This window comes from Burkholderia sp. FERM BP-3421 (assembly GCF_028657905.1).
GTDB lineage: Bacteria > Pseudomonadota > Gammaproteobacteria > Burkholderiales > Burkholderiaceae > Burkholderia.
On record NZ_CP117782.1, the window covers coordinates 3798581 to 3852826 of the forward strand.

General features: G+C 69.5%; 55 protein-coding genes, 1 tRNA gene, 1 pseudogene and 1 riboswitch (2 of these 58 only partly in view). Of the genes and pseudogenes, 29 read left to right on the forward strand and 28 right to left on the reverse strand.

Annotated features, from left to right (window positions below; translation table 11 throughout):
- The 12 genes from Bsp3421_RS33385 to Bsp3421_RS33440 form a co-directional block, all read right to left on the reverse strand.
- A protein-coding gene (locus Bsp3421_RS33385; protein WP_274001327.1) for a hypothetical protein crosses the window boundary here: on the reverse strand, positions 1-172 show its 5' portion. The gene continues 122 nt to the left of window position 1, outside the view; the window shows 172 of its 294 coding nt (coding positions 1-172); its start codon is at positions 170-172; its stop codon lies off the left edge, out of view.
- A gap of 102 nt (positions 173-274) precedes the next feature.
- Positions 275-1564 (reverse strand): MFS transporter, encoded by a 1290-nt coding sequence (locus tag Bsp3421_RS33390; RefSeq protein WP_274001329.1) that lies wholly within the window; start codon positions 1562-1564, stop codon positions 275-277.
- 161 nt (positions 1565-1725) lie between these two features.
- Positions 1726-2616 carry a LysR substrate-binding domain-containing protein gene (locus Bsp3421_RS33395; protein ID WP_274001331.1) on the reverse strand — a complete coding sequence of 297 codons (891 nt, stop codon included), beginning with the start codon at positions 2614-2616 and terminating at the stop codon, positions 1726-1728.
- A gap of 896 nt (positions 2617-3512) precedes the next feature.
- Positions 3513-3588: transfer RNA gene (locus Bsp3421_RS33400), tRNA-Lys, on the reverse strand.
- Between the two features lie 60 nt (positions 3589-3648).
- Positions 3649-4398, reverse strand: a complete 750-nt coding sequence (ybgF, locus tag Bsp3421_RS33405) for a tol-pal system protein YbgF (protein ID WP_274001333.1) — start codon at positions 4396-4398, stop codon at positions 3649-3651.
- A gap of 18 nt (positions 4399-4416) precedes the next feature.
- A complete protein-coding gene (pal, locus tag Bsp3421_RS33410; RefSeq protein ID WP_252982950.1) occupies positions 4417-4929 on the reverse strand; it encodes a peptidoglycan-associated lipoprotein Pal in 513 nt (170 codons plus the stop codon).
- A 17-nt stretch (positions 4930-4946) separates the two neighbouring features.
- Positions 4947-6242, reverse strand: coding sequence for a Tol-Pal system beta propeller repeat protein TolB (gene tolB / locus Bsp3421_RS33415; RefSeq protein WP_274001336.1), 1296 nt, complete (start codon positions 6240-6242; stop codon positions 4947-4949).
- A gap of 97 nt (positions 6243-6339) precedes the next feature.
- Complete coding sequence (tolA, locus tag Bsp3421_RS33420; RefSeq protein ID WP_274001338.1) at positions 6340-7353, reverse strand: cell envelope integrity protein TolA; 1014 nt, start codon at positions 7351-7353, stop codon at positions 6340-6342.
- Complete coding sequence (gene tolR / locus Bsp3421_RS33425; RefSeq protein WP_274001339.1) at positions 7350-7799, reverse strand: protein TolR; 450 nt, start codon at positions 7797-7799, stop codon at positions 7350-7352. Before tolR ends, tolA begins: the two co-directional genes overlap by 4 nt.
- A 10-nt stretch (positions 7800-7809) precedes the next feature.
- Positions 7810-8487, reverse strand: coding sequence for a protein TolQ (gene tolQ, locus Bsp3421_RS33430; protein WP_274001342.1), 678 nt, complete (start codon positions 8485-8487; stop codon positions 7810-7812).
- Positions 8488-8688: 201 nt separating this feature from the next.
- Entirely contained in the window at positions 8689-9165 is a 477-nt protein-coding gene (gene ybgC, locus Bsp3421_RS33435) for a tol-pal system-associated acyl-CoA thioesterase (protein WP_274001343.1), read from the reverse strand.
- A 78-nt stretch (positions 9166-9243) separates the two neighbouring features.
- On the reverse strand, positions 9244-9990 hold the full coding sequence (locus Bsp3421_RS33440) for an SDR family NAD(P)-dependent oxidoreductase (protein ID WP_274001344.1): 747 nt from the start codon (positions 9988-9990) through the stop codon (positions 9244-9246).
- Positions 9991-10221: 231 nt separating this feature from the next.
- A riboswitch (ZMP/ZTP riboswitch) is annotated at positions 10222-10321 on the forward strand.
- Between the two features lie 141 nt (positions 10322-10462).
- Here Bsp3421_RS33440 and glyA point away from each other — a divergent pair.
- The 7 genes from glyA to Bsp3421_RS33475 all read left to right on the forward strand — a co-directional run bounded on the left by glyA (position 10463) and on the right by Bsp3421_RS33475 (position 15406).
- The gene (gene glyA, locus Bsp3421_RS33445) at positions 10463-11710 is read left to right on the forward strand and encodes a serine hydroxymethyltransferase (RefSeq protein WP_274001346.1); all 1248 of its coding nucleotides are present in this window, start codon (positions 10463-10465) and stop codon (positions 11708-11710) included.
- A 12-nt stretch (positions 11711-11722) separates the two neighbouring features.
- The gene (gene nrdR, locus Bsp3421_RS33450) at positions 11723-12196 is read left to right on the forward strand and encodes a transcriptional regulator NrdR (RefSeq protein ID WP_274001349.1); all 474 of its coding nucleotides are present in this window, start codon (positions 11723-11725) and stop codon (positions 12194-12196) included.
- A 167-nt stretch (positions 12197-12363) separates the two neighbouring features.
- Entirely contained in the window at positions 12364-12906 is a 543-nt protein-coding gene (locus Bsp3421_RS33455; protein WP_274001351.1) for a GspH/FimT family protein, read from the forward strand.
- A complete protein-coding gene (locus Bsp3421_RS33460) occupies positions 12903-13274 on the forward strand; it encodes a type IV pilus modification PilV family protein (protein ID WP_274001353.1) in 372 nt (123 codons plus the stop codon). The genes Bsp3421_RS33455 and Bsp3421_RS33460 overlap by 4 nt, the downstream gene beginning before the upstream one ends.
- Positions 13271-14047 (forward strand): PilW family protein, encoded by a 777-nt coding sequence (locus Bsp3421_RS33465; RefSeq protein WP_274001355.1) that lies wholly within the window; start codon positions 13271-13273, stop codon positions 14045-14047. The genes Bsp3421_RS33460 and Bsp3421_RS33465 overlap by 4 nt, the downstream gene beginning before the upstream one ends.
- A gap of 154 nt (positions 14048-14201) precedes the next feature.
- Positions 14202-14957 (forward strand): hypothetical protein, encoded by a 756-nt coding sequence (locus tag Bsp3421_RS33470; RefSeq protein ID WP_274001357.1) that lies wholly within the window; start codon positions 14202-14204, stop codon positions 14955-14957.
- Positions 14957-15406, forward strand: a complete 450-nt coding sequence (locus tag Bsp3421_RS33475; protein WP_274001359.1) for a type IV pilin protein — start codon at positions 14957-14959, stop codon at positions 15404-15406. Before Bsp3421_RS33470 ends, Bsp3421_RS33475 begins: the two co-directional genes overlap by 1 nt.
- Positions 15407-15451: 45 nt before the next feature.
- Here Bsp3421_RS33475 and Bsp3421_RS33480 read toward each other — a convergent pair whose 3' ends face one another.
- From Bsp3421_RS33480 to Bsp3421_RS33490, 3 genes are all read right to left on the reverse strand, one after another.
- Positions 15452-15844, reverse strand: a complete 393-nt coding sequence (locus Bsp3421_RS33480) for a DUF3318 domain-containing protein (RefSeq protein WP_274001361.1) — start codon at positions 15842-15844, stop codon at positions 15452-15454.
- 95 nt (positions 15845-15939) lie between these two features.
- Entirely contained in the window at positions 15940-16326 is a 387-nt protein-coding gene (locus Bsp3421_RS33485) for a phage holin family protein (protein ID WP_274001363.1), read from the reverse strand.
- A gap of 113 nt (positions 16327-16439) precedes the next feature.
- Complete coding sequence (locus Bsp3421_RS33490; RefSeq protein ID WP_274001364.1) at positions 16440-16742, reverse strand: DUF883 family protein; 303 nt, start codon at positions 16740-16742, stop codon at positions 16440-16442.
- Positions 16743-17057: 315 nt separating this feature from the next.
- On the opposite strand from Bsp3421_RS33490, the gene Bsp3421_RS33495 reads away from it, so the two are divergent.
- On the forward strand, positions 17058-17696 hold the full coding sequence (locus Bsp3421_RS33495; protein ID WP_252982962.1) for a peroxiredoxin: 639 nt from the start codon (positions 17058-17060) through the stop codon (positions 17694-17696).
- 157 nt (positions 17697-17853) lie between these two features.
- Positions 17854-18185, forward strand: a pseudogene (locus Bsp3421_RS33500) (IS4 family transposase); the annotation flags it as partial.
- A gap of 52 nt (positions 18186-18237) precedes the next feature.
- On the opposite strand, the gene Bsp3421_RS33505 reads toward Bsp3421_RS33500, so the two are convergent.
- Positions 18238-19425 (reverse strand): acyl-CoA dehydrogenase, encoded by a 1188-nt coding sequence (locus tag Bsp3421_RS33505; protein ID WP_274001367.1) that lies wholly within the window; start codon positions 19423-19425, stop codon positions 18238-18240.
- Between the two features lie 76 nt (positions 19426-19501).
- On the opposite strand from Bsp3421_RS33505, the gene Bsp3421_RS33510 reads away from it, so the two are divergent.
- Positions 19502-20293 (forward strand): IclR family transcriptional regulator, encoded by a 792-nt coding sequence (locus Bsp3421_RS33510; protein WP_274001368.1) that lies wholly within the window; start codon positions 19502-19504, stop codon positions 20291-20293.
- 56 nt (positions 20294-20349) lie between these two features.
- The gene (locus tag Bsp3421_RS33515; protein ID WP_274001370.1) at positions 20350-20754 is read left to right on the forward strand and encodes a GFA family protein; all 405 of its coding nucleotides are present in this window, start codon (positions 20350-20352) and stop codon (positions 20752-20754) included.
- Positions 20755-20766: 12 nt separating this feature from the next.
- Here the strand turns inward: Bsp3421_RS33515 and Bsp3421_RS33520 are convergent, their stop codons facing one another.
- Complete coding sequence (locus Bsp3421_RS33520) at positions 20767-21576, reverse strand: EAL domain-containing protein (RefSeq protein WP_274001372.1); 810 nt, start codon at positions 21574-21576, stop codon at positions 20767-20769.
- A gap of 258 nt (positions 21577-21834) precedes the next feature.
- Here Bsp3421_RS33520 and Bsp3421_RS33525 point away from each other — a divergent pair, with 258 nt between their 5' ends.
- Genes Bsp3421_RS33525 through fahA form a run of 6 tightly spaced genes read left to right on the forward strand, consistent with a single transcriptional unit; the run spans position 21835 to position 28771 of the window.
- The gene (locus Bsp3421_RS33525) at positions 21835-22791 is read left to right on the forward strand and encodes an MBL fold metallo-hydrolase (RefSeq protein WP_274001373.1); all 957 of its coding nucleotides are present in this window, start codon (positions 21835-21837) and stop codon (positions 22789-22791) included.
- Positions 22792-22808: 17 nt separating this feature from the next.
- On the forward strand, positions 22809-24473 hold the full coding sequence (locus tag Bsp3421_RS33530; protein ID WP_274001375.1) for an FAD-dependent oxidoreductase: 1665 nt from the start codon (positions 22809-22811) through the stop codon (positions 24471-24473).
- 52 nt (positions 24474-24525) lie between these two features.
- The gene (locus Bsp3421_RS33535) at positions 24526-24750 is read left to right on the forward strand and encodes a DUF2783 domain-containing protein (protein ID WP_274001378.1); all 225 of its coding nucleotides are present in this window, start codon (positions 24526-24528) and stop codon (positions 24748-24750) included.
- Entirely contained in the window at positions 24747-26102 is a 1356-nt protein-coding gene (locus Bsp3421_RS33540; RefSeq protein ID WP_274001379.1) for an MFS transporter, read from the forward strand. Before Bsp3421_RS33535 ends, Bsp3421_RS33540 begins: the two co-directional genes overlap by 4 nt.
- 24 nt (positions 26103-26126) lie before the next feature.
- Complete coding sequence (hmgA, locus tag Bsp3421_RS33545; RefSeq protein ID WP_274001381.1) at positions 26127-27461, forward strand: homogentisate 1,2-dioxygenase; 1335 nt, start codon at positions 26127-26129, stop codon at positions 27459-27461.
- Complete coding sequence (gene fahA / locus Bsp3421_RS33550; protein ID WP_274001383.1) at positions 27458-28771, forward strand: fumarylacetoacetase; 1314 nt, start codon at positions 27458-27460, stop codon at positions 28769-28771. Before hmgA ends, fahA begins: the two co-directional genes overlap by 4 nt.
- Positions 28772-28866: 95 nt before the next feature.
- Here fahA and Bsp3421_RS33555 read toward each other — a convergent pair whose 3' ends face one another.
- From Bsp3421_RS33555 to Bsp3421_RS33580, 6 genes are all read right to left on the reverse strand, one after another.
- Positions 28867-30036, reverse strand: coding sequence for an MFS transporter (locus Bsp3421_RS33555; protein WP_274001385.1), 1170 nt, complete (start codon positions 30034-30036; stop codon positions 28867-28869).
- A gap of 130 nt (positions 30037-30166) precedes the next feature.
- Entirely contained in the window at positions 30167-31336 is a 1170-nt protein-coding gene (locus Bsp3421_RS33560; RefSeq protein WP_274001387.1) for an MFS transporter, read from the reverse strand.
- A gap of 120 nt (positions 31337-31456) precedes the next feature.
- Positions 31457-32116, reverse strand: coding sequence for a 5,6-dimethylbenzimidazole synthase (gene bluB, locus Bsp3421_RS33565; protein ID WP_274001389.1), 660 nt, complete (start codon positions 32114-32116; stop codon positions 31457-31459).
- Positions 32117-32217: 101 nt separating this feature from the next.
- Positions 32218-33219 (reverse strand): 2-hydroxyacid dehydrogenase, encoded by a 1002-nt coding sequence (locus tag Bsp3421_RS33570; protein WP_274001390.1) that lies wholly within the window; start codon positions 33217-33219, stop codon positions 32218-32220.
- Positions 33220-33263: 44 nt separating this feature from the next.
- Entirely contained in the window at positions 33264-34247 is a 984-nt protein-coding gene (locus Bsp3421_RS33575) for a LysR family transcriptional regulator (protein WP_274001391.1), read from the reverse strand.
- A gap of 305 nt (positions 34248-34552) precedes the next feature.
- The gene (locus Bsp3421_RS33580; RefSeq protein ID WP_274001392.1) at positions 34553-35014 is read right to left on the reverse strand and encodes a hypothetical protein; all 462 of its coding nucleotides are present in this window, start codon (positions 35012-35014) and stop codon (positions 34553-34555) included.
- An 18-nt stretch (positions 35015-35032) separates the two neighbouring features.
- Here Bsp3421_RS33580 and Bsp3421_RS33585 point away from each other — a divergent pair, with 18 nt between their 5' ends.
- On the forward strand, positions 35033-36241 hold the full coding sequence (locus Bsp3421_RS33585) for a pyridoxal-phosphate-dependent aminotransferase family protein (RefSeq protein ID WP_274001393.1): 1209 nt from the start codon (positions 35033-35035) through the stop codon (positions 36239-36241).
- A gap of 24 nt (positions 36242-36265) precedes the next feature.
- Here Bsp3421_RS33585 and Bsp3421_RS33590 read toward each other — a convergent pair whose 3' ends face one another.
- The gene (locus tag Bsp3421_RS33590; protein ID WP_274001394.1) at positions 36266-37705 is read right to left on the reverse strand and encodes an MFS transporter; all 1440 of its coding nucleotides are present in this window, start codon (positions 37703-37705) and stop codon (positions 36266-36268) included.
- A gap of 106 nt (positions 37706-37811) precedes the next feature.
- Between Bsp3421_RS33590 and Bsp3421_RS33595 the strand changes: the two genes are divergently transcribed.
- On the forward strand, positions 37812-38723 hold the full coding sequence (locus Bsp3421_RS33595) for a LysR family transcriptional regulator (protein ID WP_274001395.1): 912 nt from the start codon (positions 37812-37814) through the stop codon (positions 38721-38723).
- 12 nt (positions 38724-38735) lie between these two features.
- On the opposite strand, the gene Bsp3421_RS33600 is transcribed toward Bsp3421_RS33595, so the two are convergent.
- A complete protein-coding gene (locus Bsp3421_RS33600; RefSeq protein ID WP_274001396.1) occupies positions 38736-39947 on the reverse strand; it encodes an MFS transporter in 1212 nt (403 codons plus the stop codon).
- Positions 39948-40186: 239 nt separating this feature from the next.
- On the opposite strand from Bsp3421_RS33600, the gene xdhA reads away from it, so the two are divergent.
- From xdhA to Bsp3421_RS33650, 10 genes are all read left to right on the forward strand, one after another.
- A complete protein-coding gene (gene xdhA / locus Bsp3421_RS33605; protein WP_274001397.1) occupies positions 40187-41692 on the forward strand; it encodes a xanthine dehydrogenase small subunit in 1506 nt (501 codons plus the stop codon).
- Positions 41693-41722: 30 nt separating this feature from the next.
- On the forward strand, positions 41723-44077 hold the full coding sequence (gene xdhB, locus Bsp3421_RS33610) for a xanthine dehydrogenase molybdopterin binding subunit (RefSeq protein ID WP_274001398.1): 2355 nt from the start codon (positions 41723-41725) through the stop codon (positions 44075-44077).
- Between the two features lie 4 nt (positions 44078-44081).
- Positions 44082-44639, forward strand: coding sequence for a xanthine dehydrogenase accessory protein XdhC (gene xdhC, locus Bsp3421_RS33615; protein WP_274001399.1), 558 nt, complete (start codon positions 44082-44084; stop codon positions 44637-44639).
- Positions 44640-44747: 108 nt separating this feature from the next.
- Complete coding sequence (locus tag Bsp3421_RS33620) at positions 44748-45557, forward strand: substrate-binding domain-containing protein (RefSeq protein ID WP_274001400.1); 810 nt, start codon at positions 44748-44750, stop codon at positions 45555-45557.
- Between the two features lie 81 nt (positions 45558-45638).
- The gene (locus Bsp3421_RS33625) at positions 45639-46043 is read left to right on the forward strand and encodes a nuclear transport factor 2 family protein (RefSeq protein WP_274001401.1); all 405 of its coding nucleotides are present in this window, start codon (positions 45639-45641) and stop codon (positions 46041-46043) included.
- Positions 46044-46155: 112 nt separating this feature from the next.
- A complete protein-coding gene (locus Bsp3421_RS33630) occupies positions 46156-46293 on the forward strand; it encodes a hypothetical protein (RefSeq protein WP_274001402.1) in 138 nt (45 codons plus the stop codon).
- A 323-nt stretch (positions 46294-46616) separates the two neighbouring features.
- Positions 46617-48818, forward strand: a complete 2202-nt coding sequence (locus tag Bsp3421_RS33635) for a TonB-dependent receptor (protein ID WP_274001403.1) — start codon at positions 46617-46619, stop codon at positions 48816-48818.
- A 17-nt stretch (positions 48819-48835) separates the two neighbouring features.
- Positions 48836-49627, forward strand: a complete 792-nt coding sequence (locus Bsp3421_RS33640) for an ABC transporter ATP-binding protein (protein WP_274001404.1) — start codon at positions 48836-48838, stop codon at positions 49625-49627.
- A complete protein-coding gene (locus tag Bsp3421_RS33645) occupies positions 49621-50601 on the forward strand; it encodes an ABC transporter substrate-binding protein (RefSeq protein WP_274001405.1) in 981 nt (326 codons plus the stop codon). The genes Bsp3421_RS33640 and Bsp3421_RS33645 overlap by 7 nt, the downstream gene beginning before the upstream one ends.
- 65 nt (positions 50602-50666) lie before the next feature.
- Complete coding sequence (locus Bsp3421_RS33650) at positions 50667-51611, forward strand: FecCD family ABC transporter permease (protein WP_274004441.1); 945 nt, start codon at positions 50667-50669, stop codon at positions 51609-51611.
- Between the two features lie 259 nt (positions 51612-51870).
- Here Bsp3421_RS33650 and Bsp3421_RS33655 read toward each other — a convergent pair whose 3' ends face one another.
- From Bsp3421_RS33655 to Bsp3421_RS33665, 3 genes are all read right to left on the reverse strand, one after another.
- The gene (locus Bsp3421_RS33655; protein WP_274001406.1) at positions 51871-52818 is read right to left on the reverse strand and encodes a LysR family transcriptional regulator; all 948 of its coding nucleotides are present in this window, start codon (positions 52816-52818) and stop codon (positions 51871-51873) included.
- Positions 52819-52908: 90 nt separating this feature from the next.
- Positions 52909-53547: a 2-hydroxychromene-2-carboxylate isomerase gene (locus Bsp3421_RS33660; RefSeq protein WP_274001407.1), complete on the reverse strand. Its 639-nt coding sequence runs from the start codon at positions 53545-53547 to the stop codon at positions 52909-52911.
- A gap of 104 nt (positions 53548-53651) precedes the next feature.
- A protein-coding gene (locus tag Bsp3421_RS33665) for a TAXI family TRAP transporter solute-binding subunit (protein WP_274001408.1) crosses the window boundary here: on the reverse strand, positions 53652-54246 show its 3' portion. The gene runs 794 nt beyond the window's last position; 595 of the gene's 1389 nt are visible here — the last part of the coding sequence; its start codon lies off the right edge, out of view; it ends in the stop codon at positions 53652-53654.

The following is a 54246-nucleotide window of genomic DNA, read 5'->3' on the forward strand; positions in this document are numbered from 1 at the left end:
GCGGGTCCGCGGCGCGGGCGAGAACCGCGAGCCCCCATGCATAAGGCACGGCGAGCGCGGCGGACATGGCGAGAAAACACGTGTACGACATGGTCCCCTCCACCTGGCTGACCCGCCCGCAAGCGGCGGCTCGATGACGAGCCCGGCCGTGGGCGCCGGGGTGGAACTGCATGCGCAGAGCCTCTTCTCGTGTCGCTTTGAATAGAGGACTGCGAATCAACTGCCGGGCTACCCCAGCGGGATAGCCGTGCTGCTTACTACGACTGACTGTCGGTCAACGATCTCCCGCCGGGCGCCATGCGAGCGACGCGATCAGGCTCAACGAAGCCGTGAAGATCACGTAGAACGCGGGTGCGAGGTTGTTCTGGGTCGTGGCGATCGCCCAGGTGATGATCGCCGCGGAAAAGCCGCCGAACGTGATGACCGCGAGGTTGTACGCGATCGAGATGCCGGTCGACAGCACGCGCGACGGGAACAGCTCGCTGACGGCCGCGAGGATCGGGCCTTCGTAGCAGGCGATCACGAGACCGAAGAACAGCTGGAACACGATCAGCGACGCGAGCCCCGGGTGCAGGTTGATGTACGCGAACAGCGGATAGGCGAAGGCGATCGCGGCGAGCACCGCACCGATCAGGAACGGGCGGCGGCCGTAACGATCCGACAGGTGACCGATCACGGGCGTCACGACGAGCACGATCGTCGCGCCGACCAGCACCGCGATGAAGCCCGCGGACGACGCCAGCTTGAGCACCTTGACCGCATAGGTCGGAATGTAGAACAGCAGCACGTACGAACAGACCGTCCAGAACACCACGAGCCCGAAACCGACCAGCACTTGCGGCAACCGGTCGCGGAACACCTGCACGACCGGGGCCGATTCGCGCGTCGTGTGGCCGGCCGCGTCGGATTCGGTCAGGTTGCTGCGGATGTACATGCCGACCGGTCCGAGCAGCAGCCCGAGCAGGAACGGGATGCGCCAGCCCCATGCCTCGATCTGGTCCTGGCTCAGGTAGTTGACGATGAAGGTGCCGAGCGCGGCGCTCAGGATGATCGCGAAGCCGATGCTCGCCTGGATCCAGCTCGTGTAGTAGCCGCGCCGCTCGGCGGGCACCTTGTCCATCAGGTAGGCGGTCGCGCCGCCCATTTCGCCGCCCGCCGAGAAGCCTTGCAGCAGGCGCGCCAGCACGATGATCGCGGGCGCGAGTAGCCCGGCCTGCTCATAGGTGGGCGCGAAGCCGATCAGGGCGGTGCCGACCGTCATGAGCAGAATGGTGATCGCGAGCGCGAACTTGCGGCCCGCCTTGTCGGCCAGCCCGCCCAGCACGATGCCGCCGACCGGCCGCATGAAGAAGCCGACGCCGATCGTGGACACCGACAGCAGCAGCGAGATATTGCTGTCGCCCGCCGGGAAGAACAGCTTGGCGATGATGATCGAGAAAAAGCTGTAGGAAATGAAGTCGAACCACTCGAAGCCATTTCCGATAATCACCGCCAATACCGCGCGCCGGCGGGTGGCGTCGGTTGACTCCGAAAAATCATTGAACAATACGGACTCATTGTTCATAAAAATGTCCCGTTTCTCATAAACCGATATAGTGGAATACCCGTTCTCCCGGGTAATTTGAATTGGCAAGATGCTATGGCATTAACGGCATTCCTTTCCCGGAAATATTTTCGGCCTGCCCCGACCAAACGGAATGCCTGTGTCAGATGCGCGTCAGTGTTTCATTTTTCGTCGAGTATCCATTGCTTGAAGGCGAGGACCGCGGCGGTGTCGCGGCGCTCCGCGGGCCAGAGCAGGTGATAGGCGCCGCCGAACGTCGCGGTGGCGTGGGAGGCCTTGACGAGCCGTCCCGCCTCGACGAGCGGGGTAACCATCTTGTCCCAGCCGAGGATGATGCCCTGACCCTCCAGCGCCAGATTGAGCAGCAGCGGGTAGCTGTTGGCCGTGATTGTTTGCTTCGGGCGCAATGCTTCGGCGCCCGTGAGCTTCAGCCAGGTGTGCCAGTCCATCCATTGACGCTGTTGTTCATCCGCCACGAGCAAGGTCTGGTCGAGCAGTTCGTCGGGCGCGAGGATGCGTCCCTCCAGATAAGTGGGCGAGCAGTACGCGCCGACTTCCTCGTCGATCAGCTTGGTGCCCGTGATGCCGGGCGGCAGGACTTCGCGGATGTAGTAGATGCCGACGTCGAATTCGGCGGGATTCAGGTGCAGCACGCCGTCGCGCACCAGGATGCGCACGGTGACGTCCGGATACGCATTGCAGAACGAGGCGACGCGCCGCGCGAGGAACAGGTTCGCCGTGCCGGCCGCGCACGCGATCGTCAGTTCCCGGGGGCCGGGGTCTTTCATCAGGTCGGCGGTGAATTCGGCGCAATCGATGAGCAGTTCGTGCACCCGTTGCGCATATTGTTGGCCGGCCATCGTCAGGCGCAGTGAATGGCCGTCGCGGATGAACAGCGTGGCGCCGAGGAAGGTTTCCAGCTTGACGACCGATTTGCTGACGGCGCTTTGGGTGACGCTGAGTTCCTCGCCGGCTCGGGTGAAATTGCCGAGACGCGCGGCGGCGTCGAAGTAGACGAGGCATTGAAGCGGGGGGAGGGGGTGGATGCGCATGGCTGGGGATTGGGGCGGATGGGGGCTCGGGTTGATGCAGGGCGGTGATCGGACGCGGCGCGGAGAAGGATGCGATTCGCGCATGCGTCCTGGACCGTTGTCGGACATGGCTTTTTGTCGTTGCCGGTGGTCATGCCGAAATTCATATTCGATGGCGGGGTTGCGTTTTCGGGGCGGGACCGCTGTTTATATCATGTTCCAATTTCGCCGGATTCGTTCCGGGGCGACGGTGTGCGGTGTGCACGCGGCTGGAGAGCGGCTCGGTGGACCGTGTCGGAAATGACGGTCGTCGGGATTTGAAATGTGCGTGGCGGGCGACATAGGTGGATCCATCGCAGAGCGTCAATGGCATATCGACGGCGACATCAAGAATCCGATAACAAGGTCGAGATACGGGCGCGCAGGGTATGGACGCGACTTTCGAGGAGGAAGCAAGCGTGGTGGAGGCGGGGATGCCGCGAGCATCATTGCGAGACCTGGAGGGCGCCGCGATATGACGTTGAAAATGGCAATGCCATTATTGGATTGCGTATTCGTAAAAATGAGATTAGGCGACTTTCTTAAAAAGACATGCCTCTAATAAATTATTTTTACTCGTGAGTCGCCGGCTGGCATTGCTCTGTTTTGCCGACCGAGCTGTCGTACTGGATGCCAGGCGTGTCGTCGAAGCGGGCTGATGCACTGATCCGATATCACGGAAGGTACGCGAGGACGTTCGAGAGTCGGGCGATGTTTTATCACCGCGGATCCCGATACAGTGACGCTTTATGCTGAAACGGAGTCCGGTTCGGATGTCGAAATCGTCGCTTATTCGTCGATTGTCTGAGGAGTTCAACCATGACGATCGCGCAAAGCAAAAAGCCCGGTCTTGCGACCGGGCTTTCTGTTTGATTCTTTGGTAGGCCGTACGGGATTCGAACCTGTGACCAACGGATTAAAAGTCCGCTGCTCTACCAGCTGAGCTAACGACCCAAAGAGGCGAAATTATAGCGGGCAGTTTTCATTCCTGTCAACAACCCGCCCAATCATCGCTTACTTGATGGCATCGAGCCTGTTCTGCGCGGTCTGCGCGGCGCTCGAGCCCGAGAACTGCGCGACCACCTGCTCGAAAGTCTTCTTCGCCGCGCCCTTCTGGCCTTGCTCGAGCTGGTTGGTGCCGATCGCGACCAGCGCGTCGCCGGCCCGCTGATGCTGCGGGAAGTTCTTCACGAGGGCCTGCCAGGTCGCCGTCGAACCCTTGTAGTCGCGCAGCGCGTACTGCGCGTTGCCGAGCCAGTATTGCGCGCTCGGCTGGTACGGGCTCTGCGGATACTTCGAGATGAACGAGCGGAACGACGCGGCGGCGCCCTTGAAGTTGCCGTCGCGAAACTGCTGCGAAGCCGTGTTGAACGCGTCCGTTTCCCCCGGCTGGACCGTGCCCTCGACGCCGTCCACCGTCTTCTGCTGCGGCTCGAACTTCTTGAGACGCGAATCGAGATCGGTGTAGTACTCCTTCTGCTGGCGTTCGAGCATCGTGAGCCGGTTCGTCAGGTCCTCGTTTTCGCCGCGCAGCGTCGCGACCTGTTGGTTCAACTGATCGAGACGGTTGGTTTGATCGAGGATCGTCCGCTGCGCGGCGGACAGCTGGTTCGACAGGCTGTCGCTCTTGCTGCGCAGGTCGAGCACGGCGCGGCGCGCTTCGTCGTCGTCAAACAAGCCCGCGTGGGCGGGCATGGACGACCATGCCGCCCCCGCGACACAGAGGGCGGCGGCCACGCGCAGCCAGGAAAAACGATGCGTCATTCAGCGGACCTTCCGTACTTACTGTTGATAGACGAGGTCGGCGCGACGGTTCTGCGCCCACGATGCTTCGTCGTGACCGTTCGCGAGCGGCTTTTCCTTGCCCAGGCTCACCGCTTCCATCTGGCCGTCCGAGACGCCCATCAGCGACAGCGCGCGACGCACGGCTTCAGCACGCTTCTGGCCCAGCGCCAGGTTGTACTCGCTCGTGCCGCGTTCGTCGGTGTTGCCCTGGATCAGGACGTGACGTTGCGGGTGGCTCTTCAGGTATTGCGCGTGCTGTTGCAGCAGCGACTGGTATTGATCCTGCACCGAGTAGCTGTCGAAATCGAAGTAGATGCTGCGCTTCGCGAGCGGGCTGTTCGGGTCGTTCAGCGGATCGACCGTCACTTGCGCGACATTGTCGGCGCTCGGCTGCGTCGGCACCGCGGCGCCCTGGTTGCCCTTGTCTTCGAGCTTGACGCCCGACGAGCAGGCGGCGAGGGCGCCGACCATCAGAACGGCAAAGGCCAGACGAATCTTCTGCGAAATCATGGTAACTCTCCTTTTGGTTATTGCATGAACGGTCCCCAGGAGGGCTCGCGGACCGAGCCGCCCTGAACGGACAGAATCTGCGGCGGCGTACTGCCGTCAGACGGTACGGCCGCGAGCACGTTGCGACCGTTGGCCTGGGTTGCGTACAGAAGGTACTGGCCGTTTGCCGCGAAGCTGGGCGATTCGTCACGCGTCGTATTGGTGATCGCGTTGGCGGCGCCCGTCTGCAGATCCTGAACGTACAGCTTGAAACCGCCACCCGTGCGCGAGATGTAGGCGAGCAGCTTGCCGTCCGGACTGACGCGCGGGCTCGTATTGTAGCTGCCGGTGAAGGTCACGCGCTGCGCCGTGCCCGCGCTTTCGCCCTGGGCCGGCATGCGATAGATCTGCGGCGCACCGCCGCGATCGCTCGTGAAATAAATCCACCGGCCGTCAGGAGAGTAGAACGGCTCGGTGTCGATCGAACTGCTTTGCGTCAGGCGCCGCAGCCCGGTGCCGTTCGCGCTGACGGAGAAAATCTGCGTATTGCCCGTCAGCGACAGCGCGACGGCCAGCGTCTGGCTGTCCGGCGACCACGCCGGCGCGCTGTTGTTGCCCTTCTGGTCGGACACCATGTAGCGGCGGCCGGTCGGCAGGTCGTGGATGTAGACGATCGGCTTCTTGCGCTCGAACGACACGTAGGCGACCTTGGTGCCGCTCGGCGACCAGGCGGGCGAGATGATCGGCTCGGTGCTCGACAGCGCGATGCGCGCGTTCTGGCCGTCCGAGTCGGAAATCTGCAGCTGGTAGCGGCCGCCCGTGCGGATCACGTACGACAGGCGCGTCGCGAACACGCCGCGCGTACCCATCAGCTTCTGGTAGATGTAGTCGGCGATCTTGTGGCCGGCCATCCGCAGCGTGCCGTCGTTGGCCGTCAGCGACAGCCCGCCGAGGCTCTGCTGCTTCACCGTGTCGTACAGGATGAAGTTGACCTTGTACTGGCCGCTCGCGTCGCGGTTCACGCTGCCCGCGACGAACGCGTTCGCGCCCTTGGCCTTCCATGCGCCGAGGTCGACCGAGGCCGTCTCGGGCACGGGCGTGCTGCCCGCGTCGATGTTGGTGAACTTGCCCGTGCGCGCCAGATCGGCGCGCACGACGGACGTGACCTGCTGAGGCAGGCTGCCCTCGTTGGCGAAGTTGGCGGTGGCGATCGGGAACTGGGTGGCGCCGACGCCGGTGATCAGCACGTCGACCTGTGCGTGGGCCGTACCGCCCGCGGCGATGAGACATGAGGCCACCAGTGCCCTGAAACCTAGCTTCGTCATCAAACTCATGCTTCCTGATTCCCTATGTAGCGCTGCGCAACCGCAGAGACTCGAAAATAACCGATTCGTTCCCGTTGCGACGGCGGGAGTGTAAGCGCAAACCCGCTCACTCCGCCGCCCTGAAGGTAATCGTAATTTTTTCCGGGGTGCTGCCGTTGGTGTCGCGCGGCAGCGGCACCGACGCCTGGATCGCGTTGATCACCGCCTGATCCCACCCCGAATTACCGCTCGAACGCTGGACCACCGCGCTCAATACGTCGCCCGACGGCGTGCAGCGGATCTGGACGACCGTGACGAGCCCTTCGCGCTCGCCGGCCCACACGATGTTGGGCTTCACGCGCCGCTTGACCTTGTCCGCGTAGCCCGGCGACGCGGCGTTGCCGCCCGAGCCGGTGCCGGTGCCGCTCTTCGCGAGACCTTCGCCGCCGCCCGTGCCGCCGCCCGCCATGCCTTGCAGCTGCGACAGGCGCGCCAGCCGCTCCTTGTCCAGTTTAGCCTTCGTGGCGGCGTCCGCCTTGGCTTTCGCGGCCGCCTTCGCGGCGTCCGCCTTCTTCTGCGCGTCGGCCTGGGCCTGCTCTTCCTTCTTCTGCTGGTCGAGTTTCTGCTGCTCCAGCTTCTTCTGCTGGTCGGCGAGCTGCTGCTGGCGGAGTTTTTCCTGCTTGTCCGCCTGCTTCTGCTTCTCGCGCTCGGCCGCCTTCTGCGCGGCGAGCTGGGCGGCCTGCTGGGCCGCGAGCTGCTGCGCGCGCTTCGCGTCGGCTTCCTGCTGCGCCTTCAGCTGCTGGCGGCGCTGCTCCTCGAGCTGCGCCTCGCGCGCGGCGGCTTCCGCCTGCTGGCGCTTCTTTTGCTGCAGGGCGATCTCGGCCTGGTCGTCCTTGACGGGCGGCGCGGGCGCGACCTTGATGGGCGGCGCGGGCACGGGCGGCGTCGGGGTGGCGACGTCGACCGCGGTCCACAGCTCGGCCTCCGCGCCGGCGGGCGTGCTGTTCTGCCATTGCACGCCGTGATACAGGAACAGCCCGAGCAGCACGTGCATCAGCGCGGCGAGCGCGAACGCGCGGCCCGTGCCGCGCTCGCGCGGCGGCTGAAGCGGGGAGGCGTTGCGCGGAGTGCGTTGGTTCATTGCGATTTGACGAGGAGACCGACGCGCTTCACGCCGCGCGCCTTCAGGTCGGACATCACGGTCATCACGACGTCATATTGCACCGTCTTGTCGGCGGCGATCACGACGGGCTGGTCCGGGTGGTCGGCCTGGCGCGACGCGATGAAGCCGTCGAGGTCGGCCTTCGTCATGGTGTCTTCCTGCGACGCGCCCGCGTCGTTCTTGTAGCGCACGCTGAGCTTGCCGTTCGCCTGGATGTTCACCACGACGGGGGGCGTCTGCTCCTGCGGCGCGGCATTGCCGACGGTCGGCAGGTTGACGATCGACGGCGCGACGAGCGGCGCCGTCACCATGAAGATGACGAGCAGCACGAGCATCACGTCGATATACGGCACGACGTTGATGTCGGCCATCGAGCGGCGCGAACGGCCGCCGCGCATGCTGGATCGGATAGGGGTGCCGGCCATCGCGTGCTCCTTATTGCGCCTGGCGTTGCAGGATGTTCGAGAATTCTTCGATGAAGGTCTCGAAGCGGATCGCGAGGCGATCGATGTCGTGCGCGTAGCGGTTGTACGCGACCACGGCCGGGATCGCGGCGAACAGGCCGATCGCGGTCGCGACGAGCGCCTCGGCGATGCCGGGCGCGACGTTCGCGAGCGTCGCCTGCTGCACGTTCGCGAGGCCGCGGAACGAGTTCATGATCCCCCAGACCGTGCCGAACAGGCCGATGTACGGGCTCACCGAGCCCACCGACGCGAGGAACGACAGGTTGGCCTCGAGCACGTCCATTTCACGCTGGAACGAAGCGCGCATCGCCCGGCGCGCGCCGTCGAGGATCAGGCCGGGATCGTTCAGGCGCTTCTCCTTCGCCTTCAGGAATTCGCGCATGCCCGATTCGAAGATGCGTTCGAGCGCGCCGATCGTGTGGCGGTTGTTCGCCGCGCTCTGGTAGAGCGCCTGCAGATCGCCGCCCGACCAGAAGTCCCGCTCGAAACGCTCGGTCTGCGCGCGCGCGCGGCGGATCGCGAACCACTTGCGGAAGATGAACGTCCACGACATCAGCGACAGCGCGAGGAGCAGCCCCATCACGGCCTGCGCCAGCACGCTCGCGTTGAGGATGAGGGAAATGATCGACAGGTCTTGAGAAGTGTTCATAGAGGTTTGAGTTACGTCCCTTCGGGGGAGACCGGCCGCAGGCGCCCGGTCAGGAGCGCCCGGCCGGCGCGGACCGGCGCGCGCTTCGCATGGGGCGAGGCGCGCGGCAGGCCGTCGGGCGGGGCGCCGCCTGGCGTCCCGCCGAACCTTGTTTAGTAGCGATTTGGGCAGGCGAGTTCATCGGCCTTGTCTAAACGGCGCTCAGGCGGACGCCGTTGACACGGCGCACCGCGCGGCGGGCCCGCGCCGCAGCGCGTCGAGCACGGGCGGCGGCACCGCGGCGGGCCGGATCGTCGTGCGCGCGACGCAGCCGATGCGCACGTGGGCGCTGGCGAGCAGCGTGTCGCCGAGCCAGGCCTGCTGTTCGAAGTCCAGCGACGCGCGGCCCAGCCGTTCGACCCGGCAGGTGATCGCGAGCAGGTCGTCGAGCCGCGCGGGCGCATGGTAGTCGAGCGTCGCGCCGCGCACGATGAAGATCACGCCCGTCTCGTCGCCCAGGCGCGCCTGATCGACGCCGCGCGCGCGCAGCCATTCGGTGCGCGCGCGCTCGAAGAACTTCAGGTAGTTCGCGTAGAAGACGATGCCGCCTGCGTCGGTATCCTCGTAGTACACGCGAATCGGCCAGGCGAAGTCGGCTGCTGCTTCGGACGGTCGGTTGGGCGGATTCATGGCGCGCATTCTACCGGAACGGGCCGGCCCGGTTCGTAACCGAATGTTGCCCGCGAAACCGGTTCTGCGGGCCGCCGCCCGCGGGCGTCAGCCGCGGTGGACGGTCAGCCCGGCGGGCGCCTGCGCGACCGGCATCATCTCGATCGTGTTGATGTTCACGTGCGTGGGGCGGGTGGCGATCCAGTAGATCGTGTCGGCGATGTCCTCGGCGGTCAGCGGCGCGACGTTCGCGTAGACGTTCGCGGCCTTCGAGTCGTCGCCGCGATAGCGCACGTTCGAGAACTCGGTGCCGCCGCACAGGCCCGGCTCGATGTCGGTCACGCGCAGCGGCGTGCCGACGAGGTCGGCGCGCAGGTTCAGGCTGAACTGCCGGACGAAGGCCTTGGTCGCGCCGTAGACGTTGCCGCCGGGGTACGCATAGCTGCCCGCGACCGAGCCGAGGTTGAAGACGTGGCCGCGGCCGCGCGCGACCATGCCCGGCAGCAGCGTGCGGGTGACCGTGACGAGCCCCGAGCAGTTGGTGTCGATCATGGTCTGCCATTCGTCGAGGTTCGCCTGGTGCGCGGGCTCGACGCCGAGCGCGAGGCCGGCGTTGTTGACGAGCACGTCGAGCGCCGCGAACTCCGCCGGCAGCGCGGCCGGGACGGCCTCGACGGCCGCGCGGTCGCGCACGTCGAGCTCGATCGGCAGCAGCGCGTCGCCGAGCTCGGCGGCGAGCGCGGCGAGACGGTCCTTGCGGCGCGCGGTGGCGACCACGCGATGGCCGCCCTTGACGAAGACACGGGCGATGGCGGCGCCGAATCCTGCGGACGCGCCGGTGACGAACACGATCATTGCTGCTGCTCCTGGTCGGTAACGGGAAACTCGGGAAGGCACGCGTCAGCCTACCGGCATTGCCGCGCTGCGGCAAGCCGGGCGACCGGCGTGGGCGACCGGCGTGGGCGACCGGCGTGGGCGACCGCGCGGTGCCCGCCGGATGGCGTCCGTAGACCTGACCCTGATTAAAGGGCGGGGCGGACGGGCGGTTGCCTATTCAGGACGCATCCAATAAACTAACGCGCTCATCACCCCCTGCGTGACTGGCGATAGAACCTCCGGGTTCAAGGTGGAGCGTCCCACCGTGAAGCGCAGGGTGCCGTTTTTGCCGTTCGCCTGGGCAGCCGTTGCGCGCGATCGCGTGCATCGCCGGTGGCTGTCCTGTCTCGCGTCTCCCGGAATCCTCCGCTACGTCGAGCTGGCCATTCGCCGGCGCCGCGATGCACCCGGTCGCCCCCGGTCAAACCTGTACACACTTAACGGAACCCGTATGTTTGACAGAGCCCAAAGCACCATCGCGAACGTCGATCCTGAAATCTGGCAGGCGATCCAGCAGGAGAACGGCCGCCAGGAAGAACACATCGAGCTGATCGCTTCCGAGAACTACACGTCGCCGGCCGTGATGGCCGCGCAGGGGTCGCAGCTGACCAACAAGTACGCCGAAGGCTACCCGGGCAAGCGCTACTACGGCGGCTGCGAGTATGTCGACGTGGTCGAGCAGCTCGCGATCGACCGCATCAAGCAGCTGTTCGGCGCGGAAGCGGCGAACGTGCAGCCGAATTCGGGCTCGCAGGCGAACCAGGGCGTGTTCTTCGCCATGCTGAAGCCGGGCGACACGATCATGGGGATGAGCCTCGCGCACGGCGGCCACCTCACGCACGGCTCGCCCGTCAACATGTCGGGCAAGTGGTTCAACGTGGTCAGCTACGGCCTGAACGAAGGCGAGGACATCGACTACGCCGCGGCCGAGCAGCTCGCGCAGGAACACAAGCCGAAGCTGATCGTCGCGGGCGCGTCCGCGTTCGCGCTGAAGATCGATTTCGAGCGCCTCGCGAAGATCGCGAAATCGGTCGGCGCGTACTTCATGGTCGACATGGCGCACTACGCGGGCCTGATCGCCGCGGGCGTCTATCCGAACCCGGTGCCGCACGCCGATTTCGTCACGACCACCACCCACAAGAGCCTGCGCGGCCCGCGCGGCGGCGTGATCCTGATGAAGGCCGAGTACGAGAAGCCGATCAACTCGGCGATCTTCCCGGGCATCCAGGGCGGTCCGCTGATGCACGTGATCGCGGCCAAGGCGGTGGCGTTCAAGGAAGCCGCTTCGCCGGAATTCAAGGCCTACCAGCAGCGGGTGGTCGAGAACGCGCGCGTGCTGGCGGAGACGCTCGTCAAGCGCGGCCTGCGCATCGTGTCGGGCCGCACCGAGAGCCATGTGATGCTGGTCGACCTGCGCGCCAAGAACATCACGGGCAAGGCGGCGGAAGCGGCGCTCGGCGCGGCGCACATCACGGTCAACAAGAACGCGATCCCGAACGATCCGGAAAAGCCGTTCGTGACCTCGGGCATCCGCCTCGGTTCGCCGGCGATGACCACGCGCGGCTTCGGCCCGGCGGAAGCCGAGACGGTCGGCAACCTGATCGCCGACGTGCTGGACAACCCGGAAGACGCGGCCACGCTCGAACGCGTGCGGACGCAGGTCGCCGAGCTGACCCGCCGTTTCCCGGTCTATCGCTGATCCCGGCCGGCCATGCGCTGCCCGTTCTGCCGGCATGACGACACGCAAGTGGTGGATTCGCGCGTGTCCGAAGACGGCGCCGCGATCCGCCGGCGCCGTCGCTGCTCGGCATGCGACAAGCGTTTCACGACGTACGAGCGGGTCGAGCTGGCCCTGCCGTCCGTCGTGAAGAAGGACGGCAGCCGCACCGAATTCGACCGCCGCAAGCTCGTCGCGAGCATGCAACTGGCGCTGCGCAAGCGGCCGGTTGCGGCCGACGCGATCGACGCGGCGGTCGCCCGCATCGAATACCAGCTGCTCGCCACGGGCGAACGCGAAGTTCGCAGCGACAAGCTCGGCGAACTGGTGATGAACGAGCTGCGCGGGCTCGATACGATCGCCTACGTGCGCTTCGCCTCCGTGTATCGCCGCTTCGAGGATGTGTCCGAATTCGCGGACGTCATCGAGGAATTCCGGCCGCCTTCCAAGCCGCCGCGCAAGCGCTGACGCGCGTTTTCTTCCGCAGTCTCTTCCGCAGTTCCCTCCCTGTATCGATCCGTTCGAGCACGTCGTCGTCATGACGGCCGCGTTGTCGCGCCAGTCGGCCGTTCGGCCGATGGTGCGCATGCCTGCGCCTCGCTAGAGTCGATGCATCGAAGCGCGGGAGGCGGGCGATGCGAAACGGCGGCGGTGTACGGCGGGCGACGGGTTTCCTGATGATCGAGTGGTGGGTCGTGCTGGCGCTCGCGGCGGCCGCGGCCGCGTTCGCCGTGCCCTCGCTCGTCGCATGGCGGATGCGGGACCGGGTCGACGTGCAGGCGCGGCTGATGCTCGCGTCGCTCGCGCAGGCGCGCGGCGAGGCGATCCGGCTCGGCCTGCGCGTCGTGCTGTGCCGCGGCGGGACGGGCGTTGGCTGCGAGGCGGGCGGGCGCTGTGCGGCGGGCGAGACCGATTGGTCGTGTGGCTGGACCGTGGCCGCGCTTGGTCCGGACGGGCAGCCGCGGGTGCTCAGACGGAGCGTGGGCGATGCGCGGGTGGCCGTGAGCGGTGCGGCGCGCGCGCTGGTCTTCACGCCGCCGGCCGGGCAGCTGATCGGCGACTTTCGCCGCTTCGAATTCGCATCGCGGGGGCGGTCGGACGAGGATCCGGATGCGCGCTGGTGCCTGCGCATTGCCGCGGGCGGGCGTGCCCGGCTCGCGCGGGGACGGTGCGAATGATGCGCGCGACGGCGCAGTGGGGCATGGCCCTGCTCGAAGTCATGATCGCGATGGGGGTGCTCGCGGTGTCCGCGCTCGGGGTTGCTGCCGCGCAGTTGTCGGTCGCGCGCGGCGCGCAGCAGGCGGCGTGGCGTGCGCATGCGCTGCTGGCCGCCGACAGTTACGCGGAGATGGCGCGCGGGCGTATTGCGGAAGGCATGCACGATGCGCCGGCCGCGTGGCTGGAGGCGCGGGTCGGCTTCGCCGACGCGGGGCCCGGCGTGCGGATCGTCACGCTGCGGCGCGCGCGCGGCGCGGCGGGCGCTTGTGACGGCGGCGCGCGCGAATGCGTGGCGCTGGCGTTCGCTGCTGGCGGAGCGGAACGATGAAAGCGCCGGGAAGTACGCGCAATACCGGGCATGCGCTGCTCGAATGGCTGATCGCGATGACGCTCGCGGCCGTGATCAGCGGCGCGGCTTTCGCGCTGTACCGTGCCCATAAGCTGTCCTATGCGGCGGCGGCCGACGCCGCGCGATTGCGCGATGCCGCCCAGTCCGCGCTGGAGATCGTGAGCGCACAGCTCCAGATGGCGGGGTTTGCGCCTCCGGATACCGCCTTGGCCGGTGTTCCCGGTCTGTTCGGCTGCGCGCGGGGGCGGCCGGTGGGCGCGGACGCCGATCCCGCGTGCGCGCCGCTCGCGGGCGGGTCGGATGGGGTGCTGGTTCGCTATGTCGGCGATGCGCTGAGCACCTGGCCGACCGCGGCGGGGCAGGCGTCCGATTGCCTCGGACAGGGCGTGGGCGCGACGGCGCTCGTCGTCAACCGGTACTACGCGCGCGTCAGCGCGTCCACTGGCGAGCCCGAACTGTATTGCGACGGCAGTGGCCGGCCCGGCGTCGGGCAGCCGCTCGTCGAGGGCGTCGAGCAGTTGCATCTGCGCTACCGGCTGCGCGGCGTGGACGGCTGGCGCGATGCGGCTTCGATCGCGGGGCGGTGGCGCGAGGTGATGGCGGTCGAGGTGTGCGTGCAGGTGCGCGGGGCGCTCGGTGGGCGGTCGATGCGTTACACGGATTGCGACGGACGCGTGCAGGTGGCCCGCGACACGCGGGCGCGGCTCGTGTTGTGTCATCGCGTTGCGATCCGCAACCAGGAGACGGCATGAGGCGGGTCGATGTCAGTAAGCGCGTTGCGCGGTCGGTCCATTGGATGTGCGGTGCGCTACATCGATTGCGCAACGGGCGCGTGCAGGCGGCTCGCGATATGCGGGCGCGGCTCGTGTTGCGTCATCGCGTTGCGATCCGCAACCAGGAGGCGGCATGAAGCAGGCCGATGTCAGTGTGCACGTTGCGCGGTCGGTCCATTGGATGTGCGGTGCGCTACATCGATTGCGCAACGGGCGCGTGCAGGCGGCTCGCGACCCGCGGGCGCGGCTCGTGTCGCGTCATCGCGTTGCGATCCGCAACCAGGAGGCGGCGAAGCGGGGCGACGTCGCCGTGCGCGTTGCGTGGCGGGGCAGGCATCACGCTCGTGTCGTGCGCGCGGCTCCGTCGAAAGGCATGGCGCTGCCCGTCGTGCTGGCCGTGATGGCGGCGCTGCTGGCGCTGACTGCCGCGTGGTTCGAGATCGCACTCGTCGAAGCCCGGCGCGGCGTCGGCCTTGCAAGCCGCGCGATCGCGTTTCGTGCGGCCGACGCCGCGCTGGACGCCTGCGTGAGCGCCGTTCTGCGCGGCGATCATGCCGGCGGCGCGGCAAACGGTGGCATGTCTGCCGTCGACCTCGCCGAGGTCGACGGACCGCATGCCTCCGATCCGGCGCGCGGGCTCGCGCAATGGAGACAGCCCGGTGCGTTCGATGCCGCCGCTGCCATTCGTCCGTTTGCCGCGTGGCCCGACGCCGCGCAGCCCCCGAGCTGCGTGATCGAGCGCAGCGGCGCGCCGGCAAGCGGCGAACTGATCACCGCGCGCGGCATCGGCGCGACGCGGGCGACGGTCGAATGGCTGCAGGCGCAGATCAGAGTGGACGGCGAACGCGTCGTGCGCCGCTGGCGGCGCATCGTGCAGGGCGGCGGCTGATGCGCGTCGTCGTCTCGCGCAGCCCGGCGCGCCTGCGTCGTGGCGTGTCGCTCGTCGAGCTGATGATCGTGCTTGCCGTCGCGGCGGTCCTGGCTGCATTCGCGGTGCCATCCTACCGGCATCACATCGCACGGGGGCACAGGTTCGATGCGATGGCGGCGCTGTATCGGGCCGCGCACCATGTCGAGATGCTCGAGACGGGTTTGCCGGCGCGTCTGCCCGACGGATTCGACCGTGTTCCCGCGCATGGGCGGGCCGTCTATGAACTCGTGCTGCGCGCACCCGAGAGCGGGACGGGGAGCTACACGCTCGAAGCCCGCCCGAGCCCCGGTGGCGCGATGCGCGACGATGCGTGCGGCATCTATGTCCTGCACGCGGATGGCGTCCGCGAGAACCGCGCCGCTGGTGATCCCTCGGTGATGCCCGACGGCTGCTGGTCCACGCGCTGAACAACGAACGGCGCAGCACGAGGCGGGCGCCGTCGCGACGACTGGCTACGCGTTAGCGTCGTCGCCCGTCCGATCGGCGGACCGCATCTGTCTCCAGGCCTGGTAGGCGCCCCAGCCGGCGAGGCCAAGGGCGCCCCACTTGATCGCGGGCTTCAGTCCCGCGCCGAGCAGCGAGCGCATGGGCCGCGCGAGCGCGGCGGAGACGATCGAGCTGATCAACGGATATTGGCTGACGAGCGTGTTGAGGCTCGCGTTCACGCCCTTCGCGGAGCGGCCGAGCGGGCCGCCCGAGAAATTCGGCAGCAGCAGTTTCAGCCACTTGAAATGCGTGACGGCCTGACGCAGCTCCGCGCCCGCCTGGGCAAATTCCAGGCGCTCGACGTCGGAGCGCAGGATCAGCAGTTCCTTGCGCAGCGCGCGGTGCTGGGCCGCGCTCATCGGCCGCCTGGACGACGGCGGGCGGAACGGTTGGCCGGATTCGTATTGGCTCATGGCGCGTGGGCGAGAAAAGTGGAAAGGCGCGCGACGCGCGATCAGGATTTGCCGCGGAACAGCGCGCGGTCTTTTTCCAGCTCGTTCAGCGTGGTCTCGAACACGCTCGGCGCATCGCGCAGGCCGGCGCGCGCCTTCAGCGCGCAGACGAGCCCCGCGATCGCATAGAGCGAAGTCAGGCCGGCAAGCGCCTGCCAGCGGTAGGTGTCCCAGAACGCGATCGCGATCAGCACCGTCAGGCTGATGAGCGCCATGGTCGCCAGCATCATCGCGGCAAGACCGAGGAACAGCACGGCCAGCAGGCGTTCTTTTTCTTCGGCGAGTTCGATGCCGATCAGTTCGAGCCGCGTTTGCAGCAGCGCGAACACGGAACCCAGCAGGCGGCGCAGCGGACCGTGCGCGGACGAGGACGATGAGGTGTCTGTCATGGGGTAAGCAGTGGGCGCGGGCGGGGGACGGCCAGCCCGGAACCGGCCGCGGCGCGGGGCGCCGGCCGGACACCGGGGTGAGTGCGGCAGGCGTCGGCCTGCGCGGCGGCGCGTTACTTGCGGTTGATCAGCAGGCCGACCAGCACGCCGACGCCCGCGGCGATGCCGATCGAGGTCCACGGATGCTCGTGCACGTAGTCGTCGGTCGCGCGGACGGCCTTCTTGCCCTTCTCGACCACGACGACCTGCACGTCAGCCGCTTTTTCCTTTGCCTGCTTGAGGCGCGACAGCGCCTTCTCGCGCAGTTCGGTCGCCCGGTCGCCCGTGCTGCTTGCGGCTTGTTTCAACAGATCTTCTGCATCCGCGAGAACGGTTTTGATATCCGACATCAGTTTCTCCTTGTTGACTTCCGACATTGCGACTCCCTTCATGCTGCAGCGTACCGCACCCCGACATCCTAGCGAAACCCGTGCCCGCTGGCGAGCGAACCCGGTCGATCGTGGGCGCGCGGCGTTTTCACGCCGAGTCATCGGCCTGCAAAAGTGATAAAGACTTGATCCGGAACGAAAAAGTTTCCGGCATGGCTTACCGCGTCGGCAAAAATGACAAAAATATATGAATATCTGACGGAATAATCGTTCGCGCCGCGCGCAGGTTCCCGTAAGCTCGACTATTCCCCGTGCGCGCCGTGCGCGCGGATTCCGCCCACGCACCGATCAAGGAGCTGCAACATGAGTCTACGTCTTGGCGACACCGCCCCGGATTTCGAGCAGGATTCGAGCCTCGGCCGCATCAAGTTCCACGAATGGCTCGGCGACAGCTGGGGCGTGCTGTTCTCGCATCCGGCGGACTACACGCCCGTGTGCACGACGGAGCTGGGCCTGACCGCGAAGCTCAAGGACGAGTTCGCGAAGCGCAACGTGAAGCCGATCGCGCTGTCGGTCGACAGCGTCGAGTCGCACCAGGGCTGGATCAACGACATCAACGAGACCCAGGCGGCGAGCGTCGGCTTCCCGATCATCGCGGACGGCGACCGGAAGGTCTCGCAGCTGTACGACATGATCCACCCGAATGCGAGCGAGACCTTCACCGTGCGTTCGCTGTTCGTGATCGACCCGAACAAGAAGGTGCGCCTCACGATCACCTATCCGGCGAGCACCGGCCGCAACTTCGACGAAGTGCTGCGCGTGATCGATTCGCTGCAGCTGACCGACAACTACAAGGTCGCGACGCCGGGCAACTGGAAGGACGGCGACGATGTCGTGATCGTGCCGTCGCTGAAGGACGAGGACGAGATCAAGCAGCGCTTCCCGAAGGGCTACAAGGCGCTGCGTCCGTACCTGCGTCTCACGCCGCAGCCGAACAAGTAAGCGGCGCCGTCCGGAAAGAAAAACCCCCGGCATGCCGGTAATGCCGTTCAGTTAAGACCTGAACGGCATTTTCTTTTGGGGTTGGAGTTGTAACCGGCGGGCCAAGCTGCTCGCGTTTGACGCGATGCTGACCGACCACCCGATCTTCATGCTGGATCGCAGCCGGACCGTCGACGGCATCTACCAGGCAATCGGGGGGCGTTGATCGCCTACAACCTGATTCGTCGCGAAATGGCTTGCGCTGCCTTCGAGGCCAAGTGCGAACCGAGCGAACTCAGCTTCGTTCGCTCGCGCCATCTCATCCAGCACGAAATGATGTGGGCCGCGCGTACGCCTGCCTTCGCCAAGCTGCCCGCCGTCCTCAGGCGACTTCGCGCACACCTCAAGCTGCTCATCAACGTAAAACGGCCCGATCGCAAATGCGATCGGGCCGTCAAGTCCCGTCCTGCTCGTTATCCCGTCCGCTTCCTAGGAAAGAACCTTAACTGAACGGCATTAGCGCTGACAGCGGCGCTTTTTTCATGCGGAAGCGGGGCGTCGCTCAGAAGAACGCCTGGATGCCCGTCTGCGCGCGCCCGAGGATCAGCGCGTGGATGTCGTGCGTGCCCTCGTAGGTGTTCACCACCTCGAGATTCACGAGATGGCGAGCGACGCCGAACTCGTCGGAGATGCCGTTGCCGCCCAGCATGTCGCGGGCGAGCCGTGCGATGTCGAGCGACTTGCCGCACGAATTGCGCTTCATGATCGAGGTGATCTCGACGGCGGCCGTGCCTTCGTCCTTCATGCGGCCGAGCCGCAGCACGCCTTGCAGGCCGAGCGTGATCTCGGTCTGCATGTCGGCGAGCTTCTTCTGGATCAACTGGTTCGCGGCGAGCGGGCGGCCGAACTGGTGGCGGTCGAGCACGTACTGGCGCGCGGTGTGCCAGCAGGATTCGGCCGCGCCGAGCGCGCCCCACGCGATGCCGTAGCGCGCCGAGTTCAGGCAGGTGAAGGGGCCGCGCAGGCCGGTCACGTTCGGCAGGCGGTTCTCTTTCGGCACGAACACCTCGTCGAGCACGATCTCGCCCGTGATCGACGTGCGCAGGCCGACCTTGCCGTGAATCGCAGGCGTGCTGAGGCCCTTCCAGCCCTGTTCGAGGATGAAGCCGTGGATCGCGTCGCGGCCGTCTTCCTCCAGCTTTGCCCACACCACGAACACGTCGGCGATCGGCGAATTGGTGATCCACATCTTCGCGCCCGACAGCGCGTAGCCGCCCGGCACCTTCTTCGCGCGCGTCACCATGCTGCCCGGATCCGAGCCGTGGTTCGGCTCGGTCAGGCCGAAGCAGCCGATCCATTCGCCGCTCGCGAGCTTCGGCAGGTACTTCTGTTTCTGCGCCTCGGAGCCGAATTCGTGGATCGGCACCATCACGAGCGACGACTGTACCGACATCATCGAGCGATAGCCCGAATCGACGCGCTCCACCTCGCGCGCGATCAACCCGTAGCTCACGTAGTTCAGGCCCGGGCCGCCGTATTGCTCGGGGATCGTCGGCCCGAGCAGGCCGATTTCGCCCATCTCCCGGAAGATCGCCGCGTCGGTGCGCTCGTGACGGAACGATTCGGTCACGCGCGGCGCGAGCTTGTCGCGCGCGTAGGCGTGCGCGGCGTCGCGCACCATGCGTTCGTCTTCGCCCAACTGCTGGTCGAGCAGCAGTGGATCGTCCCAGTGGAAGCTTGCAGCGGCCATCGTCTCATCTCCTCGCTTGACTGAAGTTCCGCAGTGCGGAACAATGTTTTGCAAATTGCACTCAGTGTAGCACCCGATGATTCTTTCGACCATGGACGACACCCCGCTCGACGAACGCAAGTTCGTCGTCGCGCTGGCCCGCGGGCTCGATCTGCTGCGCGCGTTCCGGCCCGGCGAGACGATGCTCGGCAACCGCGATTTCGTCGAGCGCACCGGCTTGCCGAAGGCGACGGTCAACCGCCTCGCGTACACCCTGTCCGTGCTCGGCTACCTGCGCTACGACGACGCGCTCGGCAAGTACGCGCTCGACACGGGCGTGCTGTCGCTCGGCTATGCGCTGCTGGCGGGCGCCGACGTGCTCGAACTGGCCCGGCCGCACCTGCGCGCGCTCGCGCGCGAGATCGGCGCGGCGGTGTCGCTCGGCTGCCGCGACGGCCTCGACATGATCTATCTGGAGACGATCCGCAGCGAGACCGCCTTGACGCTCGGCCTCGCGGCCGGTTCGCGGCTGTCGATGCTGACCAGCTCGATGGGGCGCGCCTATCTCGCGGTGCAGCCCGTCGAGGTGCGCGAGGCGCTGTTCGCGGAGCTGCGCAAGGGGGCGGGCGGGGGGCGCGCGGCCGCCGCGCAGATCGAGGCGGCGCGGCGGGCGGTCGACGAATTCGCGGCCACCGGCTGCTGTTATTCGTTTCGCGACTGGCACGACGACGTGAACGCGGCCGCGGTGCCGTTCCGCGAACCGCGCGAAGGGCGCTGGCTGATCCTGAGCTGCAGCGGGCCGGCCTCGTCGATGAGCGAGGCGGTGTTCCGCAACCGGATCGGCCCGAAGCTGCGCGCGCTCGCCCGGCGTTTCGGCCAGCCGGCCTGACGGCGCGAAACCGTTGCGGTATCGTGGGCGGGCGCGGGCCAACGGCGGGAGGCGGCATGACGGAACGGGAAGAACTGGAGGGCGGCTGCGCCTGCGGCGCGATCCGCTATCGGATCGCCGGCGTGCCGGCCGACGCGGGCTTTTGCCACTGCCGCCTGTGCCAGCGCACGACGGGCGCGGCGCTGCTCGCCTCGGCGTCGGTGCCGGCCGGCGCGTTCGTCTATCTGCGCGGCGTGCCGCGTGAATATCCGTCGAGCGCGTGGGGCATGCGCCGTTTCTGCGCCGAGTGCGGCACGCAGCTCGAATTCCGGCGTCACGACGCGCCCGGCACTGTGGAAGTCAATTACGCGACGCTCGACGATCCGTCGCGCGTGCGCCCCGCCTGGCATATCTGGTATGCGAGCCGTTTTCCCGGGCTCGAGATCGCCGACGACCTGCCGAAACACGACGGCGAGGGTTGAACCGCGCGCCGCTCAGGTCGCCGTGGCCGGATGCGAGAACACCGGCCCCTGCATCAGCCGCACGTCGTGCTGGCGCAGCAGCTCGAACTGCGCCTCGTCGGCCACCTGGTCGAAGATCAGCGGGATGTGCACGCGCTGCGCATAGGCGACCAATGCCTTCACCATCCCGTCGCGCAACGCGATCGCGGCATCCATCTTGATGTAGTCCGGCCGCGCCATGTCCGATTCGACCGCAAGGATCCGCCCCGGGTCCGGCAGCTTGTCCGCGACCTTGAAGCCGTGATGCTGGTAGCTCTTCGTCAGGTAGCCGAGGAAGGTCTTGTGCGCGACCGCGACGGCGGGCAGCTCGATCACGATCCGCTCGGGGTGCAGGCCGAAGCTCGTCAGCACCGACGAGAAATGCTTGCCGTGGTCGTACTTGACGCTCTTCAGCAGCCGCTCGTGCACGCGCAGGAACAGCAGCCCGTGGCGTTGCGCGCCGAAGAAGTTGATCGCGTGCAGGCAGCGCGCGAGGCGGTCGAGCGCGACGAGCGACTGGTCGTCGATCACCGCGTCGAACGGATCGAACGGTGCGCCGCCCACCTGTGTCACCGCCTGGAAACCCAATTCGTCACCAAACCGCTCGATCGTGTCCGACAACGACGTCGATTGCGGCGCGCCCGGCATCGTCACGTCGTAGATCGGCTCGTAGGCGCTGTCGAGTGTGAGGCCGCGCAGCCGGGCGCATGCGACCCGGGCCCCGTCGTCGAGCGCGAGGTGTTCGCGCAGGAACGGCAGCGCGCCGGCGCGGGCGACCAGCTCGGGAATGGTGGGCGCGATCATGGACTCCGGATGGAAGAAAGGCGACCGAAGTGGCCGCCGTATTACTGATATTAGCAGCGCCAATCGGGAACGGCTCGGCGAATTGCTGATAAGGATATCGGGGTCGGCCTTCGTCGCTCAGGGTATACGTTGATTTCACTAATCGTAATTCGTTTTACCATGCGTAAATTCCGGCACTTGTCGTAGATCAATACGCGGACGGCGCGGCGCGCCACGTCGTCACGGCATTTCCCCTCAATACGGAGCAAGGAGCGAGACATGGCGGTCGAGAAGAAATTTGCATCGCAGGCGGACCTGGCGGAGAAGAAGGTGACGTTCGAGCGCCTCTCCGAGCATGCCTACGCCTATACCGCGGAGGGCGACCCGAACACCGGGATCATCATCGGCGACGACGCGGTGCTGGTCGCCGATACGCAGGCGACGCCCGTGATGGCGCAGGACGTGATCCGCCGGATCCGCGAGGTCACCGACAAGCCGATCAAGTACGTGCTGCTCACGCACTATCACGCGGTGCGGGTGCTGGGCGCGTCCGCGTACGGCGCGGACCACGTGATCGCGAGCCAGGACACCCGCGACCTGATCGTGGAGCGCGGCGAGGCCGACATGAAGAGCGAGATCGGGCGCTTTCCGCGCCTGTTCCGCTCGGTCGAGTCGGTGCCCGGGCTGACCTGGCCGACGCTGACGTTCCGCGGCGAGATGACGCTGTGGCTCGGCAAGCTCGAGGTCCGCATCATGCAGCTCGGGCGCGGCCACACCAAGGGCGACACGGTCGTCTGGCTGCCGCAGGAGAAGGTGCTGCTGTCGGGCGATCTGGTCGAGTACGGCGCGACGCCGTACGCGGGCGACGCCTACTTCCAGGACTGGCCGCACACGCTCGACGCGATCGCGGCGCTGCGCCCGGAGAAGCTCGTGCCGGGCCGCGGCGCGGCGCTCAAGACGCCGCAGGAAGTGGCGGACGGGCTCGCCGGCACGCGCGCGTTCGTGAGCGAGCTGTACGCGCGCGTGAAGGCGGGCGCGGCCGAGGGGCGCGATCTCAATGCGATCTACAAGGACACGTTCGCGGCGCTGAAGCCGGGCTTCGGCGACTGGGTGATCTTCGATCACTGCATGCCGTTCGACGTGACCCGCGCCTACGACGAGGCGACCGGCTATCCCGACCCGCGCATCTGGACCGCGGAGCGCGATCGCGAGATGTGGCAGACGCTCGAAGGCTGAGCGGCGCGGCGGCGATCATGAGCATCGACTACCAGACGCTGAAGTTCGCATACCGCCCGTGCGCGGCCTCCCGCGACGCGGCGGCCGCGCCGCTGCCGGTGATCGTCGTCGGCGCGGGCCCGGTCGGGCTCGCCGCGGCGATCGACCTCGCGCGCCAGCGCGTGCCCGTCGTGCTGCTCGACGACGACGACACGCTGTCGAGCGGCTCGCGCGCGATCTGCTTCGCGAAACGCACGCTCGAGATCTTCGACCGCCTCGGCTGCGGCGAGCGCTTCGTCGAGAAGGGCGTGCGCTGGCAGGTCGGCAAGGTGTTCCTGCGCGACGCGCTGATCTACGCGTTCGACCTGCTGCCGGAGCCGGGCCATGCGCGACCCGCGTTCATCAACCTGCAGCAGTACTACGTCGAGGGCTACCTGGCCGAGCGCGCGGCCGAGCTGCCCGATCTCGCGCTGTGCTGGCGGCACAAGGTCACGGGGCTCGCGCAGACGGCCGATGGCGTCGAAGTCGCGGTCGACACGCCCGACGGCCCGCGCACGCTGCGCGCGCGCTACGTGGTCGCGGCGGACGGCGCGCGCAGCGCGCTGCGCGCGATGCTCGGCCTCGACAGCGCCGGCCGCACCTTCAAGGACCGTTTCCTGATCGCGGACGTGCGCATGAACGCGCCGTTCCCGGCCGAACGCTGGTTCTGGTTCGACCCGCCGTTCCACCCGAACCAGTCGGTGTTGCTGCACCGCCAGCCCGATAACCTGTGGCGCATCGATTTCCAGCTCGGCTGGGACGCCGATCCGGTCGCCGAGAAGCAGCCGGAGCGGGTGATCCCGCGGGTGCGCGCGCTGCTCGGGCCGGACGTCGATTTCACGCTCGAATGGGTGAGCGTCTATACGTTCCGCTGCCAGCGCATCGCGCATTTCCGCCACGGCCGCGTGCTGTTCGCGGGCGATGCGGCGCACGGCGTGTCGCCGTTCGGCGCACGCGGCGCGAACAGTGGCGTGCAGGATGCCGACAACCTCGGCTGGAAGCTTGCGCTGGTATTGGACGGCCGCGCACCCGAGCGGCTGCTCGACAGCTACGCGAGCGAGCGCGAGTACGCGGCCGACGAGAACATCCGCCATTCGACCCGCGCGACCGATTTCATCACGCCGAAGAGCGCGATCTCGCGCGTGTTCCGCGACGCGACGCTGACGCTCGCGCGCGACTGCGAATTCGCGCGCCGGCTCGTCAACAGCGGACGCCTGTCGGTGCCGGCCGTGCTCGCGGATTCGCCGCTCAACACGGCCGATCGGCCCGGCGACGCGTTCGCGGGGCCGCTCGTCCCGGGCGCGGCGGCGGCCGACGCGCCGGTGCGCGCGGCGCACGGCGACGCCTGGCTGCTGCGCCATCTCGGCGACGGCTTCACGGGCCTGCTGTTCGGCGCGCTGGCCGATGCGCCGGCACTCGTCGACGCGCTGCGCGGCCATGCGCTGCCGATCGCGCCGGTGCTGGTGGTGCCGGCGGGCGAGGGCGGGACGGCCGACGGCGTCGACGTGCTCGAGGATCCCGACGGCCTCGCCGCGCGGCGCTACGACGCGCGGCCCGGCACCTTCTATCTGCTGCGGCCGGACCAGCACGTCTGTGCGCGCCTGCGCGCGCTCGACGCGGGCGCGGTGCGCGCCGCGCTGGCGCGCGCGATCTGCGCCGCGTGAAACCGATGCGCGCGCCCTTGCCACACGCATCCCCATGAAGCGGAGACCTTCGATGCCCCTCGACACCCGTTCGCGTTTGCCGGATCCCGACGCGTTCTATGAAGCGCTGATCGACATGCACCGCGACCTGTCGGACAGCGAGAGCCAGCTCGTCAATGCGAAGCTGATCCTGCTGCTCGCGAACCAGGTCGGCGACCTGACGGTGCTGCGCGAGGCGATGGCGCTCGCGCGCGCCGGCGCGGCGCGCGTCGCGCCCGCTGCGGAGACGCCGCGATGAGCGCGCCGGCCGCGACCGCGCGCGTGCTCGAGATCGAGCGCGTGATCGACGAGACCGATCGCCCGGTGTTCCACTGGATGCTGCTCGCGCTGTGCGGGCTGTGCCTCGTGATCGACGGCTTCGACGCGCAGGCGATGGGCTACGTCGCGCCCAGCGTGATCGCCGAATGGGGCGTGCCGAAGCAGGCGCTCGGCCCGGTGTTCAGCGCGAGCCTGTTCGGCATGCTGCTCGGCGCGCTCGGACTGTCGGTGCTGGCCGACCGGATCGGCCGGCGCCCGGTGCTGATCGGTTCGACGCTGTTCTTCGCGCTGAGCATGCTCGCGACGCCGTTCGTGTCGACGATTCCCGCGCTGATCGCGCTGCGCTTCGTCACGGGGCTCGGGCTCGGCTGCATCATGCCGAATGCGATGGCGCTCGTCGGCGAGTTCAGCCCCGCCGCGCATCGCGTGAAGCGGATGATGATCGTGTCGTGCGGCTTCACGGTCGGCGCGGCGCTCGGCGGCTTCGTCAGCGCCGCGCTGATCCCGGCGTTCGGCTGGCGCGCGGTGTTCGTGGTCGGGGGCGCGGTGCCACTCGTGCTCGCGCTCGTGATGCTCGCGCGCCTGCCCGAATCGCTGCAGTTCCTCGTGCTGAAGGGGCGCGACGCGCAGGCGCGCCAGTGGCTCGCCGCGTTCGCGCCGGGCCTCGCGCTCGACGCCGGCACGCGGCTCGTCGCGCGCGAGACGGCGGCGGCGGGCGCGCCCGTGGCGGAGCTGTTCCGCGCGGGCCGGCTGCCCGTCACGCTGCTGCTGTGGTCGATCAGCTTCATGAACCTGATCGACCTGTACTTCCTGTCGAACTGGCTGCCGACCGTGATGCGCGACGCCGGCTACACGCCGGGCGTCGCGGTGATCGTCGGCACCGTGCTGCAGACGGGCGGCGTGATCGGCACGCTGTCGCTCGGCTGGTTCATCGAGCGCCACGGCTTCGTGCGCGTGCTGTTCGCCTGCTTCGCGTGCGCGGCGCTGTCGGTCGGGCTGATCGGCACGGTCGCGGGCTCGCTGCCGTGGCTGCTGGCGGCGGTGTTCGTCGGCGGCTTCTGCGTGGTGGGCGGCCAGCCGGCCGTGAACGCGCTCGCGGGCCAGTACTACCCGACCGCGCTGCGCTCGACCGGCATCGGCTGGAGCCTCGGCATCGGCCGGATCGGCTCGGTGCTCGGGCCGCTCGTCGGCGGACAACTGATTGCGCTCAACTGGTCGAACGGCGCCCTGTTCCACGCGGCCGCGCTGCCGGTGCTGGGGTCGGCGCTGTTCGTGCTGGGCCTCGCGGGCGTGACGCGGCGGCGCGGCGGGCAGACGCCGCGCGCCGCTTGAGAATGATGATGGAGAACGACAACCATGACGCTTGACCTTTCGACACCCTGCGCGGCCGGCTACCAGAGCGGCTTCGCCAACGAGTTCGCGACCGAGGCGCTGCCGGGCGCGTTGCCGCAGGGCCGCAACTCGCCGCAGCGCGCGCCGTACGGCCTCTATGCGGAGCAGCTGTCCGGCACGGCCTTCACCGCGCCGCGCGGCCACAACCGCCGCGCCTGGCTGTACCGGATCCGGCCGGCCTCGATGCACCGGCCGTTCGAGCGGTTGGAAGGCGCGCACCGCATCGTCGGCGATTTCGCGGATTCGGCCGACGTGCCGCCGACGCCGCCGAACCAGCTGCGCTGGGATCCGATGCCGATGCCGAGCGCGCCGACCGACTTCATCGACAGCTGGGTGACGATGGGCGGCACCGGCTCGGCCGCGGCGATGAACGGCTGCGCGATCCACCTGTATGCGGCGAACCGTTCGATGGAGGATCGCTTCTTCTACAACGCGGACGGCGAGCTGCTGATCGTCCCGCAGCAGGGGCGCCTGTTCATCATGACGGAGTTCGGCCGCCTCGACGTCGAGCCGTGCGAGATCGCGGTGATCCCGCGCGGCGTGCGCTTCGCGGTGTCGCTGCCGGACGGCGAGGCGCGCGGCTATATCTGCGAGAACTTCGGCGCCTTGCTGCGCCTGCCGGATCTCGGCCCGATCGGCGCGAACGGGCTCGCGAACCCGCGCGACTTCCTCACGCCGGTCGCGGCCTACGAGGACCGCGAAGGGACGTTCGAGCTGGTCGCGAAGCTGAACGGCGTGCTGTGGCGCGCGGAGCTGGGCCATTCGCCGTTCGACGTGGTCGCGTGGCACGGCAACTACGCGCCCTGCAAGTACGACCTGCGCGTGTTCAACACGATCGGCACGATCAGCTACGACCATCCCGATCCGTCGATCTTCCTCGTGCTGCAGTCGCAAAGCGACACGCCGGGCGTCGACACCATTGACTTCGTGATCTTCCCGCCGCGCTGGCTCGCGGCCGAGGATACGTTCCGTCCGCCCTGGTTCCATCGCAACGTCGCGAGCGAGTTCATGGGCCTCGTGCACGGCGCCTACGACGCGAAGGCGGGCGGTTTCGTGCCCGGCGGCGCGAGCCTGCACAACTGCATGTCGGGCCACGGGCCGGATGCCGAATCGTTCGAGAAGGCGTCCGCCGCCGACACGACCCGGCCGCACAAGGTCGATCACACGATGGCGTTCATGTTCGAGACCCGCACGCTGATCCGTCCGACCCGCCACGCGCTCGATTCGGCGCAGCGGCAGCTGAACTACTTCGAGTGCTGGCAGGGCATCCGCAAATACTTCAATCCGGAGCAACGATGAGCTTGACCCCCGAACTGCGCGCGACCCTCGATCCCGCGCGCAAGAGCTGGCTGCAGTCGGCCAATGAGGTCGACTGCGATTTTCCGATCCAGAACCTGCCGTTCGGCGCGTTCAGCGATGCGCGCCATCCCGCGCCGCGCGCGGGCGTCGCGCTCGGCGACATGATCATCGATCTCGCGGCGCTGCAGCGCGCGGGCCTGCTGGACCTGCCGGAGGGCGCGCCGCGCGACGTGTTCGAGCGCGCCGCGCTGAACGGCTTCATCGCGCTCGGGCGCGAGGTCTGGCGCGGCGTGCGGGTGCAATTGAGCACGCTGTTCGAGGCGGCGCACGCGCGCCTGCGCGACGACGCCGCGCTGCGCGCGCGGGTGCTCGTGGCGCAGCGCGACGCGACGCTGCATCTGCCCGTCGAGATCCCGGGCTACACCGATTTCTATTCGTCGAAGGAACACGCGACCAATGTCGGCTCGATGTTCCGCGATCCCAAGAATGCGCTGCTGCCGAACTGGTCGGAGATGCCGATCGGCTACAACGGCCGCGCGTCGTCGGTGGTGGTGAGCGGCACGCCGGTGCGCCGGCCGAACGGCCAGCTCAAGCTGCCGGATGCGGAGCGTCCGCAGTTCGGCGCGTGCCGCAAGCTCGACATCGAGCTGGAGACGGGCTTCATCGTCGGACGCGGCAACGCGCTCGGCGAGCCGATCGCGTGCGAGGACGCGGAGTCGCACATCTTCGGCATGGTGCTGCTCAACGACTGGAGCGCGCGCGACATCCAGCAGTGGGAATACGTGCCGCTCGGGCCGTTCAACGCGAAGACCTTCGCGACCACGATCTCGCCGTGGATCGTCACGCTCGACGCGCTCGAGCCGTTCCGCGTCGCGCAGCCCGCGCAGCAGCCGGAGCCGCTCGGCTACCTGCGCCACGCGGGCGCGCACGGTTTCGATATCGATCTCGAAGTGCGCCTGCGCGCCGAGGGCGCGTCCGTCGCGACGACGATCGCGCGCACCAACTTCAAGCACATGTATTGGACGATGGCGCAGCAGCTCGCGCACCACACGGTGTCGGGCTGCAACACGCGGGTGGGCGACCTGATGGGTTCGGGCACGATCAGCGGGCCGACCCGGGATTCGTTCGGCAGCCTGCTGGAACTGACCTGGAACGGCAAGGAGCCGGTTGCGCTGGACGGCGGCGGCGCGCGCGCGTTCATCGAGGACGGCGACGAGCTCACGCTCGCGGGCTGGTGCCAGGGCGAGGGCTACCGGGTCGGGTTCGGCGTCTGCGCGGGGAAGATCCTGCCCGCGTTGGCGCACGGCTGACGCGCGGGGCCCCGGCGCCATGCCGGGGCCGCAGCGAAACGGCGGCCCTTGCGCGGCCGCCGTTTCGCTGCGCGCCGAGAACGGCGCGCGGCGTTCTACGATCCGGCGCGCAGGTCGCCCTGCGGCAGCGCGCGCCGCTCCCACAGCGCGGCCGCGAGGAACACGAGGACGCCGGCGACCAGCACGCCGACCATCGAATTGCTGCCCCAGCGTTCCATCAGCGCGCCCGCGAGCAGCGGGCCGCCGAAGCTCGCGGCGCTCCACGACGCCGACACCAGCGAGCTGGCGGTGACGAGCGCCGCGCCGCGGAAGCGCTCGCCGCAGGCGACGAGCGACAGCGTGTAGATCGCGCCCGCCGCCGCGCCGAGCACGAACAGCAGCGGCCAGCACAGCCACGGCGTCGCGACCACGAGCGGCAGGAACGGCATCAGCGCGAGCACCACGACGCCCGCGCCGAGATGCACGCGCTCGCGGCCGAGCCGGTCCGCGAGCCAGCCGATCGGGAATTGCATCGCGGTGTCGCCGAACAGCATGATCGACGCGAACAGCACCGCGGCCGCGCCCGCGACGCCGTGGTCCATCGCGTAGATCGGCAGGAGCGACAGCGCCAGCGTATCGAACAGCGCGAAGAACGCGGTGCCGATGATCAGCGCGGGCATCATCGGCATCACGCGGCGCCAGTGATCGTGCTGTTCCTGGTGGGGCCCGTCGGTGAGCGGCGCGCGGCGGATCGAGGCGAGCGACGGCAGCGCGAGCAGGAACAGCGCGCCGCACAGCGCGAAGCGGCCGGCCGTCCAGCCCGCGATCTGGCTGACCAGCACCGGGCCCGTCATCTGGAACAGCGTGAAGGTGGTCGCATAGATCGCGACCACGCGGCCGCGCGTCGCGTCGTTCGCGAGCTGGTTCACCCATGCCTCGCCGATCGTGAACAGCAGGATCAGCGCGGCGCCGCACAGCACGCGCAGCAGGCTCCACGCCACCAGGTTCGTGGTGAACTGCATCAGCACGGTGGCGGCCGACAGCAGCAGCACCGAGGCGACGATCATCTGGCGCGCGCCGAAGCGGCCGGTGATGCGCGACACGAACGGCACGATCAGGAGCCCGCCGCCCGCCTGCGCGGCGGTCAGGAGGCCGATCACGTCGGTGCCGTGGCCGGCCTGGTTCAGCGCGAGCGCGGTGAGCGGGAGGGTGGCGCCGGTGCCGAGGCCGACCACGGCGACGCTGAGGATCAACGCGAGGAAGTCGCGGGTGAGGACGGTTTTCATCGGGCGTGATGCTACACCGGCCGTTCGGGCCAAAACAAACAGGGAAGTATCGGCGTGGCCGATGGATGACGCGGGTCAGGCCCGGCGGAGCGGGGCGGCCCGCGGGCGCGCCCCGGGGCGATGCCCGGGCTTATGCCGCGCCGGTCGAGCCCGCCACCGGCCGCCGTTCGAGCGACGCGGACCACGCCGTGAGCGCGAGCGCCGCGACGGCGATCGCGGCGCCGAGCCACGGCAGCTGCCCGAGCGGCACGCCGGAACCGATCGCCATGCCGCCGAGCCAGGCGCCCGTCGCATTGCCGAGGTTGAACGCGCCCTGATTGAGCGTCGATGCGAGATTCGGGGCATGGCTCGCGCGGTCGACGATCAGGATCTGCAGCGGCGGCACGATCGCGAAGGCGAGCACGCCCCACACGAAGATCGTCGCGAGCGCGGCGTACGGCTCGCGCATCGTCGCCGAGAACAGCGCGAGCACGACGCCGATCAGCGCGAGCGTCGCGAGCAGCGACGGCATGCGCCGCCAGTCGGCCAGCTTGCCGCCCGCGGTGCCGCCGATGGTGAGGCCGACGCCGAACAGCAGCAGCACGAGCGTGACCTGGTGCGGCGTGAAGCCCGTCACGTCCTCGAGGATCGGCGTGATGTAGGTGAACACGGAGAACAGGCTCGCCGACGCGAGCACGCTGATGCCGAGCACCATCAGCACCTGCGGGTTCTTCAGCACGCTGAATTCGCGCGTGATGCTGGTGCCGGGCATCTCCAGCTGCTTCGGCAGGCAGACCGCGAGCGCCGCCGCGGCGAGCACGCCGATGCCGGTCACCGCCCAGAAGGTCGAGCGCCAGCCGAACGCCTGCCCCAGCGCGGTGCCGAGCGGCACGCCGAGCACGTTGGCGAGCGTGAGGCCCGTGAACATCAGCGCGATCGCCTGCGCGCGCCGGTTCGGCGCGACGAGGCTGCTCGCGACCACCGAGCCGATGCCGAAGAACGCGCCGTGGCAGAACGCGGTGACGACCCGCGCGGCCATCAGCACCGCGTAGCCGGGCGCGAGCGCGCACAGCAGGTTGCCGACGATGAACAGGCCGATCAGCCCCATCAGCGCGCGCTTGCGCGGCATCTTCGCGGTCGCGACCGCGAGAATCGGCGCGCCGATCGTCACGCCGAGCGCGTAGCCGGACACCAGCATCCCCGCGGCGGGGATCGACACGCCGAGATCGCGCGCGACATTGGGCAGCAGGCCCATCACGACAAATTCGGTGGTACCGATACCAAAGGCGGCAACGGCAAGGGCGAGGAGAGGCAGGGGCATCGCGGTGTGGGAGCAGGAGCGCCGCCGCCGTCACGGGCGGCGGGATGCGGCGCGCGGGCAGGACAGCCGCGATTCTAGCTCAGTAAAAACCCGGATGCAGGGCGCTGATAAGGGGTTGGATCAGTCGCCGGGCGGCGGGGTGGGCGCGCCGTCCCAGGCGTTTTCGAACAGGCAGGCTTCGAGCGGCAGGCGGGCGGCCCAGCGGGTCTCCTCGAGCATCGGTTTCGCGTAGAACGCGTCGACGTGGCCGAGGCACAACACGGCGATCGGCTTCGCGCCGGCGGGCATCGCGAGCAGCGCGCGCAGCGCGTCGACGTCGAACAGCGACACCCAGCCCATGCCGAGCCCCTCGGCGCGCGCGGCGAGCCACATGTTCTGGATCGCGCAGGCGGCCGACGCGAGATCCATTTCCGGCAGCGTGCGGCGGCCGAACACATGTGCTTCGCGCCGGTCGGCGAGGGCGACGACGAGCAGCTCGCCGCATTCGCGCACGCCTTCGACCTTGAGCCGCATGAATTCGTCGTGGCGCTCGCCGAGCGCATCGGCGGTGGCGCGGCGCTCGGCCTCGACGAGCGCGTGGATCCGCTCGCGCAGCGCGGGGGCGGTGACCCGGATGAAGCGCCACGGCTGCATGAAGCCGACGCTCGGCGCGTGGTGCGCCGCGCGCAGCAGGCGGGCCAGCACGGCGGGGTCGATCGGGGCCGGGGTGAAATGGCGCATGTCGCGCCGCTCGAAGATCGCGCGGTAGACGGCGGCGATCGCGGGTTCGTCGAAACGCATGGGGACGGCGGCTGGAAACGGGTGGCGGCAAGATCCGCCACGATAGCAGACCGGCGCGGGGGCGGGCCCGGACGCTCAGGCGTCGAGGTCCGGGCGCGGGCTCACGCGTGGCTGGGCAGCACGAGGTTGCGCGGCGCACCCTCGCTCCATGCGCGGATGTTGTCGAGCGTGGTCTGTGCGATCTCGGCCAGCGCCTCGCGCGTGAAGAACGCCTGGTGCGAGGTGACGATCACGTTGGGGAAGGTCAGGAGCCGCGCGAGCACGTCGTCCTGCAAGGGCTCGTCGGAGTGGTCCTCGAAGAACAGCCCGCCTTCTTCCTCATAGACGTCGAGTCCGAGATGGCCGAGCTGGCCGCTCTTGAGCGCGCCGATCAGCGCGTGCGCGTCGACGAGGCCGCCGCGCCCGGTGTTGATCAGCATCGCGCCGCGCTTCATCTGGGCCAGCGTGCCGGCGTTGATCAGGTGGCGCGTCGACGGCAGCAGCGGGCAGTGCAGGCTCACGATGTCGGATTCCGCGAGCAGGACGTCGCGTTCGACATAGTGCGCGCCGAGCGCGATCAGCGCGTCGTCGTACGGCGGCAGCGAGTGCACGAGCACGCGCATCCCGAAGCCCGCCATGATGCGCGCGAACACGCAGCCGATCAGCCCGGCGCCGATCACGCCGACGGTCCTGCCGTGCAGGTCGAAGCCGAGCAGGCCGTCGAGCGAGAAATCGCCGTCGCGGGTGCGCGCGACGGCGCGCGGCAGCCGCCGGTTGAGCGCGAGGATCAGCGCGACCGCGTGTTCGGCGACGGCATGGGGCGAGTAGGCGGGCACGCGCACGACGGCGAGGCCGAGACGCTCGGCCGCCGCGAGGTCGACGTGGTTGTAGCCGGCCGAGCGCAGCGCGATCAGGCGGGTGCCGCCGTCCGCGAGCCGTGCGAGCACGTTGGCGTCGAGCGAGTCGTTGACGAACGGGCACACCACGTCGTAGCCGTGCGCCAGGATCGCCGTCTCGGCGTCGAGGTGCGACGGCTGGAAATGCAGCCGATAGCCGAACGGTCGATTGGCCAGGTTGAACGAATCGACGTCGTACTGACGGCTGCTGAACACGATGACGCGCACGGCCTTTCTCCTGCGGGTGGTGCGCGCAGTGTAACGCAGGCCGCTTATTGCAGGCCGGTGACGATCTCCGGCCGCTCGACCGCGCCCGATTCGCGCATGAACGCGAAGTGGCCGTTCGCCTCGAGCTTCTGGCCGCCGAAGTGGTAGAGCGCGTGTTCGACGAAGCTGCGCGTGCGCGCCGGCAGGAACTGGCGGTTCGGGTAGACGATCGACAGCTGGGTGTCGGGGTCGTCGACCCGGAATTCGCCGAGGATCCGCACCAGCTCGCCGCTTTCCAGCGCCTCGGCGATGAAGCTCTCCGGCAGCAGCGCGACGCCGGTGCCGGCCAGCGCGGCCGCCCGCACCATCCAGTTGCTGTTGACCGTGTAGGTCGGGTGCAGCGACACCAGGTGGGTGAAGTGCTCGGGGTCGGAGAGGCGCCAGTTGGTGCGGTGCTGGTCGGCCGACAGCGTGATGAAGGTGTGGCGCGACAGGTCGTCCGGGCGATGCGGCTCGCCGTGGCGCGTGACGTAGTCGGGCGACGCGCACAGGGCCAGCGTGTTCGGCGCGAGCGCGTGGCCGATCAGCGCCGGATTGCCGTCGAGGCGGCTGCCGGTCACGATGCCGACGTCATAGCCGGCGTCGAGCACGTCGACCGGCCCTTCGGCGATCGTCAGCTGCACCGTGACTTTCGGATATTGGCGACGGAAGCTGTCGACGAGCGGGGTGACCTTGACCGGACATAGCGAGCCGGAGATCACGACCCGCAAGGTGCCGACCGGCTCCCGCACCGCGTGCGCGACCGATGCTTCGAGATGATCGAATTCCTCCAAGAGCGCCCGGCAGCCGTCGAGATACCGCGTGCCGGCTTCCGTCAGCGCGAGATTGCGCGTCGTGCGATGGATGAGACGCGTGTTCAGGTGCGCCTCGAGCATTGCGATCGAGCGGGTGACGAGTGCGTTCGAGACGCCCAGCTTGCGCGCGGCGCGCCGGAAGCTTTGCAGTTCGGCGACGCACACGAACACCCGCATGGTTTGAATTTGGTTCATTTGGTTTCGGCCCGTTTGAATGATTATGTAGTGTTTTACTGCCCTGCTTTACTGCTCCTGCCATAAGGCAGGCCGCCGCTGTCGGATCAACGCCGGCACCGCCTTAATTCGAAATATCGATTGCCGGGCAAATTGTTCAATAAGGCGGTGGGACTAGTCAACTGCATACTTCATCAGGGTATCGGGAAATAAACCCGGCGCGGAGTGAAACAGCAAGATCCGCGCGTCGGCGGAGGGGAGGATTTTTTCCCGACACCCATGGAAATTCGCGAGATTCTAATGGTGCGCCTCACGTACAATTTTGTTCATTTTTCTTTTATTTTTATGTAAGTTGATGAACAAAAAGAAGATTTTGTTTTATTGTATGCGTGCATGTGCATCGAGTTTAGCGTGAGAAGGTCGAAGGCATTGCGGATGGCGGAACGCATGATTGATTTTTTGGGCGCGCAGCGGAATTGCTGCACTGCACCGTATGATTGATGTTTGTCAGCTTGATGAATTATTTGTTTGAGGCCGGGCAATCGAATTTGCGCGGCGTCGGGCGCACGGCGCGAGCGGAATTTCCGACCGGGAAGCGCATTTGCCGCGCGTGAAACCGGATCCGGATCGCTTATCGGGAATCGGAAATGTCCGGCGAATGGGTTTGGCTTATGCGCGGCGCGCGGCCCGGCGTGCGCGGCCGCACCGCCGCGCGCGCCGGGGCTTGCGCATTCGGGCGGTTCCGGGAATGATCGATCACTTCGCCGCCGCCCGCGCGGCCCGTCCAACCCGTTCCGCTGCGCCCCATGTCCACCGATTACTCGCCGATTCCGTGTCCCGTCGTCGTGTCGCTCGACGCGATCCTGCCCGAAGAACCGCTGCTGATGATGGGCGCCGGCCCCGTGCCGATCCCCGCCGCGGTCGCCAAGGCCAACACGATCGTGATCAACCACCTCGGCGCGACCATGGCCAAGGTGATCGAGCAGGTGAAGGAGATGGCGCGCTACGTGTTCCAGACCCGCACCAAATGGGTGCTGGGCGTCGCCGGGCCCGGTTCCGCCGCGATGGAGATGGCGATCTCGAACCTGGCGTGGCGCGGCACGCGCGTGCTGTCGATCCGCAATGGCTTCTTCAGCGCGCGGATGGGCGAGATGGCGACGCGGGTCGGCGCCGAGGTCGCCTACCTGGAGGTGCCCGATCGCAGCGTCGCGAGCCTCGACGAGATCGCGTTGGCGATCGCGCGCGAGCGTCCCGAAATCGTCACGATCGTGCACGGCGAAACCTCGAATACGGTCTGGAACCGCGACCTGAAGGACGTCGCGGCGCTCGCGAAGGCCGCCGGCGCGCTGGTGGTGGTCGACGCGGTGTGCACGCTGTCGACCATGCCGCTCGACATGGACGCGTGGGGCATCGACGCCGTGATCACCGGCGGCCAGAAGGGCCTGTCGTCGATTCCGGGGGTGTCGCTGATCGCGTTTTCCGACGCCGCGTGGGAGCGCATGAAGAGCCGCCCGGAGCCGAACGCGCACTGGTGTCTCGACATGTCGCTCGCCGAGAATTTCTGGCACAACGCCGGCTACCACTACACGGCGCCGGTGTCGGGCGTGTTGGCGCTGCACGAGGCGCTGCGGCTCGTCTGCGCGGAAACGCTGGAGAACCGCTACGCGCGCCACCAGCGCTGTTCGGCGGCGCTGCAGGCGGGCGTGGCGGCGATGGGGCTCGCGCTGTACGCGCCCGAGTCCTGCCGCCTGAACTCGGTGGTCGGCATCGAGGTGCCCGAGGGGCTCACGCCCGGCCTGATCTGCGGGCACATCTCGAAGCATCACCAGGTCGAGATCTCGGGCTCGTTCGGCTTGCCGATCGTGCGGATCGGCCAGATGGGCGAGCAGTGCCGCGAGCACAACCTGTTCCGCACGCTGCATGCGTTCGGCCGCACCATGGTCGACCTGAAAGTGCCGGTGGATCTGCCCGCCGGCGTGGCGGCGCTCGAGCAGGAGCTGTCGCGCCGCGGTTGACGCAGGCGCGAAGCCGCCCGCGCGTCAGCCGACCTGCAGCGGCTGCGCCGGCGCGGCGGCCGTCCGCCGGATCCGCAGCGCCACCAGCACGCCGCTGAGCGCGACGAGCGCGGTGCCGGCGAGCGCCGCGCGCAGGCCCTGCTCGGTCGCGAGCGCGAGCGCCGCGCCGTGCTTGCCGAGCGTGCCGTGGTTGGCGAGCGCGACCAGCGCGGCGAGCCCGAGCGCGCTGCCGATCTGCTGGGCGGTCGACGCCATGCCCGACGCGACGCCTTGCTCGCGCGGCGCCACGCCGCTCGCGGCGGTGATCCACATCGCGGTCCAGGTGATGCCCTGGCCGACGCTCAGGATCGCGATGCCGGGCAGGAGCAGCGCGAAGCCGCGTCCGGCCGGCAGCGCCGCCACGATCCAGCCGAGTCCCAGCGCGCCGAGCGCGAGCCCGGCGGCGAGCGTCGCGCGGGCGCCGAGGCGCGGCAGCAGCCGCGTCGACAGATGGATCCCGACGGTGCACAGGAGCGTGGCCGGCAGGTAGGCGAGGCCGGTCTGCAGCACGCTGTAGCCGTACACCTGCTGGTAGTAGAGCGCGAGGAAGTAGTACTGCGCGCCGAAGCTGCTCATGAACACGCAGGTCAGCACCATCGCGGCGCGCAGGTTCGGGTTGCGCAGCAGGTGCAGCGGCATCAGCGGATCGCGGCCGCGAAGCTCGATCACCACGAACAGCGCGAGCAGCGCGACCGCGCCGGCCAGCGCGGCCGGCACGGGCGGCGCGAGAAAGCCGCCGTCCGGTCCCTGCACCAGCCCGAACACGAGCAGGGTCGCGCCCGACGTGACCGTCAGCGCGCCCGCGAGATCGAAGCGGCGCGCGCGTTCGCGCGGCGCGTCGCGCGGGATCAGCGCGCCCGCGGCGAGCGCCGCCGCGCCCGACAGCGGCGCGCAGGCGAAGAAGATCGCCTGCCAGCCGAAGCCCTCGGTCAGCACGCCGCCGAGCAGCGCGCCGAGCGCGAGGCCCGCCGCCGACGCCGCGCTCCAGATCGCGAGCGCGCGGTTGCGCGCCGGGCCCTCGGCGAAGTGCGTGTTGATCAGCGCGAGCGTCGCGGGGAACAGGAAGGCGCCGCCGAGCCCCTGCGCCGCGCGCGCGGCGATCAGCGCGCCGCTCGTCGGCGCGAGGCCGGCCGCGAGCGACGACAGCGCATAGAGCGCCTGGCCGAGCACGTACATGCGGCGGCGGCCGAGCAGGTCGGTCGCGCGGCCGCCGAGCAGCAGCGCGCCGCCGAAGGCGACCGTATAGGCGCTGATCACCCATTGCAGCTGTTGCGCGGAAAACCGCAGCGCCGCGCCGATCGCGGGCAGCGCGACGAACACGATGGTGGCGTCGAGCGCGATGATCAGCTGCGCGAGCGCGAGCAGCGCGAGCATCCAGGCGGTGCGGCGGGAGGAGTGGGCGGGAAGCGTGGCGCAGGCCGTCATGATCGAAAGGGGAAGTGTACGGAGCCGCCAGTCTGATCTATGCTTTCATGCTGATAAATGGCTGCTTGTTGCTTTCAGTAATGAGAAAAATCATGGATGGCGAACGATGGACCTGAATGCGGTGCGCATGCTGGTCAAGGTCGCGGAGACGCGCAGTTTCACGGCGGCGGCCGCCGCGCTCGCGCTCACCCAGTCGGGGCTGTCGCGCGCGATCGGGCGGCTCGAGACCGAGCTGGGCGTGCGGCTCCTGCATCGGACCACGCGCAGCGTGAGCCTCACGCCCGACGGCCAGCTGTTCTACGAGCGCTGCGCACCGTTGCTGGTCGAATTCGACGCGGCCGAGCAGCTGCTGGTCGATCGCCGCTGCGCGCCGTCCGGCCCGCTCAAGATCACGACGCCGCTCGCGCTCGGCCGCATCGTGCTGTTGCCCGTGATCGCGGGCCTGACCGCGCGCTATCCGGATCTGCAGGTCGAGGTGTCGATGACGGACCGGGTGGTCGACCTGACCGAGGAAGGGTATGACGCGGCGATCCGGCTCGGGGCGGTGCAGGATGCGCGGATCATCGCGCGGCCGCTCACGGCGCTGCGCTGGGTCACGGTGGCCGCGCCCGCGTATCTGAAACGGCGCGGCACGCCCGCGCATCCCGACGCGCTGGAGGCGCACAACTGCATCGTGGTGCGCAACGCGCGCACGGGCAAGCCGGTGGACTGGCAGTTCCGGATCGACGGGCGGCTCCGGCGTTTCGCGGTGCGCGGCAACCTGACCTTCGACATCGGCGACGCGCTCGCGCAGGCCGCGCTGCTCGGGCACGGCATCGCGCACGTGCCCGCCTTCATGGTCGACGACGCGCTCCGGCGCGGGCAGCTCGTGCCGCTGTTCGAGGACTGCGTGCGCCGGCCGATGCCGGTGTCGCTGGTCTACCCGCCGTCGCGGCAGTGTTCGCTGAAGATCGGCGCGCTGGTCGGCGCGCTCGCGGGCGTCGACGGCGCGCCGCCCGCATGGGCCGAGGGGCTGTAGCGGCGGGGCCGCTCAGGCGGCCGCGCCGCTGCCGCGCGGGCGCGCCTGGCGCTGGAACATCAGCACCGACAGCACGACGCCGGCCGCCGACGCGGCGGCGGCGAGCAGGAACACCTGCGGATAGCCGAACGCGCCCGCGACGTAGCCGGCGAGCGGCCCGGTGAGGCCGAGCGACAGATCGAGGAACACCGAGTAGGCCGACAGGGCCGCGCCGCGGCTCGCGGGCGGCACGAGCGCGACCGCTTCGACGCCGAGCGCGGGGAAGATCAGCGCGAAGCCGAAGCCGGTCAGCGCGGCGCCGGCGAGCGCGACGTGCGGCAGCGGCGCGAGCCACAGCAGCAGCAGGCCCGCGCATTCGAAGGCGAACGACACGATCGCGACGCGGAAGCCGCCGTAGGTCTTGATCGTGTTCGCGAACAGGAGGCGCGCGCCGATGAACAGCGTGCCGAACACGGTCAGCGACAGCGCGGCGTTGTCCCAATGGCGCGCCGCGTAGTACAGCGTGATGAAGGTCGCGATCGAGCCGAAGCCCGCGGAGCCGAGCGCGAGGCCCAGGCCGTGCGGCAGCACGCGCGTGAACACGCTCGCATAGGACATGCGCTCGCCGTGCACGACCGGCACCGGGGCGATCAGGCGGGCCAGGTGGTAGCCGCCGGCCGCCAGCGCGATCACGAGCGCGCCGATCAGCGCCGGGTTCAGCGCGTGCGCGATCGCGACGCCGAGCGGCGCGCCGAGCGCGAGCGCGCCGTAGGTCGCGATGCCGTTCCACGAGATCACGCGCGCGTTGTGGGCGATGCCGACCCGGCCGATGCCCCACAGGATCGCACCGGTGCCGACGAGGCTCTCGCCGACGCCGAGCACCAGGCGGCTCACGACCAGGAGCGCGAGGCTCGCGGCCGGCCAGCGTGCGAACAGCAGCGCGATCAACAGGCAGGCGCCGCTCGCCGCGCAGCCGACCAGGCCGCGCAGCACCGTGCGCTTCGGACCGAGCGTGTCGGCGAAGCGGCCGGCGAGCGGGCGCGACGCGAGCGTCGCGAAGTACTGCACGCTGATCGCCGCGCCGGCGACGATCGCGCTGAAGCCGAGGTCGTCATGCACGAAGCCCGGCAGCACCGCGAGCGGCAGGCCGATGGTCAGGTAGCAGATGAAGGTGAACGAAACGACGGAGACGATCTGAAGTGTCGTCTTGAATGCGCTGTGAGAGGCGGCGGAGTCGGTAGACATGGGGACGGATCAAGGGGGGCGACGTGCCGGTGGCGAAAGGCGAATTCTTGCATGGAACCGGTCCGCATGCAGGGACCGCTTAGTTACCCGTTGTCGAGACGACATATCGCCGCGGCAATATGACCCGCATGTGTCACCGGCTATGGGTTCGCGAAATTGACGGTGATAGCGTTCGAACATGAGCACAACAAGGGCCGGCGCACGACCGGCTTGCCCCGCATCCTCCCGGACGATCCCAGATGAGCCAGCCGATCCGTTTCTACCATCGCCACGCGGTCCGCGAAGTCAGCGACGCCGACGTCACCCGCACGGTGCTTCAGTATCTGCGCGAGGACGCGCTGTGCACCGGCACCAAGGAAGGCTGCGCGGAGGGCGATTGCGGCGCGTGCACGGTGGTGGTGGGCGAGCTGACCGATGCGGGCGAGGTGGCGTTCAAGGCGGTCAACGCGTGCATCCAGTTCCTGCCGACGCTCGACGGCCGCGCGCTGTTCACGGTCGAGGATCTGCGCGAACCCGACGGCGCGCTGCATCCGGCGCAGGCCGCGATGGTCGAGTGCCACGGCTCGCAATGCGGCTTCTGCACGCCGGGCTTCGTGATGTCGATGTGGGCGCTGTACGACCGGCAGGGCGGCGCGCCGTGCGCGGCGCCGCCGCGCGACGAGATCGCCGATGCGCTGACCGGCAATCTGTGCCGCTGCACCGGCTACCGGCCGATCGTCGACGCGGCCGAGCGGATGTTCGCGCTGCCCGCGCCGCGCGTCGGCATCGACCGCGCCGCGCTGGCGCGCGCGCTCGCGTCGCTGCGGCGTGACGACACCTTCCACTACGAACACGCGGGCCAGTCGTTCGACGCGCCGCGCACGCTCGATGCGCTCGCGCAGCTGAAGGCGGCGAAGCCGGATGCGCGGCTGCTCGCGGGCAGCACCGACATCGGCCTGTGGGTGACCAAGCAGATGCGCGCGCTGGGCGACCTCGTCTACCTGGGGCAGGTCGGCGCGCTGCGCCGGATCGCGGTCGACGCGGACTGGATCGAGATCGGCGCGGGCGTGACGGTCGAGGCGGCCTATGCGGAGCTGGCCCGGCATTATCCGGAACTGACCGAGATGTGGAAGCGCTTCGCGTCGCTGCCGATCCGCAACGCGGGCACGCTCGGCGGCAACGTCGCGAACGGCTCGCCGATCGGCGACTCGATGCCGGGGCTGATCGCGCTCGGCGCGCGCGTGGTGCTGCGCGCCGGCGCGACGACGCGCGAGCTGGCGCTCGAGGACCTGTATCTCGGCTACCAGAAGAAGGACATGGCGCCGCACGAATTCGTGGCCGCGCTCAAGGTGCCGACGCGGACCGGCGCGCGCGCGAACCTGCGGTTCCGCACCTACAAGCTGTCGAAGCGCTTCGATTCCGACATTTCCGCGGTGTGCGCGGCGTTCGCGTTCATCGCGGACGGCGAGACGGTGCGCGCACCGCGCATCGCGTTCGGCGGGATGGCGGCGACGCCGCAGCGCGCGTCGCGCGCGGAGGCCGCGCTGACCGACGCGAACTGGCACGAGGCGACCGCGCGCGCGGCGATGCAGGCGCTCGGCGACGACTACGCGCCGCTCACCGACATGCGCGCGAGCGACGCGTACCGACTCGAAGCCGCGCGCAACCTGATGTACCGCTTCTGGCTCGAAACGCGCCCGCGCGATCCGCTGCCACCCGCGGCGCTCAACGTGCGTTGCGTGGCCGCCGAAGCGGCCGGACGCTGACCGGCCCGCCGCCAAGGAGACCCTTCGATCATGAATCAGCAAGCCGAGCCGTTCCTGCAGACGGGCCGCGATGCCGACACCTTCACCCAGGTCCACGTATCGCGTCCGCACGAATCCGCGCATCTGCACGTGAGCGGGCGCGCCACCTACACCGACGACATCCCGCTGCTCGCCGGCACGCTGCACGCGGCGCTCGGCCTGAGCACGCAGGCGCATGCGCGGATCGTCTCGATGCGTTTCGACGCGGTGCGCGCGACGCCGGGCGTGGTCGCGGTGTTCACGGCCGAGGACATCCCGGGCGTCAACGATTGCGGCCCGATCGTCCATGACGATCCGGTGCTGGCGAACGGCGTCGTGCAGTTCGTCGGCCAGCCGGTGTTCATGGTGGTCGCGACTTCGCACGAGGCCGCGCGCCTCGCCGCGCGGCGCGCGAAGATCGACTACGCGGCGCTGCCGGCGATCCTGACGCCGCAGGCCGCGCGCGCGGCGCAGTCGTACGTGATCCCGCCGCTGCGGCTCGCGCGCGGCGACGCGCCGGCGCGGCTCGCGCAGGCCGCGCATCGCGACGCGGGCGAGATGACGCTCGGCGGCCAGGAGCAGTTCTATCTCGAAGGACAGATCGCCTACGCGGTGCCGAAGGACGACGACGGCATGCACGTCTATTGCTCGACCCAGCACCCGAGCGAGATGCAGCATCTGGTCGCGCACGTGCTCGGCGTCGCGTCGCACAACGTGCAGGTCGAATGCCGGCGCATGGGCGGCGGCTTCGGCGGCAAGGAATCGCAGTCCGGCCTGTTCGCGTGCTGCGCGGCGCTCGCCGCCTGGAAGCTGCTGTGTCCCGTCAAGCTGCGGCCCGATCGCGACGACGACATGATGATCACCGGCAAGCGCCACGACTTCCACTATCGCTACGACGTGGGCTACGACGCGAACGGACGGATCGACGGCGTGGCGATCGACATGACCTCGCGCTGCGGCTTTTCCGCGGACCTGTCGGGGCCGGTGATGACGCGCGCGGTCTGCCATTTCGACAACGCGTACTGGCTGCCCGACGTCGCGATCGAGGGCTACTGCGGCAAGACCAACACGCAGTCGAACACCGCGTTCCGCGGCTTCGGCGGCCCGCAGGGCGCGTTCGCGATCGAGTACATCCTCGACAACGTCGCGCGCACGCTCGATCTCGATCCGCTCGACGTGCGCCGCGCGAATCTCTACGGCAAAACCGAGCGCAACGTCACGCCGTACGGCCAGACCGTCGAGGACAACATCCTGCCCGAACTGCTCGCGGAGCTGGAGGCGTCGAGCGGCTATCGCGCGCGGCGCGAGAAGGTGCGCGCGTTCAACGCGGGCAGCCCGGTGCTGAAGAAGGGCCTCGCGCTCACGCCGGTCAAGTTCGGCATCGCGTTCAACGTCACGCATTTCAACCAGGCGGGCGCGCTCGTCCACATCTACACCGACGGCTCGATCCTCGTGAATCACGGCGGCACGGAGATGGGGCAGGGGCTCAACACCAAGGTCGCGCAGGTGGTCGCGCACGAGCTGGGCGTGAATTTCGAGCGGATCCGCGCGACCGCGACCGACACCAGCAAGGTCGCGAACACCTCGGCGACCGCCGCCTCCACGGGCTCGGACCTGAACGGCAAGGCCGCGCAGGACGCCGCGCGCCAGCTGCGCGAACGGCTCGCGGCGTTCGCGGCCGAGCGTTTCGGCGGCGGCGCGGCGGAGGCGGCGCAGGTGCGGTTCGCGAACGAGCGCGTGCGGATCGGCGAGATCGACGTGCCGTTCGACGAGGTGGTCGCGAAGGCCTACCTCGCGCGCGTGCAGCTGTGGTCCGACGGCTTCTACGCGACCCCCAGGCTGCACTGGGACCAGGCGCGCCTGCAAGGGCGGCCGTTCTACTACTACGCCTACGGCGCGGCGGTCGCCGAGGTCGTGGTCGACACGCTGACGGGCGAGATGCGCGTGCTGCGCGCGGACGTGCTGCACGACGTCGGCGCGTCGCTGAATCCGGCGCTCGACATCGGGCAGGTGGAGGGCGCGTTCGTGCAGGGCATGGGCTGGCTGACCACCGAGGAGCTGTGGTGGAACAAGGACGGCAAGCTGATGACGCATGCGCCGTCGACCTACAAGATCCCGACCGTCAACGACTGTCCGCCCGAATTCCATGTCCGGCTGTTCGACAACCGCAACGCGGAGGACAGCATTCACCGCTCGAAGGCGGTCGGCGAGCCGCCGCTGCTGCTGCCGTTCTCGGTGTTTTTCGCGGTGCGCGACGCGGTCGCGGCGGTGGGCGACCACCAGGTCAATCCGCCGCTCGACGCCCCCGCGACGGGCGAGGCGATCCTGCGCGCGGTGCAGGCGGTGCGCGCCGCGCGCGGAGCATGACGCGATGACGGTGCAGATCGGTCGCCGCCGGGGTCCGCCGCGCGCGCCGTCGCCGCCGATGCACGTCGTGCTGTTCGGCGCGGGCCACGTCGGCCACGCGCTCGTGACGCTGCTCGGCCGGCTGCCGTGCGTGGTGCAGTGGGTCGACGAGCGCGACGCGCAGTTTCCCGACGAAGTGCCGCCCAACGTGCAGCCGGAGCCGACCGACGCGCCCGCCGCGCTGGTCGACGCCGCGCCGCCGGGCGCGTACTTCCTCGTGATGACGCACAACCACGCGCTCGATTTCGCGCTCGCGGAGCGGATCCTGCGGCGGCGCGACTTCCGCTATTTCGGCATGATCGGCTCGCGCACCAAGCGCGTGAAGTTCGAGCGACGGCTGCTCGGACGCGGCGTCGAACCGGCGCGGCTCGCCGACATGACCTGTCCGATCGGCGTGACGGGGATCGTCGACAAGGCGCCCGCCGCGATCGCGATCGCGGTGTGCGCGGAACTGCTGCGCGTGCGCAGCGACGCGCCCGCGCACTGCCCGGCTCCCGCGGTCGCGCTGGCCGGCGGGCGCTGAGCACGAAGCGCCGCGTCGCGCATCGGGCATTGCCCGGCTTTTCAGGCGGGCGCCGCGTGCCGATGATGGAGGCCCCTGGTTCTCCGCCGCGCACCGCGCCGCTCCCTCATGATCGCCATCCTGAAGCAATCCCTGGCCTGCGCGCTGCTGCTCGGCGCGAGCGCGGGCGGGTTCGCGCAAACGCCGGCCGGGCCGGCCGCCGCACCGCCGCTCGAACTCCACGTGATGAACTCGGGCGGCTTCACCGCCGCGTACAAGCTGCTCGCGCCGCGCTACGAGGCGGTAAGCGGCCAGCGCCTCACGATCGCATACGGCCCGTCGATGGGCGCCACGCCCGAGGCGATCCCGAACCGGCTCGCGCGCGGCGAGCCGGCCGACGTCGTGATCATGGTCGGCTACGCGCTCGATGCGCTGATCGCGCAAGGGCGCGTCGATCCGGCCTCGCGCGTCGAGCTGGCCGATTCGCGGATCGGCATGGTGGTGCGCGCCGGCGCGCCGACGCCCGACATCGCCACGCCCGACGCGCTGAAGGCGACGCTGCTGCGCGCGCCGTCGATCGCGTACTCGGACAGCGCGAGCGGGGTTTACGTGCGCGACGTGCTGTTCGCGCGGCTCGGCATCGACGCGCAGGTGCGCGGGAAGGCAATCATGATTCCGCGCATCCCGGTCGCGTCGAAGGTCGCGGACGGCACCTATGCGCTGGGCTTGCAGCAGGTCAGCGAACTGCTGCCGGTGCCGGGCGCGCACTTCGTCGGCAAGCTGCCGGAATCGCTGCAATCGGTGACGCGTTTCGCGGGCGGGGTGCCGGTCAGCGCGCGGCATCCGCGCGAGGCCCGCGCGCTGCTCGACTATCTCGCCTCGCCGGAGGCGGCGGCCGACGTCGCGCGCACCGGGCTCGATCCCGTGCCGCCGCGCTGATGCGCGCGCGGCCTGCTTCGCCTACACTCGCCGTTTGCCGCGCGGCATGGGGCCGCGCGCGGATCGGACAGGAGCGGCGGGATGAGCGGGCAACAGGCATATCTGGATGAAATCGTCGCGGGCTGCGCCGCGATTCAGGACTGGCTCGCGGGCGTCGCGACGTCGGATGCGGCGCTCGACGCGATGATGGCGCACTTCGCGCCGCAGTTCACGATGATCGGCACCGACGGCGCGCTGTACGACCACGCGGCGACCCGTGCACTGTTCGCGCGTCTCGCGGGCCGCAAGCCCGGCCTCGTGATCACCTTCTCGGAGCTGCACGTGCTGAGCGCCTATCCGGGCGGCGCGGTGGCCAGCTATTGCGAGCACCAGACCGATGCGACGGGGGAACTGCCCGCGCGGCGCGCGACCGTCGTGCTCGTGCGGGACGCGGCGGGCGGCGCGGTGCGTTGGGCGCATCTGCAAGAGACCTTCTGCAAGGACTGAGGATGCGCGCGGGCGGCAAGCCCGGCCTCGTTCCGGCGCGGTGCGTGGCGGTCGTGCTGGTGCATGACGCGGCGGACGGCGCGGTGCGCCGGGCGTATCGGCAAGGGGCCTTTTGCAAGGACTGACGCAGCGCATCGGCCGCAAGCCCGGCCTCGTTCCGGCGCGGCGCGTGGCGGTCGTGCTGGTGCATGACGCTGCGGACGGCGCGGTGCGCCGGGCGTATCGGCAAGAAACCTTCTGCAAGGACTGACGATATGCGCGAGCCGCAATCCCGGCGCCGCGCCGCGCCGGGGTATCCGCAGGAAACCTCCCGCAATGATGGACAAAGCGACGCCACAGCGCGCCGGCATTTCGTCCGGCGCGCGATCTGTCATATCATCGCGCGGCATGTAGGCGAACCGTAAAGTTCGCGCAGGGCGCGGCGTTCGGCTGGAACGCCGTCGAGCAACAGCGTGGGAGCGGAGAAGACGTGGATCGGCATGGCATGGCGCGCGCGGGGGCGCGGCGGGAGAGCGGGGGGGCGGCGTGGCCGTGCAATATGAACGATATGAACGGGATGGACGGGAGGCGCGCATGAGCGGCGCGCGCCATCCGGCGCGCCGCCGCCGGCTCGCGGCAGCGGGTCGGCGGGCCGGATTGACACGCGCGCCGATGCTGGCGCTCGGTTGCGCGCTCGCGGCGTCCGGCGCGTTCGCGGCCGATGCGGAGCCGCCCGCCGCGCGCGACGACGCGCAGCATCATGCGTTGCCGGCGGTGCGCGTGTCGGCGGCGGCGGAGCTGGCGGCCGCCCCGTTGTCGACGCCGCTGCAAACCGGCTCGCGGCTCGGGCTCGCGAGCCTCGATACGCCCGCGAGCGTCGAGACGATCCGCGCCGACCAGATCGTCGCGCGCGGCGACCGCACGGTGCTCGAGGCGGTCACGCGCGCGGCCGGCTTCGCGAACGACGCGGCGCCGGGCAACGGCGGCACCTCGCTGTCGGTGCGCGGCTTCTCGGGATCGGAATCGGTGATGACGCTGTACGACGGCGTGCGCCTCTATCCGGGCGCGGGCAGCGTCACGTTCCCGTTCGACGCGTGGTCGGCCGAGCGCATCGAAGTACTGCGCGGCCCGGCCTCGGTGCTGTACGGCGAGGGGGCGATCGGCGGGGTCGTCAACGTGGTGCCGAAGGCGCCGCGCCGCACGCGCGAAACCACCGTCGCGGCGGGCGTCGGCACCCACGGCGGCAAGCGCGTCGCGTTCGACACGACGGGCGCGCTCGGGCCGATGCTGTCCTATCGCTTCTACCTGAACGACACGCGTTCGAACGGCACGGTCGAGCGCGGCGATGCGCATTCGACCGCGGTCGGCGGCGCGCTGCGGCTCGACGTGAGCCCGCAGCTGAGTGTCACGCTCGACTACGACTACGGCCGCCAGAAACCCTCGACCTACTTCGGCGTGCCGGTGACGAACGGGGTGCTCGACGGCACGCTGCGCAAGCGCAACTACAACGTCGGCGACGCGACGATCGGCTACTACGACCAGTGGACCCGGCTCGCGGCCACCTGGCGGCCCGCCGCCGGCGTCACGGTCGACAATCAGTTCTACTATCTCGCGACCAGCCGTCATTGGCGCGACGCCGAATCCTACGCGCTCGATCCCGCGACGCGACAGGTCACGCGCAGCGACTATCTGGAGATCTTCCACCGCGAACACCAGATCGGCGACCGCGCGAGCATGCGTCTCGACGGACAGCTGTTCGGCCGCGCGAACCGGCTCGTGGTCGGCGCCGAGTTCAACCGGATCACCTTCGACGGTTCGAACAATTCGCCGTATCGCGGCGAATCGGTGGTCGACGCCGATGCGTTCTCGCCCGGTCGCTTCGACAGCCCCGATCCGACCCGGCTGCGCTTTCGCACGCGCACCAACCAGGCGGCCGTGTTCGCCGAGAACCGGCTCGAAGTGCTGCCGCGCCTCGCGTGGGTGAGCGGGCTGCGCTACGACCACATCGCGTTCCATCGCGACGACGTGCTGACGGGCGCGGGCTTCGACAAGACGCTCGCGCATACCGGCTGGCGCACCGGCTTCGTGTTCGAGGTCGCGCCGTCGCTGTCGGTGTATGCGCAGTACTCGACGGGAGCGGACGGGGTCGGCTCGCTGGTGACGATGGCGTCGTCGCAGGCCAACTACACGCTCGCGACCGGCCGGCAATGGGAGGCGGGCGTCAAGCAGGAATGGCTCGACGGGCGCGCGTACTGGACCTTCGCCGTGTACGACATCGTCAAGCGCGATCTCGTCAGCACCGATCCGCTGAATCCGGCCCGGCGCCAGCAGGTCGGCCAGCAGTCGTCGCGCGGCATCGAGCTGACGGGCGGCGCGCAGCTGGGCGGCGGCTGGACCCTCGATGCGAACGCCGCGCTCCTGCGCGCGCGCTACGACCGCTACGACCAGGCAGTCGGCGGCGCGACCGTCTCGCGCGCGGGCAACGTGCCCTACGGCATCCCGCGGCAGACCGCGAACCTGTGGCTCGGCTGGGCGTTCGCGCCGGGCTGGCGCGCCAACGCGGGCGTGCGCTATGTCGGCCGCCGCTACGGCGACGATGCGAACCGCGTGAGCGTGCCGTCCTGCACGGTGTTCGACGCATCGCTGCAATGGCGCGCGACGCGCACGCTGGACCTCGCGCTGTATCTGCGCAATCTCGCGAACCGCAGCTATGCGGTCAGCACCTCGAATGGCGGCGAGCAGTGGCTGCTCGGTCCCGAGCGTTCGGGCGAGCTGGTCGCGACGCTGCGCTTCTAGCGCGACGGGGCCGCGCGATGTCCATCACGCTCGATGTCGAGCGCCTGAGCTGGGGGCCCGCGGGCGGGCCGGCCGTGCTGCGCGCGCTGTCGCTGACGGTCGGGCCCGGCGAGTTCGTCGGGCTGATCGGCCCGAACGGCAGCGGCAAGACGAGCCTGCTGCGCTGCGCGTTCCGTTTCGCGCGGCCGCAGGCGGGCGCGGTGCGGCTCGATCGGCAGGATCTGTGGCGCGCGTCGCCGCGCTGGAGCGCGCAGCGCATCGCGGTGCTGCAGCAGGACGCGCCCGACGACTTCGGGCTGACCGTCGAACAGGTCGCGTGGATGGGGCGCACGCCGCACAAGCGTCTGCTCGACGGCGATACGCCCGACGACGCGCGCCTCGTCGACGCCGCGCTGCGCGACGTCGGGCTCGATGCGCGCCGCGCGCAGCCGTTCGCGTCGCTGTCGGGCGGCGAGCAGCAGCGCGCGCTGCTCGCGCGGGCCCTGGTGCAGCAGCCGGCGCTGCTGCTGCTCGACGAACCGACCAATCATCTCGACGTGCGCCACCAGCTCGAGCTGCTCGCGCGGGTGCGACGCCTCGGCATCGCGACGCTCGCGGCGCTCCACGATCTCAATCTCGCGGCCGCGTATTGCGACCGCCTTTATGTACTCGCCGACGGCGCGCTGGTCGCGAGCGGCGCGCCCGGCGAGGTGTTGACCGAGGCGCTGCTGAAGGACGTGTTCGGCGTCGCGGCGCTGATCGATCCGCATCCGGCGTCCGGCCGGCCGCGCATCACGCTGCTGCATCCGCAGGGAGACGAATCATGCTGAATCGACTGGGACGGCGTGCCGCGCGCGCCATTTGCGCGTTCGCGCTCGCGGGGGCGGCGCTGCCCGCGGCCGCCTATCCGGTGACGGTGCGCAGCTGCGGGCGCGACGTCACGTTCGAGCGCGCGCCCGCGCGCGCGGTGAGCAACGACGTGAACCTGACCGAGATGATGCTCGCGCTCGGGCTCAAGGACCGGCTCGCGGGCTATACCGGCGTCGCCGGCTGGAAGACCGGCACCGAGGCGCTGCGTGTCGCGCTGCGCGGCGTGCCGGAGCTGGCGATCCAGTATCCGTCGCTGGAAGTGCTGGTCGGCGCGCGCGCGGATTTCTATCTGGCCGGCTGGAACTACGGGATGCGGGTCGGCGGTCCGGTCACGCCGGCCTCGCTCGAACGCTTCGGCATCCGTAGCTACGAGTTGACCGAATCGTGCTCGCACGTGATGACGCGCCCGCCCGCGTCGTTCGACGATGTCTATCGCGACCTGCGCAATCTCGGCCGGATCTTCGCGGTCGAGGCGCGCGCGGAGCAGGTGGTCGCGGGGATGCGCAGCCGCGTCGACGCGGTGCGGCGCGCGCTGGCGGGCGCGCCGCCGCTGCGCGTGTTCGTCTACGACAGCGGGCAGGACAAGCCGACCACGGCGGGCGCGCTCGCGATGCCGAACGCGCTGCTCGCGGCGGCGGGCGGGCGCAACGTGATGGACGACGTGTCGCGCAGCTGGGCCCAGGTGAGTTGGGAGAGCGTGGTCGCGCGCGATCCGCAGGCGATCGTGATCGTCGACTATTCGGCGGTGACCGCCGAGCAGAAGAAGCAGTTCCTCCTGAGCCAGCCCGCGCTCGCGCGCGTCGAGGCGATCCGCGCGCGCCGCTTCATCGTGCTGCCGTACGACGCGGCGACACCCGGCGTGGCGAACGCGGGCGCGGTCGAGACGCTCGCGCGCGGCCTCCATCCGGACGCGTTCGCGAAGGCGGCGCGGTGAGCGGCCGCGCGCGCGCCCGGCTCATCGCGCTGGCGCTGGCGGTCGGGCTCGCGCTGTCGATCGTGATGTCGACGGGCTTCGGGCCGAGCCCGGTTGCGCCGGGGCTCGCGCTGCGCGTGATCGCCGCGCACGCGTGGCCCGCGGCGTTCGATGCGGCCGACGGCGGCGCCGACAGCATCGTGTGGCTGATTCGCCTGCCGCGCGCGCTGCTCGCGGCGCTGGTCGGCGCGACGCTCGCGCTGGTCGGCGTCGCGTTGCAGGCGGTCACCGCGAATCGGCTCGCCGATCCGCACCTGCTCGGCGTGAGCGCGGGTGCGATGCTCGGCGCGGTCGCGGCGACGCTTGGGCTGGGCGCGGCGTTCGGGCCGTTCACGCTGTCGTTCGCGGCGTTCGGCGGCGCGCTGCTCGCGACCGCGTGCGTGATCGCGCTCGCGCACCGGCACGGGCGCCTGGAGTCGGACCGGCTGCTGCTCGCGGGCATCGCGGTGTCGTTCGTGTTGACGGCGATCGCGAATCTGCTGCTGTACCTGGGCGACCAGCGCGCGGCGTCGTCGGTGTTGTTCTGGATGCTGGGCGGCGTCGGGCTCGCGCGCTGGGACCTGCTGCCCGCGCCCGCGTGCTGCGCGGCGCTCGCCGCGCTCGCGCTGCAGGCGCGGCGGCGCGCGCTGAACGCGCTGATGTCGGGCGATCGGGTGGCGGTCGCGCTCGGCGTGCCGGTCGCGGCGACGCGTCGCGAAGTGTTCGTGATCGCCTCGTTCGCGACGGGCGCGATGGTGGCGGTGAGCGGCGCGATCGGCTTCGTCGGGCTCGTCACGCCGCATCTGTGCCGCCGGCTGGTCGGCGCGGAGCACGGCCGGCTGCTGCCGGTCGCGGGTTTGACGGGGGCGATCCTGCTGGTGTGGGCGGATGTCGCCGCGCGCACGCTGATCGCGCCCGAGGATCTGCCGATCGGCGTGGTGACCGCGCTGTTCGGCGGCGCGTGCTTCATTGCGCTGATGCGGCGGCGCTGAGCGCGAGGCGCTGAGCGCGAGGCGCAGGCCCCATGCGTTCGGGGCGACGCGGTTGGCGCGGTCGGAGGTTGCCGCGCACGGGCTGATCGCCGGCATCGAGCGCGCGGAGCGGACCCGATGCGCTTGGAGGTGATGCCGTTGGCGTGAGCGCACATCGCCGCGCGCGTGCTGTCCGCTGCGGAGGATTGGCCGATCGCCGCGGCCACCGCGTTGTTCGACGGTGTGCGCTTTAGCGCGCTGAATCAGCGGCGCCGCGCGTTCAGCGCCGCCGGCCGCGCGCGGTCAGCTCGGCCGACACCTCGGCCATCAGCGTGGCGAGCCAGTCGATGTCGGTGGGTCGGTCCGGCTGCGGATGACGCAGCAGATAGCACTTGATGCGCGGGAACGGCACGGGCGGCTCGACCACGACGAGCGGCAGCAACTGCGCGTAGTGCGCGGCGAAGCGGCGCGTGGTCGTGAAGATCAGATCGGATTGCAGCAGCACCTGTGGCGCGAGCCCGAAGTACGGCAGCGTGGCGACCACGCGCCGCGTGAGCTGCGCGCGCGCGAGGCCGATCTCGATCGCGTTGCGCTTCGCGCCGGTGTACGGCGTCGGCGCGAGGTGCGCGGCGCCCGCGTAGGCCTCGCGCGTGAGCGGCGCCGCGGCGAGCGGATGATCGGCGCGCATCAGGCAGACGACGGTGTCCGCGAACAGGTCGTCGCGCACGAAGTGCGGATCGGGCTTCGGCCAATTGCCGACCACGAGATCGAGCGCGCCCGAATCGAGCGCGGCCGCGTGGTCGAGCGCGGGATTCAGCGAATCGATCTCCAGGTGCGCGTGCGGCGCGGCCGTGCGGAAGCGCGCGATCAGCGTCGGCATGAAGAAGTCGTTCAGGTAGTCGGGCGCCGCGATCCGGAACGTGCGGCGCGAGCGCGCGGGATCGAATTCGCCGTGCGGCGTGGCGATGAAATCGACTTCGCGCAGCGCGCGCTGCGCGGCGTCGAGCAGCGACGCGCCGTATTCGGTCGGCACCATGCCGGCCTTGCCGCGCACCAGGATCGGATCGTTCAGCGTCTCGCGCAGCCGCCGCAGCGCGGTGCTGATCGCCGGCTGGGTCTGGTTCAGGCGCAGCGCGGCCTGCGTGACGCTGCGCTCGAGCAGCAGCGTGCGCAGCACGCGCACGAGCCAGATGTCGAGCGAGGCGGCGGGGTCGTCTACGGGTGGCATCGGTCGGGTGGGAACGCGGGGGCGGCGTCGAGGGGCTTCACGTTACCCGCGCGCGCCGGGGCTGTGCGCGCGGGGACGCTATGGCGGGTATCACGCGCGCCCGGACGGCAGCGCGCTGATCCGCTTCACTTCCTGCGATTCGAGCCAGTTCGGCGTGCGCGCGCAGTACAGCACCATCGGCAGCGCGTCCTCGCCCCAGAACAGCTGGCGGTTGAGCCAGAAGGTCGGCACCCCGAACACCCCGAGCGCGATCGCGTCGGCGGTATTGCGGCGCAATTGCTCGCGGGTCTCCTCGAAGTCGATCAGCGCGTCGCCGTGCTCGACGCCGAGCCGCGCGCACAGCGCGGCGAAGCCGTCGGGCGTCGACGGATCCTGGCCCTCGCGCCAGATGAAGCGGAACATCTCGCGCACGGTCGGCAGGTCGGCGTTCAGCGCGATCGCGAGGCGCAGCGCCTTGCTCGAATCGAACGGATGCGCGGGCGGCATCTTGAACGGGATGCCGAGCTGCTCGGCGCGGAACAGCGCATGCCGGTACGTGAAGATGCGCTTCGCGGGCACCTCGGCGGCCGGCCGCTGGCCCCAGTGGCGCTGCAGTTCGGGCAGCGACACGGGCAGCGGCGCGAACGGCATGTTCGGCCACTTGTCGTACTGTTCGAGCAGCAGGTAGGTGAACGGCGACAGGAAGTCGTAGAACCATACCGGCTGGGAGGCGTCGAGGCCGACGGTCATAAGTAAGTGTCTCCTGAATCCAGAGGAAAAGCGCGACGAGCGGTCTCACCCCGCATGTTACGCGGGGGCGCGGCCAAATGCAGCCGCTGCGCCGGATCGTCCGCTCAGGCGGCGGGGGCGGGCCCGGGCGGCGGCGCGTCGGAGCCGCGCTCGTGATCGTGCGCGAGCAGGCGGTCGCGCACGAAGCCGATGTGTTCGCGCAGCACGTAGAACTGGCCGGCGTAGGCGAGCGGCATCTTCATCCGGTTGACCGATTCCTCCACGTCGTCGAGCTGTTCGAGCAGCGCGACGCGTTCCTGCGCCGTATGCTCGCCGAGCGCGCTGCGCTCGAGCGCGATCAGCGCGCCGTACCAGCGGTAGATCCGCGAACGCACGCGCCAGCCGTACAGCGTCGGCACGAGCCGCAGCCCCGGGATCAGCACGACCACGAGCGGCAGCACGATCACGAGCAGCCGGTCGACCAGGCTCGCGACCCAGAACGGCAGTTGCCGGTACAGGAAGGTCTTGCCCGACTTGTAGTAGCGCGCGGCGTCGTCGGACAGCGGGAACTGGCTGTGCGTGACGGGCGACGGGAATTCGCCCGCGCGCTGCAGGATCGTCGCGTGGCCGTGCACTTCGCGCGCGGCCTCGATCAGCAGGTCCGACAGCGCCGGATGCAGCGTGTCGCGCGCAATCAGCTCGACGGTGGGCGACATCGTG

What these genes read in the sequence shown, in the direction of transcription:
- Bsp3421_RS33390 (WP_274001329.1), bottom strand. Translation starts at nt 1,564, where the DNA reads ATGAACAATGAGTCCGTATTGTTCAATGATTTTTCGGAGTCAACCGAC.
- Bsp3421_RS33395 (WP_274001331.1), bottom strand. Translation starts at nt 2,616, where the DNA reads ATGCGCATCCACCCCCTCCCCCCGCTTCAATGCCTCGTCTACTTCGAC.
- ybgF (WP_274001333.1), bottom strand. Translation starts at nt 4,398, where the DNA reads ATGACGCATCGTTTTTCCTGGCTGCGCGTGGCCGCCGCCCTCTGTGTC.
- pal (WP_252982950.1), bottom strand. Translation starts at nt 4,929, where the DNA reads ATGATTTCGCAGAAGATTCGTCTGGCCTTTGCCGTTCTGATGGTCGGC.
- tolB (WP_274001336.1), bottom strand. Translation starts at nt 6,242, where the DNA reads ATGAGTTTGATGACGAAGCTAGGTTTCAGGGCACTGGTGGCCTCATGT.
- tolA (WP_274001338.1), bottom strand. Translation starts at nt 7,353, where the DNA reads ATGAACCAACGCACTCCGCGCAACGCCTCCCCGCTTCAGCCGCCGCGC.
- tolR (WP_274001339.1), bottom strand. Translation starts at nt 7,799, where the DNA reads ATGGCCGGCACCCCTATCCGATCCAGCATGCGCGGCGGCCGTTCGCGC.
- tolQ (WP_274001342.1), bottom strand. Translation starts at nt 8,487, where the DNA reads ATGAACACTTCTCAAGACCTGTCGATCATTTCCCTCATCCTCAACGCG.
- ybgC (WP_274001343.1), bottom strand. Translation starts at nt 9,165, where the DNA reads ATGCGCGCCATGAATCCGCCCAACCGACCGTCCGAAGCAGCAGCCGAC.
- Bsp3421_RS33440 (WP_274001344.1), bottom strand. Translation starts at nt 9,990, where the DNA reads ATGATCGTGTTCGTCACCGGCGCGTCCGCAGGATTCGGCGCCGCCATC.
- glyA (WP_274001346.1), top strand. Translation starts at nt 10,463, where the DNA reads ATGTTTGACAGAGCCCAAAGCACCATCGCGAACGTCGATCCTGAAATC.
- nrdR (WP_274001349.1), top strand. Translation starts at nt 11,723, where the DNA reads ATGCGCTGCCCGTTCTGCCGGCATGACGACACGCAAGTGGTGGATTCG.
- Bsp3421_RS33455 (WP_274001351.1), top strand. Translation starts at nt 12,364, where the DNA reads ATGCGAAACGGCGGCGGTGTACGGCGGGCGACGGGTTTCCTGATGATC.
- Bsp3421_RS33460 (WP_274001353.1), top strand. Translation starts at nt 12,903, where the DNA reads ATGATGCGCGCGACGGCGCAGTGGGGCATGGCCCTGCTCGAAGTCATG.
- Bsp3421_RS33465 (WP_274001355.1), top strand. Translation starts at nt 13,271, where the DNA reads ATGAAAGCGCCGGGAAGTACGCGCAATACCGGGCATGCGCTGCTCGAA.
- Bsp3421_RS33470 (WP_274001357.1), top strand. Translation starts at nt 14,202, where the DNA reads ATGAAGCAGGCCGATGTCAGTGTGCACGTTGCGCGGTCGGTCCATTGG.
- Bsp3421_RS33475 (WP_274001359.1), top strand. Translation starts at nt 14,957, where the DNA reads ATGCGCGTCGTCGTCTCGCGCAGCCCGGCGCGCCTGCGTCGTGGCGTG.
- Bsp3421_RS33480 (WP_274001361.1), bottom strand. Translation starts at nt 15,844, where the DNA reads ATGAGCGCGGCCCAGCACCGCGCGCTGCGCAAGGAACTGCTGATCCTG.
- Bsp3421_RS33485 (WP_274001363.1), bottom strand. Translation starts at nt 16,326, where the DNA reads ATGACAGACACCTCATCGTCCTCGTCCGCGCACGGTCCGCTGCGCCGC.
- Bsp3421_RS33490 (WP_274001364.1), bottom strand. Translation starts at nt 16,742, where the DNA reads ATGTCGGAAGTCAACAAGGAGAAACTGATGTCGGATATCAAAACCGTT.
- Bsp3421_RS33495 (WP_252982962.1), top strand. Translation starts at nt 17,058, where the DNA reads ATGAGTCTACGTCTTGGCGACACCGCCCCGGATTTCGAGCAGGATTCG.
- Bsp3421_RS33505 (WP_274001367.1), bottom strand. Translation starts at nt 19,425, where the DNA reads ATGGCCGCTGCAAGCTTCCACTGGGACGATCCACTGCTGCTCGACCAG.
- Bsp3421_RS33510 (WP_274001368.1), top strand. Translation starts at nt 19,502, where the DNA reads ATGATTCTTTCGACCATGGACGACACCCCGCTCGACGAACGCAAGTTC.
- Bsp3421_RS33515 (WP_274001370.1), top strand. Translation starts at nt 20,350, where the DNA reads ATGACGGAACGGGAAGAACTGGAGGGCGGCTGCGCCTGCGGCGCGATC.
- Bsp3421_RS33520 (WP_274001372.1), bottom strand. Translation starts at nt 21,576, where the DNA reads ATGATCGCGCCCACCATTCCCGAGCTGGTCGCCCGCGCCGGCGCGCTG.
- Bsp3421_RS33525 (WP_274001373.1), top strand. Translation starts at nt 21,835, where the DNA reads ATGGCGGTCGAGAAGAAATTTGCATCGCAGGCGGACCTGGCGGAGAAG.
- Bsp3421_RS33530 (WP_274001375.1), top strand. Translation starts at nt 22,809, where the DNA reads ATGAGCATCGACTACCAGACGCTGAAGTTCGCATACCGCCCGTGCGCG.
- Bsp3421_RS33535 (WP_274001378.1), top strand. Translation starts at nt 24,526, where the DNA reads ATGCCCCTCGACACCCGTTCGCGTTTGCCGGATCCCGACGCGTTCTAT.
- Bsp3421_RS33540 (WP_274001379.1), top strand. Translation starts at nt 24,747, where the DNA reads ATGAGCGCGCCGGCCGCGACCGCGCGCGTGCTCGAGATCGAGCGCGTG.
- hmgA (WP_274001381.1), top strand. Translation starts at nt 26,127, where the DNA reads ATGACGCTTGACCTTTCGACACCCTGCGCGGCCGGCTACCAGAGCGGC.
- fahA (WP_274001383.1), top strand. Translation starts at nt 27,458, where the DNA reads ATGAGCTTGACCCCCGAACTGCGCGCGACCCTCGATCCCGCGCGCAAG.
- Bsp3421_RS33555 (WP_274001385.1), bottom strand. Translation starts at nt 30,036, where the DNA reads ATGAAAACCGTCCTCACCCGCGACTTCCTCGCGTTGATCCTCAGCGTC.
- Bsp3421_RS33560 (WP_274001387.1), bottom strand. Translation starts at nt 31,336, where the DNA reads ATGCCCCTGCCTCTCCTCGCCCTTGCCGTTGCCGCCTTTGGTATCGGT.
- bluB (WP_274001389.1), bottom strand. Translation starts at nt 32,116, where the DNA reads ATGCGTTTCGACGAACCCGCGATCGCCGCCGTCTACCGCGCGATCTTC.
- Bsp3421_RS33575 (WP_274001391.1), bottom strand. Translation starts at nt 34,247, where the DNA reads ATGAACCAAATTCAAACCATGCGGGTGTTCGTGTGCGTCGCCGAACTG.
- Bsp3421_RS33585 (WP_274001393.1), top strand. Translation starts at nt 35,033, where the DNA reads ATGTCCACCGATTACTCGCCGATTCCGTGTCCCGTCGTCGTGTCGCTC.
- Bsp3421_RS33590 (WP_274001394.1), bottom strand. Translation starts at nt 37,705, where the DNA reads ATGACGGCCTGCGCCACGCTTCCCGCCCACTCCTCCCGCCGCACCGCC.
- Bsp3421_RS33595 (WP_274001395.1), top strand. Translation starts at nt 37,812, where the DNA reads ATGGACCTGAATGCGGTGCGCATGCTGGTCAAGGTCGCGGAGACGCGC.
- Bsp3421_RS33600 (WP_274001396.1), bottom strand. Translation starts at nt 39,947, where the DNA reads ATGTCTACCGACTCCGCCGCCTCTCACAGCGCATTCAAGACGACACTT.
- xdhA (WP_274001397.1), top strand. Translation starts at nt 40,187, where the DNA reads ATGAGCCAGCCGATCCGTTTCTACCATCGCCACGCGGTCCGCGAAGTC.
- xdhB (WP_274001398.1), top strand. Translation starts at nt 41,723, where the DNA reads ATGAATCAGCAAGCCGAGCCGTTCCTGCAGACGGGCCGCGATGCCGAC.
- xdhC (WP_274001399.1), top strand. Translation starts at nt 44,082, where the DNA reads ATGACGGTGCAGATCGGTCGCCGCCGGGGTCCGCCGCGCGCGCCGTCG.
- Bsp3421_RS33620 (WP_274001400.1), top strand. Translation starts at nt 44,748, where the DNA reads ATGATCGCCATCCTGAAGCAATCCCTGGCCTGCGCGCTGCTGCTCGGC.
- Bsp3421_RS33625 (WP_274001401.1), top strand. Translation starts at nt 45,639, where the DNA reads ATGAGCGGGCAACAGGCATATCTGGATGAAATCGTCGCGGGCTGCGCC.
- Bsp3421_RS33635 (WP_274001403.1), top strand. Translation starts at nt 46,617, where the DNA reads ATGAGCGGCGCGCGCCATCCGGCGCGCCGCCGCCGGCTCGCGGCAGCG.
- Bsp3421_RS33640 (WP_274001404.1), top strand. Translation starts at nt 48,836, where the DNA reads ATGTCCATCACGCTCGATGTCGAGCGCCTGAGCTGGGGGCCCGCGGGC.
- Bsp3421_RS33645 (WP_274001405.1), top strand. Translation starts at nt 49,621, where the DNA reads ATGCTGAATCGACTGGGACGGCGTGCCGCGCGCGCCATTTGCGCGTTC.
- Bsp3421_RS33650 (WP_274004441.1), top strand. Translation starts at nt 50,667, where the DNA reads ATGTCGACGGGCTTCGGGCCGAGCCCGGTTGCGCCGGGGCTCGCGCTG.
- Bsp3421_RS33655 (WP_274001406.1), bottom strand. Translation starts at nt 52,818, where the DNA reads ATGCCACCCGTAGACGACCCCGCCGCCTCGCTCGACATCTGGCTCGTG.
- Bsp3421_RS33660 (WP_274001407.1), bottom strand. Translation starts at nt 53,547, where the DNA reads ATGACCGTCGGCCTCGACGCCTCCCAGCCGGTATGGTTCTACGACTTC.